A 56,657-nucleotide genomic window follows, 5' to 3' on the forward strand; every position below is an offset into this window, starting at 1 on the left:
GATGCGTCCGCCGCGCAGAAGCGGCTCGCAGACCGCCCCCGCCCGGGAGGTGGGGACGACGTTGAGCACACCGTCCGGCAGCCCGGCCTCCGCGAGGACGTCGGCGAGTGCCAGGCTGGAGAGCGGGGTCTGCGGGGCGGGCTTGAGCACCATGGTGCAGCCGGCCGCGACCGCCGGGCCGATCTTGCGGGCGCCCATGGCCAGCGGGAAGTTCCACGGGGTGATCAGCAGACAGGGCCCGACCGGGCGCCGGGAGAGCAGCATGCGGTGGCGTCCGTCGGGGAGGACGCCGTGGCCGCCCTCGACACGGACGGCCTCCTCGGAGAACCAGCGGAAGAACTCCGCCGCGTACGCGACCTCTCCCCTGGCCTCCGCCAGCGGCTTGCCCATCTCGGACGTCATCAGGCGGGCGAGGCCGTCGGCGCGGTCGAGGAGGATCTCGTAGGCGCGGCGCAGGATCTCGCTGCGCGCCCGCGGCGCCGTGCGGGCCCACTCCTCCTGCGCCCGTACCGCCGCGTCCTCGGCGAGCCGGGCGTCCTCGGGGCCGGCGTCGGCGACCCGGCAGAGGATCTCACCGGTCGCGGGGTCGTCCACGGGCAGGGTGGCGCCGTCGGCGGCGTCGGTCCAGGCGCCGCCGACGAAGAGGCGTGTCGGTGTGCCGGTCACGAGGTAGCTCCCGGTCGTGTTCACCGCTTCGCCGGTGCCGAGGTGCCGGCCTCGACGGCGGCCGTCCAGGCCCGGAGTCCCTCGTCTACCTCGGACTCTCCGATCACGAGGGCCGGGATCATCCGGACCACCTGGTTCCAGGCTCCGCAGAGCAGCAACAGCAGCCCTTCGTCCACGGCGGCGCGCTGGACCCTGGCGGCCGTCCCGGGGTCCGGGTCGCCGTCCTCGGTGACGAACTCGCCGGCCAGCATCAGCCCCATGCCCCGCACGTCCCCGATGGCCGGCGTGCGGGCGGCCACCGCCTCCAGCCCGTGCCGCAGCCTCGCGCCCATGGCCTCGGCGTTCTCGACCAGTTTCTCGTCCCGTACGACGTCGAGCGTGGCGCAGGCCGCCGCGCACGCCACCGCGTTGGCGCCGTAGGTGCCGCCCTGCGAGCCCGGCCGGGCCCTGCGCATCAGCTCCTCGGGGGCGGCGATCGCGGACAGCGGGAATCCGCTGGCCAGCCCCTTGGCGGTGACGAGGACGTCCGGGGTGACGCCGAAGTGCTCGTGGCCCCAGAACCGGCCGGTGCGGCCCACGCCGGTCTGCACCTCGTCCAGGATCAGCAGGAAGCCGTGCCGGTCCGCCCGCTCCCGCAGGCCTTCCAGGAAGGCGCGGGTCGCGGGCACGTAGCCGCCCTCGCCGAGCACCGGTTCGACGACGACGGCGGCGGTGTCGGCGGGCGAGGAGATCGTCTGGAGGGTGTAGTCGAGTTCCCGGAGCGCGAAGCGGGTGGCGGTCTCCTCGTCCCAGCCGTAGCGGAAGGCCGTCGGGAACGGGGTGACGACCACCCCGCTCATCAGCGGTGAGAAACCGGACCGGAAGCGGGTGCCGGAGGTGGTCATGGAGGCCGCGGCCACGGTCCGGCCGTGGAAGCCGCCGTGGCAGACCAGGACGTTGGGCCGGCCGGTGGCCTGGCGGGCCAGCCGCAGCGCAGCTTCCACCGCCTCGCTGCCGGAGTTGGTGAAGAACAGGCTGTCCAGACCGGCGGGCAGCACCTCGCCGAGCCGCTCGACGAGACGCTTGAGGGGCCGGTGCATGACGGTCGTGTACTGGGCGTGGACCAGCGTGCCCACCTGCTCCTGGGCGGCGGCCACGACCCTGGGGTGGCAGTGCCCGGTGCTGGTGACGCCGATGCCGGCGGTGAAGTCCAGATAGCGGCGGCCGTCCTCGCCGTGGAGGTGGACGCCCTCGCCCCGGACGGCCACCACCGGGGTGGCCTGGCGAAGGTGCGGCGACAGTGCGGTCATGCTCGTCTCCCGGCCCGGTCGTCGGTCTGCTGCGGTCCCCCGAGCCTTCCCCCGGTCCACGCCCCGGCACCGCGTGATCTGTCCGGCCGCGGGGCGGTGTCCGGACGATGTGTCAGCCGTTCCGCACCCGTCGCGCCCCTCGTCCGCGCCCCGGCCACCGCCCGCGCGCCCTTGCGCAGGGCAGCAACGGCTTGTCACAGTGACGGGGTCGCAGGGAGGGACCGTGAGCGAGAAGCAGCGCAGGGCCCCGGACCCGGCGGGCCGCCCGCTCACCGTGGCCGACGTGCTGGCGCTGCCGGTCCTGGCGGGCGGGGACCCCCGGGTGGTCACCGGCCTGGACGCCGTCGACCGCCCGGTCCGCTGGGTCCACATCACCGAACTGACCGACCCGGCCTCCTTCCTCAAGGGCGGCGAACTCGTCCTCACCACCGGCATGCCCCTGCCCGACGACCCCGCCGGGGTGCGCCGCTACGTCGACGAACTCGCCGCCGTCGGCGCCGCCGCCCTGGTCATCGAACTCGTCCGCCGCTACCACCGGCCGCCCGGCGCCCTCGTCCACGCCTGCCGGGCACGCGGCCTGCCCCTCGTCACGCTCGCCAAGGACGTCAACTTCCTGGAGGTCACCCAGGTCGTGCACACACTGCTCCTCGGCAACCAGGCGGACGCGATGCGCCGGACCCAGCGCGTCCACGAGGCGTTCACCGCCCTGACCCTGCGCGGCGCCGGCCCCGAGGAGGTGCTGCGCACCGCGGCGGAGACGAGCGGACGCACGGTCGTGCTGGAGAACCTGGTGCACCGGGCGCTGGTCTGCGAGACCTCCGGCAGGACCACGCACGCCGCGCTCGCCGGCTGGGAACAGCGCTCCCGGACCACTCCCCCCGTCGACCGCGTCGGCGTCCGCGGCCCCGAGGGCTGGCTGGTGGCCCCGGTGGAGTACCGGGGCGAGGACTGGGGGCGCGTGGTCATGCTCCCCGGCCCGCCCGGCTCGGCCCCCGCGCCGGCCTTCGGGCCCGAGGACCAGACCGTGCTGGAGAGGGCCGCGATGGCCCTCACCATCGCCCGCCTCACCCACCCCACGCCCTGGGAACGCACCGCGCACCGCAACGCTCTGCGCGACCTGGTCGAACAGCGCCACCGCTCCCCCGCGGACGCGCACGCCCGGATCACGGCCCTGGGACTGCCCACGGAGGACTGCCGCTTCGTCGCCGTGGTCGTGGACGTCCCCGCGGCACAGGACACCGCGCGGACCGAGTCCCTTCTCTCCGAGGAGGTGAGCGCGACGGGCACCCGGGCACTCGTCGGCCTCCTCGCCCCGGGCCGCCTCGGCGTTCTGCTGGCGCTGCGCCCCTCCCAGCCCTGGCGGCCGGTCGTGGAGCGGCTGAGCCGCACCGCGCTGGACCCGGCCCCGGGCACGGCCGTGAGCGTCGGCTCCCCGGCCGCCGACCTGGCAGGCGTCCCCCGGTCGTTCCGCGAGGCGGCCCGGGTGGCCGAGGCCACCGGGCCCGGTCAGGCCCTGCCGCCGGACCGCTCCTTCCACGAACGGTCCGACATCGGCCTGCGCCGCCTGTTGTACGCGCTCCGCGACGACCCCCGCGTCCAGGCGTACGCGGAGCGGCAGCTGGGCCGGCTCCTCGACCACGACGCCCGGCACGGCACCGACCTCCTGGCGACCCTGCGCGGGTATCTGGACGCCGCCGGCAACAAGACCCTCGCCGCCCGCGCCGGCGGCCTGTCCCGGGAGACCGTCTACCAACGCCTGCGCGCCATCGAGCGGTTGCTGGGCCGCGATCTGGAGTCCGGTGAGCAGCGCACCGAACTCCACGTGGCGCTGCAGGCGCTGGACGCGCTGCGAAACCACTGACCCGTCAGAACGGACGGGCCACGGGCCGTACCCGGCGTCCGTTCACCCAGCCGAGCAGAGCCACCGAGCACAGCGCGGCGAACGCGCACCAGGTCGAGACGGACTCCAGACGCCACAGGCCCCAGCAGATCAGCGCCCCCACCGCGGTCAGCAGCCCGAGCCCGCGCAGACCGCGGTCGCCGGACAGCAGCAGGGAGCCGACCGTGGCCACCAGGTAGCCCGCGACGAGCAGCGGGGCGTGCGGCAGGTCCACCACGTAACCCACGGTGTGGCCGCGGATCTCCGCCCGCACGGGACGCGTGGCGAGGGCGTACGCGAGCACCGCCGCCGTGACGGCTCCCACGGCGAGCGCCCCGGCCGGGCCGCGCCGCGCGTTGCGCGGAACGGCGCACAGCACACCCGCCGGCACCCACAGGGCGAGCAGGGGCAGGGCGATGACGGTCCAGGCGAGGGTGGCCGGGCCGGTCCCCCCGCCGGAGGCCCAGACCGCCGCCTCGACCATCTGGTGCACTCCGAGCAGCAGGGGAAGCGCGGCCAGCGGAAGGTCACGCGCCCGGCCGGCGCGCACCACACAGGCCACGCCGACGGCGGCGACCCCGGTCCCCGCGACGAGGTCGGCCTCCGCGCTCCAGCACATCTCTGCGTCCTCGGGTCGGCCGACGGGTTTCCATCCTCACCGGCCCGCGGGGCACGGCCGCGTCGACACGGCCGTGCCCCGCGGGCGGGGTTCGTCCTCACCGACGTCCGTCCCACCCGGACACCGAAGCACCGGACACCTCGACGGGTCCCTCCGCGGGCGTCTCCACGGCGGCCCCGGCCGCTGCGCGCGAGCATCTCCCCTCCCCTCCCCTCCCCTCTCCTGTCCGGGCGGCGACCGATGAGTTTTCCGGCGAGCGCCGGTCGAAGACACGGAAACCGCACACCGGACCCGGAGGACCCCACATGCGTACGTTGATCAGCACCGCCTTCGTCTCCCTCGACGGCGTGATGGAGGCCCCCGGCGGCGAACCGGGCTACCGGAACTCCGGGTGGACCGTCGAGCACGTCGACTTCCTCCCCGAGGCGTACGACATCAAGGGCCGGGAGCAGAGCGAGGCCGCGGCGATGCTGCTGGGCCGGACGAGCTACGAGGCGTTCAGCCGGGTGTGGCCGGACATGGAGGACTTCGCCCGGTACAAGGCGATGCCCAAGTACGTCGTCTCCACCCGCCTAACCGAGGACGACCTGGTGTCCGACTGGGGCGGGACGACCATCCTGCGCTCGCTCGACGAGGTGGCCTCGCTCAAGGAGACGGAGGGCGGCCCGATCATCGTCCACGGCAGCTCCACGCTGAACCACGGCCTGTCGGACGCCGGCCTGGTCGACCGCTACCACCTGCTCGTCTTCCCGGTGCTGCTCGGCGCGGGCAAGCGCCTGTTCAGTGCGACGGACCAGGACGCCCGGAAGCTGAAGCTGGTCGAGTACGAGGCCTACGCCAACGGGGTGCAGAAGAACGTGTTCGACGTCGTCCGCTGACCGGGTCCCGGCCCGTCGACGGCCCGGCCGCGCGGGACGGGCGGTGCTCCCGCGGGTCGACGGCCCGGCCGTGCGAGGCGAGCGGTGCTCCCGGGCGTCGTCGGGAGCACCGCTCGTGGCGCCTCGGGCCGGCCGGTCAGGCGTCGGCGCCGTCCGCCGGCCCGAAGACGGCGTGCAGGCGCCGGGTGTGGTCGACCCGGCGTCGCGGCCCCGTGAGGGCGACCGTCGCCGTCAGACGCGGGTCGCTGCTGGAGGCGGCGAGCCGCAGCTCCAGGTCGCCCGGTTCGACGACACGGCGGCCGTCGCGGCCGGTGAAGGAGGCGAGGTCGGCCGGGACCGTGACGCGGATACGGCGGGCCTGGCCGGCGGCGAGCGGCACCCGCGTGTAGCCGATGAGGCGCTGCACCGGCTGGACGACGGAGGCCACCGGATCGTGCAGGTAGAGCTGGACGACTTCGGTGCCGTGCCGTCCGCCGGTGTTGCGGACGGTGAGTTCCAGCACGAACTCGCCGTCGGTGGGCGCCTCCTCGCCGGCCACCGCGAGGCCGCTCCACTCGAACGTGGTGTAGCCGAGACCGTGGCCGAAGGCGAAGGCGGGCGTCGGATCGATGGTGGACACCTCGCCGGCGTGGGCGAGCCGCGGCCCGAGGTAGGTGGCCGGCTGCGCACCCGTGCCGCGCGGCACGCTGACCGGCAGCCGGCCGGAGGGGTCCGTCCGTCCGCTGAGCACTCCGGCGAGGGCGGCGGTACCCTCCACGCCGGGGAAGAACGACTGGACGATCGCGGCGGACTCCGCCACGGCCCGGCCGAGGGCGTAGGGGCGCCCCGCGAGCAGCACGGTGACGACCGGCCTGCCGGTGTCGAGCAGCGCGTCGAGGAGCTGCTGCTGGGCGCCGGGCAGGGCCAGCGACTCGGCGTCACAGCCCTCACCGCTGGTGCCGCGGCCGAACAGCCCGGCCCGGTCGCCCAGGACGGCGACGACCACATCGGCGTCCCGGGCCGCCCGTGCGGCGCCGGGGATGCCGGAGACGTCCCCGTCGTCGACGCCCGTGCCTGCCGCGACCGTGAGTTCGGCGTCGGGGAACTCGGCGGCCAGCGTGTCGCGCAAGGTCGGCAGTGCGATGCCGACCGGTGTTCCGGGGTGGTGGACGCCGATGTGCCGGGGGAAGGAGTAGCAGCCCAGTACGGCGGTGGGCTCGTCGGCGTTGGGACCGACCAGCGCGATGCGGCGCGGCCGGGTGAGCGGCAGGGTGCCGTCGTTGCTGAGGAGCACGACGGCCTCCTCGGCGACCGTGCGGGCCAGCTCCCGGTTCGCCGGGCCGTCCAGGTCGATCCGGCCGCGCAGGGCTTCCGGGTCGTCCAGTGCCGCGCCGTCGAGCGCGGACGGTACGGGGTCCCAGTCCGGGTCGAGCAGCCCGAGCGCCGCCTTCTGCGTGAGCACCCGGCGCAGGGCCCGGTCGATCAGCTCCTCCGGGATCCGGCCCGCGTCGACGGCCTCCACCAGGGGTGCGCCGAAGGTCTTGACGGTGGGCAGCTCGACGTCGACGCCCGCCCGCAGTGCGGCACCGGCGGCGTCGGCCCAGTCGGCGGCCACGCCGTGCAGTGTCCTGAGGAAGGCGATGCCGAAGTAGTCGGCGACGACGGTGCCGTCGAAGCCCCAGGTGTCCCGGAGCAGTCCGGTCAGCAGGTCCTCGTCGGCCGCGGCGGGTACGCCGTCGGTGTCGGTGTAGGAGGCCATCACCGACCGGGCGCCGCCCTCGCGGATCGCCATCTCGAAGGGCGGCAGCAGGATGTCGGCGCGCTCGCGCGGTCCCATGGGGGCGGGTGCCAGGTTGCGTCCGGCGCGGGAGGCGGAGTAGCCGGCGAAGTGCTTGAGGGTGGCGACGACACCGGCGTCCTCCAGGCCGCGCACGTAGGCGGTGCCGATGGTGCCGACGAGGTACGGGTCCTCGCCGATGGTCTCCTCGACCCGTCCCCAGCGTGCGTCGCGCACGACGTCCAGGACGGGCGAGAGACCCTGGTGGACGCCGACGGAGCGAAGGTCGCGGCCGATGGCGGCGGCCATGCGCTGGACGAGCGCGGGATCGAAGGTGGCGCCCCAGGACAGCGGGACCGGGTAGGCGGTCGCGCCCCAGGTGGCGAAGCCGGCCAGGCACTCCTCGTGCGCGAGGGCGGGGATGCCGAAGCGGTTCGCCGAGGCGATGCGTGCCTGGGTGCGCAGCAGCGACAGCGCGCCGAGCGCCGGGTCGACGGGGGCGGTGCCGAAGGGGCGGGTCAGTTGGCCCAGTCCGGTGGGCAGGAGCGCGTCGAGGTCGACGGCCTCCTCCATGTCGTGCTGGTGGGGGGCCACGTCGCCGCCCTCGTCGGAGGCGCCGACCCACACGCCGTAGAGCTGGGCGATCTTCTCCTTCGGGGTCATCGCCTCGATCAGCGCGGACACCCTGGTGGTGACGGGGCGGGCGGGGTCGTTCCAGAGGGGGACTTCGGGGGCGGTCTCAACGGCCACGTTGTCGATCACTTTCCTCCGACGCCCATCAGGCCCTGGACCAGGGCGCGGCGGGCGAACAGGTAGACGAGCAGGATGGGCACCATGGACAGCACCACGGCTCCCAGCAGACCGGGGATGTCGATGCCGTGCGCGGTCTGGAAGTTGTACAGGCCGAGGGTGACCACCTTGGTGGACTCGGACTGGGTCAGGACGAGCGGGAACAGGAAGCCGTTCCACGCCTGGAGCGCGGAGAACACCACGATCGTGGACAGTCCGCCGCGGGACAGCGGCACGACGAGCCGGAAGAACACGCGCCGCGGGCTCGCGCCGTCCATCGCCATGGCCTCGTACAGCTCCGGGGAGATGTCGCGCATCGCGCCGCTGAGGATCAGCGCGGACATCGGCAGGCAGAACGCGGCGGTGGGCAGGATGACGCCGAGGAGGTTGTCGTACAGCCCGGCTTCGCTGATCAGGTAGAACATCGGCACGATCACGGCCTGGGCCGGGATGGCGAGGCCGAGCAGGAACAGCCGGAAGATCGCCGTCGTGACCCGGCCGCGGCTGCGGACGATCGCGTAGGCGAGCGGCGGGACCAGCAGCAGCACGATGACGATCACGCAGGCGGTGACGACCAGCGTGTTGAGGAAGTACTGGCCGAAGCCGGAGTCGAAGGCACCGGTGTAGTTGTCCAGCGTGAAGGTGTCCGGGATCGAGACCGGGCCGTTCTCGGCGTAGTCCTGGCGGGTGCGCAGGGTCGCGGCGAGCATCACGTACAGCGGCAGGCCGACCAGCAGGAGCCAGAGGAGCGAGCCGGCACCGGCCAGGTAGTTCGGTCGGCGCCTCATGACACACCCTCCATGGAGCTGCGCATCCTGTCGTAACCGGAGACCCGGACGACGATCAGCGAGACGACCGTGGCCGCGACGACCAGGGCCAGGGCGATCGCGGAGCCGGTGCCGTAGTCGAAGCTCTTGAACGCCTTGTCGTACATGTAGTAGGCGCTGATGGTGGTGTCGCTGCCGGGGCCGCCCTGGGTCAGGATGAGGACCGTCTCGAACGTGGTCAGGCCGCCGACGATCATCAGGATCATCGAGGTGATCATGGAGGTGCGCAGCTGGGGCAGTGTGATGTGGAAGAACTGCCGGTAGCGGCCCGCTCCGTCGATCTCCGCCGCCTGGTACAGCACCGGCGGGACCGCGCGGGCGGCGCCCTGGTAGATCAGCGTGTGGAACGGGGTGAACTGCCAGGTGCTGACGAACGCCAGTACCCCGATGGCGGTGGCCTGTTCACCGAACAGGTTGCCGTCGCCGAACAGCCAGGCCGCGTCGGCCGGGATGCCGAAGTTCGGGTCGAGCAGGGCCCGCCACAGCACGGACACGGCGGTCGCGGACAGCAGCAGCGGGATGAAGTAGATGACCGACAGGACGGCGCGGTTGCGCTGGTGACCGGCGGCCCAGACACCGAGCAGGATGCTCAGCGGGGTCTGGAGGAGCACGCCGAGCGCGGTCAGCAGCAGGGTCAGCCAGATGCTCTTGAGCATGACCGGGTCGTCGATGAGGCGCGACCAGTTGGCCGTGCCGACGAACTCGGGCGAGCTGATCCCGTCCCAGCTCATGAAGGACAGCACCGCCACCATGAGCAGCGGCACGATCGCGAAGAGGGCGAAGAACACTGCGGCGGGCAGCGCCCAGGCGAAGCCGGGGCGGCCCACCTTCGTCGTGGACGGGGCGGGCGGCCGCCACCGGGACTCCTTGCGGGGCCCGGCGGCGGGCCGGGCACTCGTGGTCTGTGTGGTCATGAGCCGTTCGTCAGTCGGTCGGGAGGGCCTGCATGGCCTTGATGAAGCCGTCCGCGTCGAGCTGTCCGTTGAAGAACTGCTGGATGGCCTTGTGCATGTCCGAACTCGCCTTCTGCGGGTACGCCTGGTCCCAGGACAGCTGGAACGACGGGGCGTCGGCGACGAGGTCGTACTGGAAGCGCGCGTACGCGGGGGTGCCCGAGGTGTCGATGAACCGGTCGGTGTTGGTCGTGGTCGGCAGGTTGCCGATGTCCAGCTGCGCCTTGACGAACGCGTCGGAGTACATGAGCTTCAGGAACTCGGCGACGGCCTCGGGGTGCTTGGTCTTCTTCGTCACCGAGTAGTAGTTGTTGGTGTTGCCGGCGACGTTGGCCGGGTCGCCCTTGCCTCCCTCGACGGACGGGAAGGCGGTGTGGCCGAGGTCCTGCTCGGCGAACTCCTGGTGGTCCGTGAGCTGCTGGGAGTAGTACCAGGAGCCCATCAGCTCGAATCCGGCCCTGCCCGAGGCCATGAGCTGCACCGAGCCGCCGTTGGTGTATTTGACGGAGTCGTAGTTCTTGCCGAAGGCGCCGGTGTCGACGAGATCCTTGATCATGCCCAGCGCCTTCCTGCTGTCCGCACTCTCCCAGGCGCTCTTGTCGCCGCCGACGGCCTTGGCGAACAGCTCCGGACCGGCGATGCGGTCGTAGAGGTACTGGAACCACATCTGGGTGGGCCAGACGTCGCCGCCGCCGAGGGCGATCGGCGTGACGCCCTCGTCCTTGAGCCTCTCCACCCCGGCGAGCAGCTCGTCCCAGGTCTTCGGCGGCTGGACGCCCGCCTCTTCGAGGACCTTCTTGTTGTGGAAGAGCAGGACCGGCTGGGTGCCGCGCATCGGTATGCCGTACGGCCTGCCGTCGACGACGGCGCTGTCGAAGACGGAGGGCAGGAACTTCTCCTTCAGGTCCGGGTCCTTCCGGATGAAGTCGTCGAGCGGCAGCAGCAGGTCGCCCTTGACGAACGGTTTGATGCTGCCGCCGCCCCAGTTGAAGAAGACGTCCGGGGCCTGGGGGGTGTTGATGATCGTCTGGAGTTTCTTCTGGTAGTCGGCACCGGGGATGGTGTCGAGGACCGCCTTGACGTCGGACGTCTTGTTGAAGGTGTCGACGATCTGCTGTTCGACCTTGTTGCCGGCGTCCCCGTAGACCAGGACGTGGATCTTGCCGTCGTCCGACGACGCCCCGCCGTTTCCGTCACCGCAGGCCGCGAGGCTCAGCGCCAGGGCGAGCGTCGCACCGGTGGCGACCAGTCCGGGCAAGCGCGCACGTGTCTTCATCGTTCGCCTCTCGAATGTTTCGGCACCAGCACCGAAAGTCGGTGTTGACGGACAGTAAAGTCAGACGGGAATGGCGGTCAATGGGCCTGCAGGCGCCGACTCAAAACGTTATCGACCGCGCGACCCTGCCCTGCCTCCGTCGCCCGGGGCATGCTGGATTGGGTGCGGCTACGCTGCCGACCGGGACAGCGAAAGGAGCGGCGTCACACCACCGACACTTTCGAGAGCGATCTCCATGGTCGTTCGGTGGCCCCTGTCGCGGAACGAGGGCACCGGTGAACGTTCCCCACCGGGTCGCCCCACGGCGCCTCGGCGCCGCCGCCGCGGTCTACGGCGTGTTCGTCGCGGGCTGGTACCTGGGCCGGCCCGTCACCCCGGAATGCCGTGTCGACCGGGCCGCCCCGGCCGGATCACCGAGGAGTGGCGAGAACCTCGACCTCGACTACGGTCTCCTCCGCCTGGCCGACGACATGGACGGCTACCGCGACGGCGAGTACGGCCCGGGCGACTACGGATACGGCCTGCGGGGCGGGCCCGGGGAGAACGCCACGTCCGGCGGCCTCCACGCGACGCGCTCGTACAGGAAGCGCGCCCGCCTGCTCGCGTGGGTCAACGGCTACTGGGGCTGATCGCGTCGGCCTCTGCTTCATGGGCGCGGCCGGCCCGCGGCGGAAGCGGGACGGGCCGCCGGAGCGCCGTTCCCGCGGAGCGAGCAGGGTACGAGGAGTATCCGGGAGGGGGTGCCGCCCCTGGCCGGGGGGAGCCGTTGCGGCAAGGGCCAGGGGCGGCGAGGGCCACGGGGACCGGCCCTCACCCACTCGTTCCGTGCCCGGCGACCGAGCAGATGCAGGCGCGGCCGATGTCCACCCGTGTGAGTGCCGGCCCGCACGGCGCCACCGGTCCCGCCGCACGACGGGACGGGCGCCGGTGCACCGGCCCGCGGTCAGTACTGGGGGGCTGCGCCCATCTCCGCGGCGAAGAGCACGGGGTCACTGTCGAACCCTCGGAGCATCTCGTGGAACTCCCACGCTCCCGAGGCGTTGCGCGTGAACTCCGCGACGGTCGCCGCGGTGCACGCGGAGACCTGTGCGAAGTCGACCTTCAGCAGTTCCTCGTACCCCTCGACCACCAGGACTCCGGCGTTGGAGAGAGCCCCGAAGGTCTTGCGTCCGGTGTCCTGGTGGATCGCCACGCCCACGACGACCCGGGAGAACGAGGGCGCGAGACGCTCCAGTTCCAAGGTCATCACTTCGACGTAGCCGAGGCCCTGACCGGTCTGGCTGTGCCGGCTCATGTTGATGGTGCCGTCAGGGGAACGGCTGTCGGAGTGGACGACGTACGCGGGCCGCCCGAAGGGGGAGTCCGCCGCATAGGTCGTGGCGATGATGTCGAGATGGTGAGGTGGCTCGTCCCAGGGACTTGGATCCCACTTCAGCCGTACCTCGGCCTTCCCCACTCCCTGACCTCCGCTGTTCACCGGATTGCTCACTCTCCCTGTCGAGCTGCCACGCGGCCGACGCCGCACAGTCAAGTATGACTCCCGGGCGACCGGTTGAAGCCTCGGGCTGCGGGGTCCTCGGAGAACAGGGAGGCGCGCTCACCTCGCGGGCGGCGAGGGGCCGTCAGTACCAGGCGGTCTCGGCCAGGCGCTGGTTGCCGCGGAGCGGCACCGGCTTGCTCCGCCGGCCGCTGAGGTGGTTGATCACCTCGGTGCAGGCCTAGTCGATGCCCGGGCCGACCGTTCCGAGCACCCACACGATCCCTGAACCGGTGAAGCGGTTGCTGTGTGCGGCGCAGCCTCGGGGCGTGTTCTCCGTGCGGGCGAACGAGCTGCAGCCGGGACTGCGGAAGTACTTCAGGGTGGTGGTGCGCCCGGCGTGGACCCTCGTCTTGGTAGCCCCGCCGGGCACGCCCCGTGGAGCGGAGCTATCCAGCGGCGTCGAACCAGGCGGGGGCGTCGGACAGTGCCTGCTTGATGCGGGTCTGCCCGAAGGTCCCCAGGTCGGGCATGGCGTCCACCGCGAACCAGCCGACCTCCAGCGACTCGTCGTCGTTGACACGGGCCTCACCGCCCACGGCCCGGCAGCGGAACGTGATGTCCATGAACTGGCAGACGTCCCCGTTGTCGTACGTGACCGGGTCGAGCGCCTGCACCAGGACCAGTCGCTCCACGACGCACTGGACGGCGGTCTCCTCCTCCACCTCGCGCACGGCGCAGGCGGCGGGCTGCTCCCCCGGCTCGGGGATGCCTCCGATCAGTGACCACCGTCCGTTGTCGGACCGCCGGCCGAGCAGCACCCTGCCCTCGTCGTCGAAGACGACGGCGGTGACTCCGGGAAGCCACAGCAGCTGATGTCCTGCGGTGGCGCGCAGGTCGCGGAGGAAGTCGGGAATAGCCATGCGCCCGACCCTAACGGGCGGCCGGGACACGCCCCGCGCCCTCGCGGGGTGTGCGGTGGGCGTACGGCTACACGCCACGGGCGCGCCGCCCGCGCACACCGGCGCCGACGGCCCAGCCGAGCCCGCCGGCCGCGACCAGCACCAGGGCGATCTCGGGCACCACGCCGAGCCGGGTGGCGGGCGTCCGGGAGGAGCGCAGGGGCACCTCCTGGACCAGGGAGTCGGCCACGAACATGCCGGTCCTCCGGGTGATCCTCCCGTCGGGCATGATGATCGCGCTGACGCCGCTGGTCACCGGCACGGTGACCGTCCGGCTGTGCTCGACCGCGCGGACGCGGGACATGGCGAGCTGCTGGTAGGTCATCTCGCTGCGGTCGAACGTCGCGTTGTTGCTGGGCACGGAGAGCATCCGGGCACCGTCGACGACCTCGGAGCGCACGGCCCAGTCGAAGGCGGCCTCGTAGCAGGTGACGAGCCCGACCTTGGTGCCGGCCATGGTGAACACGCCCGGCTCGGTGCCCCGGCTGAAGTCCTGGCTGACCATCGAGGTCCAGTCGTCGTTGATCGCTCCGATGAGCGGGCGCAGCGGCAGGTACTCGCCGAAGGGCTGGATCTGTCGTTTGTCGTAGGTGTCGACGGGCCCCTTGTCCGGGTCCCACAGGATCTGCTCGTTGAGCAGCCTGCCGTCGCGTTCCACGACGCCTCCGACCGAGACGGGTGCGCCGATCGCCTTGACGGCCCGGTCGATGACCGCGCGGGCGTCGGCGTTGGCGAACGGGTCGATGTCCGAGGAGTTCTCCGGCCAGAGCACGAGATCGGGCCGGTCGACCCTGCCGGCCCCGACCTCGGCGGCCAGACGCTCGGTCTCGCGCGCGTGGTGGTCCAGTACGGCCCGGCGCTGGGCGTTGAAGTCGAGGCCGGCGCGCGGCACGTTGCCCTGGATCACGGCGACGGTCGCGGTGCCGTCCTCCGCCTTGTCGCTGACGAGGGGGCGGGCGGCCACGGCGCCCACGACGGGCACGGCCACGCCGAGGAGGGCCGCCACGGCCGCGCCGCGCCGTACCTCGCGGGTGCGGCGCGCCCGGACCGCCAGGCGCACGACGTCGTGGAGGCCGAAGCCGCACAGGACGACCGCGAAACCGAGTACCGGCGTGCCGCCGACCGCGGCGAGCGGCAGGAACAGGCCGTCCGCCTGCCCGAACGCGACCTTGCCCCAGGGGAAGCCCTCGAAGGGCACGCGGGCGCGTGCGGCCTCTCCGGCGGTCCACAGCGCGGCGGCCCACACCGGCCGGCCGGGGAGTCCGGACACCGCGGCGACGCCCGCGCCGACCAGCGCGACGAAGACCGCCTCGATCACGGCCAGGGCGAGCCAGGGGCCGGGGCCGACCTCCACACCGGTCCACACCAGCAGCGGCAGCAGGAAACCCAGGCCGAAGAGGTAACCGAGTCCGAGGCCGGCCTTCCAGCCGCGGCCGCGCAGCACCCAGCCGAGGCCCGCGAAGGCGGGCAGGGCCAGCCACCACAGGGTGCGCGGCGGGAAGCTGACGTAGAGCAGCACTCCGAAGAGCGCGGCAGCGGCGGCGGGGAGGAGACGCCGGAACCGCGCGGCGACGCGCGGGGCGGGCGTGGTGTGCGGCTGTGGCTGGTCCGCCTCGCCGACGGGGGGTGCGGTGGCTGTCACCCCCCGGAGTGTACGGCGGGTGCGCGCGGCCCCGACAGCACGGTCCGAGGCCGCCCAGGGGCCGCGGTGAGGGGCGCCTGGGCGGCCCGCGGTGAGCGGCGCCGCATCGTTTCGGCATGGGGCGGGCGCCGTGAAGGGCGTACCCGCCGTGGCCGAGCCCCGCGGTGCCCGCTCAGCGCGCGGGGCCGGGTGCCTTCGGACGCAACCGGTCCTTGATGACCTGGACGGCCACCTCCGCGTCGTCCACGGTGATCGTGAAGGTGTGGCCGTCCCACAGGCGCAGGATCACGCCCTCCCCCCGTCGTACGACGACCGCGGTGCCCTTCTCCGGCCGCCAGCGGTACCCCCAGCCACCCCAGTGACGCGGGGTGACGAGCGGGGCGAACTCGGCGCCGGCCACCTGGGAGAGGGGGATGCGGCGACGGGGTACGCCGATGTGGCCGCAGCGGACTTCGAGGCACTCCTCGTCGACTCTCAGCGCGACGTGCACGAACGCCAGCGTCCCGAAGAGCACCAGCAGCCCCGCCGCGATGCAGCCGACGACCGCCATGGCCAGCGGGGCCGCGCCGGACTCCCAGGCCGATTCCACGGCCAGTGCGATGCCGAGCGCCACACAGCCGGCGCCGAGGAGCGCCAGGAACCACTGGACCCGGTTGGTGGCGCGTCCGGTCCAGACGTCCTGCGGGGGGATGGTCTCGCCGTGGCGATGCCTCATGGCCATGAGGCTACTCAGGTTTCGCCGCGCGGGTACGCCGTCGCGCGGGGTGACTGGGCCGACCGGGCGGACCCGCCGGTCAGCGGGCGGGCATGACGGCTTGCAGGAGCCGGCCCTCTTCGTAGGTCAGCGCGGGCGGGGGCAGCGCGCCCTCGCGTCCGCTCAGCAGCACGGTGAGGGTGCCCTCGGGCGGGGCCCCGGGATCGGGACGGGAACCGATCCGGCGCAGGGCCTGTGCCGCGACCGCGCCGGCCGAACCGTGCAGGACCAGGCGCGGGGCGCCGGGGCACTGCACGGCGGCGCGAATCCGTTCGGCGACCAGTTCGTAGTGGGTGCAGCCCAGGACGACGGTCGTCACATCGTCGGGCGTCAGGGCCGCCGCCGCGGCGACGGCCGCGGTGATCGCGGTCTCGTCCGCCTGCTCGACGGCGTCGGCGAGCCCCGGGCACGGCACTTCGGTGACCGTCGCATCACCGCCGAATCGCTCGATGAGGTTCCGCTGGTACGGGCTGCCGGTGGTGGCGGGCGTCGCCCAGATCGCCACGGGGCCGCCGCCCGCCGCGGCGGGCTTGATCGCCGGGACGGTGCCGATGACCGGCAGGGCCGGCTCGAACCGGGCGCGCAGGGCGGGCAGCGCGTGCACGGTGGCGGTGTTGCAGCCGACGATCAGGACGTCCGGACGGTGTGCGACGGCGGCCTCGGCGACGTCGAGGGCCCGCCCGGTCAGGTCCTCGGGGGTGCGCGGACCCCAGGGCATGCCGTCGGGGTCGAGCGAGAGGATCAGATCGGCGTCCGGCCGCAGGCGCCGTACCGCGGCGGTGGCCGCCAGCAGACCGATTCCGGAGTCCATGAGCGCGATCTTCACCCGGCCACCATAGACGATGGTCCGCCGCGGGCCCCTGCCGTGGGGCAGACTGCGCACGTGAGCGCCGATGTGTGGACTTCCGCCGCGACGGTCGTCCCCGCCCTCTCCCTCGCCGCCTGGCTGTGGCTGCTGCTCGCCCGGGGCTTCTTCTGGCGTACGGACGTCAGGCTGCCGGACCGGCGGGAGCCCGCCGACTGGCCCACCGTGTGCGTCGTCGTCCCGGCGCGCGACGAGGCGGCCGTACTGCGTGCGAGCCTGCCGTCGCTGCTGGCGCAGGACTACCCCGGGCGGGCCGAGGTGTTCCTGGTCGACGACGGCAGCTCGGACGGGACGGGCGGGCTGGCGTGCGAGCTGGCCCGGGCGCACGAGGGGCTGCCGCTCACCGTGGCCTCGCCCGGGGAGCCGCCGGCCGGCTGGACGGGCAAGCTGTGGGCGGTGCGGCACGGCATCGGCCTGGCCCGGGTGCGCGAGCCCGAGTACCTGCTGCTGACGGACGCCGACATCGCCCACGCTCCGGACAGCCTGCGCCGGCTGGTGGCGGCGGCCCGCACGGGTGGTTTCGACGTCGTCTCGCAGATGGCCCGGCTGCGGGTGGAGAGCGGGTGGGAGCGGCTCGTGGTGCCGGCCTTCGTGTACTTCTTCGCGCAGCTGTACCCGTTCCGGTGGATCTCCGCGCAACGCACGGCCGGGAGCGCGGGGAGCGGTCGTGGGAGGAAGCAGTGGAGGGAGTGGAAGGAGAGGCCGGGGAGGAAGGGAATCGGGACGGCCGCCGCGGCGGGCGGCTGCGTGCTCCTGCGCGCCGACGCCGCCGAGTGGGCGCGGATCCCGGACGCCATCCGGCACGCCGTCATCGACGACGTGGCCCTCGCCCGGGCCGTCAAGGGCGGCGGCGGCCGGATCTGGCTGGGGCTCGCGGACGGGGTGGACAGCGTGCGTCCCTATCCGCGGCTGCACGACCTGTGGCGGATGGTCTCGCGCAGCGCGTACGCGCAACTGCGGCACAACCCGCTGGTCCTGGCCGCAACGGTGGCCGGCCTGACGCTGGTGTACCTGGTGCCGCCCGTGTCGGTCGTCGTGGGCTCGGGGGCGGGGGCGGGGGCGACGGCCGTCCTCGGCGCCGTCGCGTGGCTGGTGATGGCGGGCACGTACCTGCCGATGCTGCGCTACTACCGGCAGCCGGTGTGGCTCGCTCCGCTGCTGCCGTTCACGGCGTTCCTCTACCTCCTGATGACGGTCGACTCGGCGGTGCAGCACTACAGGGGGCGCGGCGCGGCCTGGAAGGGCCGTACCTACGCGCGTCCCCTCGCCCGGCCGGACGAGGGCTGACCCCCGGCGGGAGCGTGGTCACTTCCGGCCGGGCGTCCAGTTCATGCCCCATCCGTAGGCGTAGTCGACCGTGCGCTGCGGGCTCACACCGCGTTCGGGCACCAGGTAGCGGGCCTCGCGCTGGACGACGAGGTCACTGCCGGTGCTGGTGATCAGCGCGAGGGCGCACACGGTCGACGGGACCGTGCACTCGTCGAGCGAGAAGTCGATCGGGGCGCCGTACTGCGGCTGGAGGGTGACCGTGGCGTTCAGGTCGGCGAAGGAGCGGGCGCCCTCGTAGATGGTCACGAAGACGAGGACGCGCCGGAAGTGCTGCTTGTGGTCGAGGTTGATCGTGAGGTTCTCCCCGCTCGTCACGGCGCCGGTGCGGTCGTCGCCGTCGAGGTGGATGAACGGCGGTTGGTTCAGGGCCCCGAAGGCGTTGCCGAGGGCCTGGATGACGCCCTTGCTGCCGTCGGTGAGTTCGTACAGGCAGCACAGGTCGAGGTCGAGGTCGTTGTGCATGGCGACCGGGCGGGCGAGCTTGCGGGCCCAGCCGGAGAACTGCTTGCGCACCTGCCAGTTGAGGTTGACGCGCATGGCGCCCGAGGTGCCGCCCTGCTTGGTCAGCGACACGGAGGGTGCCGCCTTGGTGAGCGTGACCTTGGTCAGCCGGACCGGCTCGGAGGAGGGGGCGGCCGGCGACGGAGGGGCGGCGGCCGGGCGGGTGACGGGAGGGGCCTGGGGTGCCGGGGGCGGCGCGGTGACCGCCGGGGCCGGCGGAGCGGTCGGCGGAGCCTGCCGCGGCTCGTCCACCGAGATGCCGTAGTCCGTGGCCAGGCCCTCGAGGCCGCTGTCGTACCCCTGGCCGACGGCCCGGAACTTCCAGGCGCCCTGCCGTCGGTAGAACTCGCCGAGCACGAAGGCGGTTTCCACGGTCGCGCCCGGGTTGTCGAAGCGGGCCGCCACGGTGTTCTGCGCGGCGTCGCGGACCTCGACGTACAGGTCGGGGACCTGGCCGAACGATCCGCCGTCCGAGGAGGCCGCGAGGATCACGGTCTCGATCGCGGGCTCCACGCGCGCGAGGTCGACGAGCAGGCTGTCGGTCACCCGGCCGCCGGCGTCCCGCTTGCCCTCGTGGCGGACCGCGCCGGAGGAGTGCGCCGGCTGGTTGTAGAAGACGAAGTCCGCGTCGGAGCGGACCTTCCCGCCCACCAGGAGCAGGGCCGAGGCGTCCGCGTCGGGGACGCCGGGGCCGGACCGCCAGCCCAGTTCGACCCGCAGCGCCGTCGTCGGCACCGGGGTGTTCGATCCTTTCGGCATTGACATGTCCGCCCCTATCGCGTGTTCACCGAGCCGAGCCGGTTCCCGGCTGGTCCGCCAAGTTTTGCCCGTCAACCCGTTCCCCCGCCACCCACCCCTGGCGCGGAGTGTGCGAAGACGGCGCGACAACCGCCGGTAACCCGCCCGGAACTCGGCCTTTACCCCGGGGACGCGCGGCGTGACGCCCCATTTCGGCGAGTTCGCTCGCATTGGGGCCCCAAGGTCACCGCGGACACGGAAAACAACCCTCTTATCGGTCTCCCCAACCAGCACATCGTGGGCTTAACTTATGTGCCATGACCTCCCCCCGCTCCACTTATGGCGGCGGCTACTACTCCGCCTCCTTCCCGGACACCCCGATCTACGACTCGCTCGTCGCCGAGCGGGGCACCCCGCAGATCGCCCCGATCCGGGTCCCGGCCGCGTACGACGCGCCGGGCAGCCACCTGCCGGCCCTCCCGTCGGCCCTGCCCGCCCTCCCGGCGGGCCCCTCGCAACCCTCCTACGGCTACCCGCAGCAGGCTCAGCAGCCCGCCCCGCTGCAGCAGGCCCCCGCCCCGTACATCCCGCACCAGGCGACCGCACCCCGCGGGTACCCGGGCCCCCAGCAACCGCAGCAGCCCCGGCCCGCCGCACCCGGCCCCGCGGGGTACGAGGCGATGCGTCCCGCGGCGCCCCGGCCCGCCCCGGCGCCGTACCAGGACCCGTACGGCCAGCAGCAGTACCGGGGTTACTGAGCCGTCCCCGGGGTCGTCGGTGCCACCTGGCACGATGGCCGCATGGGGAACGCGCGACTGCAGTCGATTCACGTCCATCCGGTCAAGGCGTCCCGGAGCCTGTCGCTCCGGGAGGCCGTAGTAGAGCCCTGGGGGCTGGCCGGAGACCGCCGCTGGATGCTGATCGACGACGGGGGAAAGGTCGTCACGCAACGCCAGCAGCCGCGCCTCGCCCTGGCCGCCGCCGAGCTTCTGCCCGGCGGCGGCGTCCGGCTGTCCGCGCCCGGCCGGGAGCCGCTGACGGTGCCGGTTCCGCGCGCCGCGGGCACCGTGGTCGCGCAGGTCTTCCGCGACAAGGTCGAGGCGGTTCCCGCCGGGGACGAGAGCGCGCACGCCTGGTACAGCGCCTTCCTCGGCACGGACGTGCGGCTGGTGTACCTGGACGAGCCCGCCACGCGCCGGCCCGTGGACCCGCAGTACGCGCTGCCGGGCGAGACCGTCACCTTCGCCGACGGGTATCCGCTGCTCCTCACGACGACGGCCTCCCTCGACGCCCTCAACTCCCTGATCGCCGAGGGGGAGCACGCGGACGAGGGCCCGCTGCCCATGGACCGCTTCCGGCCCAACGCGGTCGTCTCCGGCACCGCGCCCTGGGCCGAGGACGACTGGTCCCGCCTCGCGGTCGGCGAGGTCGTCTTCCGCGTCGCCAAGCCGTGCGGACGCTGCGTCGTGACGACCACCGACCAGGGCACCGCCGGGCGCGGCAGGGAGCCGCTGCACAGCCTCGGCCGGCACCGCCGCGTCGACGGCAAGCTGGTCTTCGGACAGAACCTGGTCCCGCTCGGCCGCGGCACGATCCGGGCCGGCGACCCGGTGCGGATCATCGAGTGACCGGACCGGGGCAGGACCGGCACGGGCAGCTGACGGGCTTGCGCCTCCGGTCAATTCACCACCCGTGCGCACGCTACGGTGGACCGGCCGAACCGAATCGGCGACGACCCGCGTACGACGAGGTGGGGGCAGAGCAACGCCATGGCACAGGGCACGGTCCAGGTGACGCACACCGGCACCTCGCGGTGGCGGCGCCGCACGGGTGAGTACGCATCGCTCGCCGCCGCCCTGGAGGCCGCGGCCGACGGCGACGTCCTCACCGTCACCCCCGGGACCTACCGGGAGAACCTCGTCGTCCAGCGGGCGGTGACCCTGCGCGGGCCCGAGGGCGGACAGGGTTCGGTACGGATCGCGCCCCTCGACGGTGTCCCGCTGACCGTGCGGGCCTCGGCGGTGGTACAGGACCTGCACGTGGAGGGCCAGGACGCGGCGGCGCCCGCGGTGCTCGTCGAGGACGGGACGCCGGAGCTGCTGGGCCTGAGGGTGGTCGCGCGTTCGGCCTCCGGGATAGAGGTGCGCGGCAGCGCGCGCCCCACGGTGCGTCGCTGCACCGTCGACAACCCGGCCGGGGTCGGTATCGCCGTCCTCGACGGCGGAGGCGGTGTGTTCGAGGAGTGCGAGGTCGTCGCGGCCGGCCAGGCGGGCGTCGCGGTGCGCTCCGGCGCACACCCCCGGCTGGAGCGCTGCCGGGTCCACCACGCGGCGGCGTCGGGCCTGACGGCGACCGGCGAGGGTTCCGCGCTGGAGGCCGTGGGCTGCGAGGTCTACGAGGTGCGGGGCAGCGGCGTACAGGTCACCGGCCGGGCCACCGCGCATCTGACCGACTGCGACGTGCACCGCACCACCGGCGACGGCGTCACGCTGGACACCGACGCGGTGCTCACCCTCGCCGACTGCCGTATCCACGACATCCCGGAGAACGCGGTCGACCTGCGCTCCCGCTCCGTCCTCACCCTGACCCGCACCACCGTCCGCCAGTTCGGCCGCAACGGCCTCTCGGTGTGGGACCCGGGCACGCGGGTCGACGCCAACCAGTGCGAGATCTTCGACAGCACCGGCGACTATCCGGCGGTCTGGGTGAGTGACGGCGCCACCGCCGTGCTCGACTCCTGCCGGGTGCACGACGTACCGGACGCGCTGTTCGTCCTGGACCGGGGTTCCCGCGTGGACGTCGTCGACAGCGATCTGTCCCAGGTCCGCAACACCGCCGTGTCGGTGAGCGACGGCGCCACCGCCCAGCTCGACGACTGCCGCATCCGGGACGCGGCGACCGGCGCGTGGTTCCGCGACCACGGCAGTGGCGGCACCCTGAACAACTGCACCCTGGCCGGCAACCGCACGGGCGTCATCGTCACCAAGGGCGCCGACCCGACCATCGAGCGCTGCACGGTCGACTCCCCCTCGGAGGCGGGGGTCTACGTGTCCGCAGGAGGCCGCGGCAGCTTCCTCGGCTGCCGCGTCACCGGCAGCGCCGGCTACGGCTTCCACGTGATCGACGGCTGCCGTACGACGCTGCGCAAGTGCCGCACGGAGCGGTGCGCGCGCGGCGGGTACGAGTTCGCGGAGGGCGGCCCGGACACGGCGTACGACTCCGGTCCGCTCGTCGAGCACTGCACCGGCGACGAGAGCGGCGGCCTGACGGCGCCCGCCGCGCCGGAGCCGGTCGTGCAGCAGACGGCAGGCGGGTCCCCCGGTCTGCTGGGCTCCATCCCCGGGCAGCGCAGCACCGAGCAGGAGCCCCTGGTCCCGGGGGCCGAGCGGCAGGAACCGGCGCGCACGTCGAAGGCCGTGCTGGGGGAACTGGACGCGTTGGTCGGCCTGGACAGCGTCAAGCGCGAGGTGCGGGCCCTGACCGACATGATCGAGGTGGGCCGGCGCCGGCAGCAGGCGGGCCTGAAGGCCGCGTCGGTCAAGCGCCACCTGGTCTTCACCGGCTCCCCCGGCACCGGCAAGACGACGGTCGCCCGGCTGTACGGCGAGATCCTCGCCTCCCTCGGCGTACTGGACAAGGGGCACCTGGTGGAGGTGTCCCGGGTGGACCTGGTCGGTGAGCACATCGGCTCCACGGCGATCCGCACCCAGGAGGCGTTCCAGCGGGCGCACGGCGGCGTGCTGTTCATCGACGAGGCGTACGCGCTCTCGCCCGAGGACGCGGGCCGGGACTTCGGCAAGGAGGCCATCGACACGCTGGTGAAGCTGATGGAGGACCAGCGGGACGCGGTCGTCGTGATCGTCGCGGGCTACACGGCGGAGATGGAGCGCTTCCTGTCCGTCAACCCCGGTGTGGCGTCCCGCTTCTCGCGCACCATCACCTTCGGCGACTACGGACCCGAGGAACTGCTGCGGATCGTGCGGCAGCAGGCCGACGAGCACGAGTACCGGCTGGCGCCGGGTGCGGCCGAGGCGCTGACGCAGTACTTCACCGCGATCCCCAAGGGCCCGGCCTTCGGCAACGGCCGCACCGCACGCCAGACGTTCGAGGCGATGGTGGAACGGCACGCGAGCCGGGTCGCCCAGCTGGCCGACCCCAGCAAGGACGACCTGACCCTCCTGTACGCCGAGGACCTGCCGGAGCTGCGCTGAAGCGCTCCGCGGCGGCCTCGGTGGACGGCACCGCCGGAGCCGTGCGCGGTACCGCATCGCCTCAGCAGACGCCGGGCCCGTCGTCCGCCGCCGGGACGGACTCCGGCCCGCCGGTGCGGCGCGGTGCCGGCACCTCCGGGCGCAGCCGGGCCAGCAGCCGCCGGCGTTCCTCGGCGAAGGCCGGATCGGCCTGGTAGTCGGAGTGGCCGAGGACCGGTGCCGGCAGCGGGTGCAGTTCGGTACGTCCGTAGGTGAGCGGGTCCTTGAGGGGTGCGCGGTCCACCGCGGGGCCCGTGTCTCCGGGCAGCCGCATCGGGCCGCCGATGGGGTCGGTGCGCCGGTACAGGTTGCGCCAGCAGTCGACCTCCTCGCGCAGGGAACCGAGTGCGGCCGGCCCGAAGTGGGCCGGGAACCAGCGGCCGTACAGCCGCTCCAGCGGGGAGCCGTACGTGAGCAGCGCGACCCTTTTGCGGGCGGACGGCTCCAGCTGCCAGGCCGCGGAGGCGGCGAGGACGCTGCCCTGCGAGTGTCCGGAGATGACCAGCCGGCCGCCGGTCGCCCGGGTCCAGGTCGCCATCCGCCAGGTCAGGTCGGGCACCGCGCGCTCGGCGTAGCAGGGCGGTGCGAAGGGGTGCGCGGCGCGCGGCCAGAAGGTGCCGACGTCCCACAGGATGCCGATCGTGCGCCGGGCGGAGGCGTCCTTGTAGGCGCGCCTGCCCCAGGTGACGAACAGTATGAAGCCGAGGCCGATGAGCCAGGAGCCCAGCGCCTGCGCGGTGTGGGCGGCGCCCTGCACGACGGCGTACGTCCCGCGCGCGGCGTCGGCGGGCGCCTGGCCGGTCGTCATCGCGCCCACCAGGGCCCCGGCGCCCAGCAGCAGGGTGGCGGCGGAGGTGATGGCGACGAGCAGGGGCGCCCGGTCGGTGAGGGTGGCCATGGCCCGGACGGCCGCGATGCGCCGGGTGCGGCCCGGGTCCCCGGCCTCGCCGGTGTGGTCGTCCTCCACGGCGGCCCGTTCCGCGCGGGCGAGTCGCCAGGTGTGCCGGGCGAGCGCGACGCACAGCAGCAGCACGACGACGAGCAGGGGCGGGATGACGGAGGCCTGCCAGGTGAGGAGGACGGGCGGGCCGTCGATGGAGGTGCCGGTGCCGTCCAGCCAGTCCGACACGCGCTGGGAGACGCCACCGGACATCACGCCGCCGAGTGCGCAGGCCAGGAGGGCGACGGCGGGTCCGCCGAGACCGCGGAGCGCTGCGCGGGCGTCGGGCAGGCTGCGGTGGAGCAGGTGCGCGACCACGGCGAGGGCGATGACCAGCAGGCCCTGCACCGAGGCGAGGCCGCCGAAGGTCGTGTCCCCCGGCAGCCGCCCGGACGACGTCCACTCCGGGCGGCTCCAGCCGCCGTACAGGAGGGTGAGGACGAACAGGACGAGGGCGGCGAGCGGGAGGAACCGTACGAGGTGCTCGTCGAGTCGGCGGTCCAGGCGCCGCTCGCTGCGGCCCCGGCGGCAGACCACCACGACCACGGCCACCACCCCGGCCGCCAGTGCCGCCGGCAGGAGCCGGCCCAGCGTGTCGAGCAGCACGGGTCCTCCTGGCCGGCGGTCGAACCGGGCCGCCGGTGCGCCGACCGCCGCGGCGACCGTCAGCAGGGCGGCGGCGGTGTGCGCGGCGCGCAGCCGGGCCACCAGGCGGCGCCCGTACCAGAACCCGGGCCGGCCGAGGGCGGTGCGGGCGGGGTCCTCCTCGGGGGCGGGCTCGCGGTCCATCGGCTGCTGGGACTCGTACGCCCGCCAGGTGCGCAGCGACAGGTACCACAGCAGGCCGGTGAGCGCGGCGGGCACCGCGGCCGCGAGGGCGAGTCTGCGGCCGGGCGCGCTCCACCAGCCGCCGTCCGACATCGCCGGCGACAGGAAGCCCAGCCAGGAGTGCCGCTCGGCGCAGGCCCGCGTGCCCGCGCACTGCCAGGCGACGAGGTCGAGCGCGACCTCGCAGGCCGCGGCGACCAGCAGCACCGTCAGGGTCAGTCCCGCGAGCCGCACCAACAGCCCGTAGAGGCGGACCGCCCGGATCCGGCCGTGTGCGGTGGGCCGCATCCAGTGGGCGAGGTTGACCACCATGAAGGGCAGGAGCAGCAGCCACAGGGCGCGGGTGCCGTTGCCCGAGGTGAGGTTGCACCAGACGTAGGCCTCGGGCACCGGCCGGCCGCGGTAGTCCTCCGGTCGGGACTCGGCGTCGGCGTCCTCCGCGCGCCGGAAGACGGCCGCGATGTGGTCGCCGGTGATCCGTACGGTCCGCGGGTCGTCCAGCATGTCCGCGGGGGTCGTCCCGCCCACTCCGTGCACCAGGAGTTCCAGGGCGGTGCCGCTTCTGCCGTCGTCCCCGTCCCGTGGCCCGGGGGCGTCCTGGGCGCCGGTCCCGGCCCCTTCCTGCGCCTGCTCCACTGTCCGCACTCCCCCGTGACGCGCCGTCGGCTCTGTCCGTGCGGGCACAGGATCTCCGCTGGACGGGCGTCGTACACCCCTCGGCACGGAATCTCCCCGAGCCGTGTGACGGGTGACACCGGGGGGGCGGGAGTGACATGTGCGCGGCAGGCAGGCGGTGGCGCGGCCCGCGGCACCGCGTGCGAGGATGGGACGTCCGCGCACCGGAGCGGGGAGCACACCTCGGCGGAGACTGTGTGCCGGGCGTGTCGGGCGGTTTGCGGCGAAAGGACCGAAGCGTACGTGAGTGAGAATCCGAACCTCCTCGCGGAGCAGCGGCGCGCCCTGATCCTCGACGAGGTGCGCCGCCGGGGCGGGGTCCGCGTCAACGAGCTGACCCGCAAGCTCGGGGTGTCGGACATGACGGTCCGCCGCGACCTCGACTCGCTGGCCCGGCAGGGCGTGCTGGAGAAGGTGCACGGCGGCGCGGTCCCGGTGGTCGAGGCCAGCACGCACGAGCCGGGGTTCGAGGCGAAGTCGGGTCTGGAGCCGACCGCCAAGGAGGACATCGCACGGGCTGCGGCGGAACTGGTCGCGCCGGGCGCGGCGATTGCCCTGTCGGGCGGTACGACGACGTACGCGCTGGCCCACCGGCTGGTGGACGTGCCGGATCTGACGGTGGTCACCAACTCGGTGCGGGTGGCCGACGTGTTCCACGTGGCGCAGCGCACCTCGGGGGCCCGGCAGGGTGCGGCCACGGTGGTGCTCACGGGAGGTGTGCGCACCCCCTCCGACTCGCTGGTGGGCCCGGTCGCCGACCAGGCGATCGCGACGCTCCATTTCGACGTGCTGTTCCTCGGTGTGCACGGGATATCGGCCGAGGCCGGCCTGTCGACGCCGAACCTGGCGGAGGCCGAGACCAACCGGCGGCTGGTGCAGTCCGCACGGCGGGTCGTGGTGGTCGCCGACCACACCAAGTGGGGTGTCGTGGGGTTGAGTTCGTTCGCAGCCCTGGAACAGGTGGACACGCTGGTGACGGACGCCGGGCTGCCGTCGGACGCCCGCGCGGAGATCTCGGAGCACCTGGGGCTGGTCGTGGCCGGTGAGCCGGAGCCGTCCGGCTGAGCCCGGCGGGCCCCCGTGCCGGCCCGGCCCCGCCGGCACCTGGCGTGTCCACGGCTGGGGTGGCGCCACCCGCTCGACGGCCCGCGTCCGCGGCTTCGCTCAACGGGGGCCGCGTCCATGGGTCGCCGTCCGCGTCCGGTGGGTCCCGGCTTCGTCGGGACGGCACCGTGACGGTACGGCCTGGTTCCGTCGCGTGCCGAACCGGGCGCGCCCGGGACTGGGCCGGGCCTACCAGGACGCGGTCACTCGCTGGACCGGCGGCTCACCCGCCCGTGGCGTACCGCACGTGTCCCGGCACCGGGGTCAGCCCGACCAGTCGCCCGTACGCAGCAGGGACTCGATCGCCGCCGTGTACGGCCCGATGTCGAGGCCCTGTCCGGCGAGCCAGGTGTCCGAATAGTACTTGTCGAGGTACCGGTCCCCCGGGTCGCAGAGCAGCGTCACCACGCTGCCCCGGCGTCCCTCGGCCACCATCTCGGCGACGATCTTCAGCGCGCTCCACAGTCCGGTGCCCGTGGAGCCGCCGGCCTTGCGGCCGATGGCCCGCTCCAGGGCCCGGACGGCCGCGACGCTCGCCGCGTCGGGCACCTTCATCATGCGGTCGACCGCGCCCGGCACGAAGCTCGGCTCCATACGGGGCCGGCCGATGCCCTCGATCCGGGAGCCGCAGTCGCAGGTGACGTCCGGATCACCGGTGGTCCAGCCCTCGAAGAAGCAGGAGTTCTCCGGGTCCGCGACGCAGATGCGGGTGTCGTACTGCATGTAGTGCACGTAGCGCGCGAGGGTCGCCGAGGTGCCGCCGGTGCCGGCGGTGGCGACGATCCACGCCGGTTCGGGGAACCGCTCGAGCCGTAGCTGCCGGAAGATCGACTCGGCGATGTTGTTGTTGCCGCGCCAGTCCGTGGCACGTTCGGCGTAGGTGAACTGGTCCATGTAGTGGCCGCCGGTCTCGGCCGCGAGGCGGGCGGACTCCTCGTACATCCGGCGGGAGTCGTCCACGAAGTGGCACCGCCCGCCGTGGAACTCGATCAGACGGATCTTCTCGGCGCTGGTCGTGCGCGGCATGACGGCGATGAAGGGGACGCCGATCAGGTTCGCGAAGTACGCCTCGGAGACGGCCGTCGAACCGCTGGAGGCCTCGATCACCGGGCGGTCCGGCCGGATCCAGCCGTTGCACAGGCCGTAGAGGAAGAGCGAGCGGGCGAGCCGGTGCTTGAGGCTGCCCGTGGGGTGGGTCGACTCGTCCTTGAGGTACAGGTCGATGCCCCATCGCTCGGGCAGCGGGAAGAGGAGCAGGTGGGTGTCGGCCGAGCGGTTGGCGTCGGCCTGGACCTTGCGCACGGCCTCTTTCAGCCAGGCGCGGTAGGCGGTGTCGCTGTGGTCGACGTCGAGGGTGATACCGGTGCTTGCCTGCTGGGGGGTGCTCACGACAGGGCTCCTTACGCTGCGCGCCGACGGCGCGTCACGCGGCCGACGCCCCGATCATAGACACCTTCCATACGCTTCTCACCTGCATAAACATGCCTTTGGGAGCACCAAAGGCGCACCTGGGGCACGGTGCCCGGCCCAGTGGGGGCGCATGCGCGCGAATGCACCGGTCGTCGCCGGAAAGGAGCGGTGCGTACTGGTGCTCGGCGTACGGTCGGGGCAGACTGCCAGCGGGCGGGACCGGGTGCCCGCCGCGGGCGCACACGGGAGCACGACAGGAGCCGGCCGGTACCGGGCCCAGCTGGGTACACGGTCCGGCAACCGACGGGCACGAGGGGGCGACGGCATGGCGGAGCCGGAGTTCAGGGCCACGGGGGTGCGGATCGGCAAGCGGCTGCGCTCACTCACCACGGCCGGGACGGTCCGGATCAGGGGTGGCAGGGTGGAGCTGCTCACCAGCTACGGCAGCGAGATCGACAGCGCTCCGGTGCAGGCGGTGCGCGCCTCCCGGCCCTGGTTCGCCCCGGAGGACCGGGCCCTCGCCGACCTCGACGGCAAGCGGTACCTGCTGACCCTCGGCGAGCGGGACCCCGCGCCGGGCGAGCCGGGCCCGCCCGCGGCTCGCCGTTTCATCGAGGCGGTACGCAGGGCGGCGGGGTACCGCGGTTGAGATGTCCGTAAGTTGCGGTGCTTCACCCCTTGCGTCACGCTGGTCTCACGTCACTCTGGGTTTACCGGCGATAACGCTGCGAACCAGCCCGCCGGCCATGACAGCAGGCGGCGGTGTGCCGCGTGCGCCCTGCTGGATCCGAACTCCGTGTTCTTCCGGACCTCTATGTCGGGGAGTCGCAGCCGTGATCAGTCACCCAAGCAGACACTGCACGGTAGAGCTTCAAGCCCTGCCGTCGCGGATCGGCCAGGTCCGCAGAATCGTATCTGCGCAATTGCGCTACTGGCATATGGATTCCCTGATCGACCGGGCCGCGCTCGGCGTGACGGAACTGTTGACCAACGTCCACCTGCACGCCCGGCCCGACAAGACGTGCACCGTGGAGATGGAGCTGCTCCTGGACCGGCTCACCGTCTCCGTGCACGACCGCGACCCGCGCCTGCCCGTGGTGGACGACGCCGAACCGCTGGCGACGTGCGGGCGCGGGCTGTCCATGGTGGCCTCGATGAGCGAGAGCTGGGGCGCCCGGCCGGACGGCGAGTCCGGCAAGGTCGTCTGGTTCACGCTCCCGACCGCCACCGCCGTCGCGCCGGTCACCGCGCCACCCCTCTCCACGCGCCCGCCCCGGCGCCTGGTCGAGGAGGTGCCGGCCGCCGCGTTCGCGGAGGTCGATCGCGCGGTCGACCTCCACCGCGCCCCGCCCGCTCCCGCCCGGTCGGCCGTTGCCGGCTGACCGGGCGGTGACCCTCCGCTGCCGCGGGCCGGATCGACGGCGTGGTGGCCCGGGAGCGTGAGCTGCCGTGCGGTCGGCTTCTTCCGGCGGGGACGGCCCGGTGGCGGGCCCCGTGCTGTCCGTGCACCGGCCGGCCGGCGAGTCCGGTGCAGGGCTGCGGGGCGTGGCGCGGCGCGGACCGAGCCGGCCGCGGTCCGGGAGAACGACGGCCGGGGCGCGCCCCGCGACGGGGGTGCCGACCGCCGTGCACCTCGGGCCCGGCGCGGGCGCGCTGGACGTACCGGTCCTGCCGCGCCACGGGCCGGACGTGCCCGCCGCGGCACGGGGTCCCCGGCCGGTCCGGCGGCGCCGGGGCCCCCTCGCGTCCCGGTCCCCGCCCCGCGGGGAGACCCCCGGCACGCCCTTCGTCCGCATCGACGTCCGTGCGAGGGACGCCGACCGTCCCGGGGCGCGTAGCTCGCCGAGGCGTACGCCGGGACCGCTTCCCGGGGCGTCCCCGTCCCCCGGGGGGAGAATTCCGGTGCAGGCCGGTCGCCGGGCACGGGATCGCCCGGTGCGTGACCCGACCACGGCCTCCCGGGGGCGCCCCCTAGGCTCGGGGCATGCTGAGACTTGGTATCCCTGTCATCGGTGTCACGGACGTGCCCCGCGCGGTGGGGTTCTGGACGGCCGCCCTGGGCCTGGTGGCCTCCGACGAGTGGAAGAGCGAGACCTGGCGGACGCTGGAGTACGCCGACGGCTCCGGGAGGGCCCTCGGACTGCTGTACAGCGAGTCGCCGGCCGAGCCGCGTCCCCGTCTGCACCTGGACCTGTTCACGGACTCGGCCAAGGAGCAGCAGGCCGAGGTGCGCCGGCTGGTCGGTCTGGGGGCGCGGACCGTCGACTGGGACCTGTACCCGCCCGATCCGGACTTCGTCGTCCTCGCCGATCCGGACGGCAACATCTTCTGCGTCGTCGACCTCAGCCACGCTCCGAGCGGCGGCAGTCGCCCGGCGGACTGACCGGTCCCGCCCTCCGGGACGTCAGGCCAACGCGCCCAGCGGGTCGTCCAGGACCGGCTGCCACGCCAGTTCGGCCGCGCCGACCAGGCTGTTGTGGTCCAGGCTGCAGGGCAGGATGGGCACACCCCCGCTCTGCCCCCACAGGCTGCGGTCGGCGACGACGGCCCGCAGGCGCTCGGGGTCGGCGTCGAGGAGGGCCCGGTGGAGTCCGCCGAGGACGATGCGGTCCGGGTTGAGGATGTTCACCAGACCGGCGAGGCCGAGTCCGAGGCGGTCGATGAGGGTCGCGGTGGCGGTGCGGACGGCCGGGTCGGTGGAGTGGTCGCGGATCAGGTCGTTGGACTGCTGGAGGAGGGACACCTCGGGCCCCGGTTCGCGGCCGGCCGCGGTCAGGAAGGCGAGCGGGTCGGTCTCCACGTCCAGGCAGCCCCGGCTGCCGCAGTGGCAGGGGCCGCCCTCGGGGTTGACGGTGAGGTGGCCGACCTCCAGGGCGAGACCCGAACTACCGCTGTGCAGACGTCCGTCGAGGACGAGCGCACCGCCGACTCCCCGGTGGCCGGTGGCCACACACAGCAGGTCGCGCGCGCCGCGCCCGGCGCCGTGCCGGTGCTCGGCGAGCGCGGCGAGGTTGACGTCGTTCGCGGCGAACGCCGGCCCCTCGATCCCGGCGGCCCGCACCTGCTCGGCGAAGATCCGTCGCACGGGCGCGCCCGCCGGCCAGGCCAGGTGGAGCGGGTTCAGGGCCAGGCCCTCCGGCTCCGCGACGGCGGACGGTACGGCGAGTCCGGCACCGACGCAGCGTCGTCCGGTCTCCCGCAGGAGTTCCGCACCCGCCTCGACGACGGAGCCGAGCACCTTCGCCGGGTCGGCGTCGACCACCTCGCAGCCGGGTGCGGTGGCGACGATGCGGCCGCCGAGACCGACCAGGGCCGCGCGGAAACCGTCGGTGTGGACCTGGGCGGCGAGGGCGACGGGTCCGTCCTCGGCGACCGCGAGACGATGCGAGGGGCGGCCCTGCGAACCGGCGGCCGCGCCGGGGCGGGCGTCGACCCGGATCAGGCCCAGTGCCTCCAGTTCGGCGGCGACCGCGCCGGCCGTGGCCCGGGTGACGCCGAGTTCCGCGGTGAGGACGGCCCGGGTGGGGGCCCGTTCGGTGTGCACGAGCTCCAACGCGGGTCCGAGCGCGCCGCGCCCCCGGTCCAACCGCGTCCTGGGGGTGGTCCCTTCCCCCGTCCGGGGGTCCGCCTTGCCGCTCATGAGGGGGAGTCTCCCATGATCCGCTGGTGTGGGGGCCGGGGATGTGCCGGGCGGAACGGGGCTCGGGAGACCGCCGGCGCCCGTCGGTGCCGGTGAACGGGTCCGGTGGCGGGTTCGGCTCGCTACCGGGGGGATCGGGACGACGTGACAGCGCGCCCCGCCCGGACGGAACCGCGTGCGGGCGCGAGGGCGGGCCGGCCTCGCCTCCCCCACGCGATCCGCCGCGGGTTCCCCTCCTCCTCCCCCGCCCCCGCCGTGCCTGCCGCAGGACCGCCGCCGCATCCCGGCCGCGGCACGCGCCGCTCAGGTCCGGAGGCCGCTGACCCGGAGCGTGATGTTCAGTCGCCCGGTGAGGCCCAGTCCGGGCGGTGCGGTACCCGCGTGCACCCGCGGTACCCCGTGGTACGCCGTCCGGGCCGGCCCGCCGAAGACGAACAGGTCGCCGCTGCGCAGCTCGACGTCGGTGTAGGGGCGGGTCCGGGTCTCGGGGTTGCCGAAGCGGAACACGCAGGTGTCACCGAGGCTCAGGGAGACCACGGGCGCGTCGGACCTCTCGTCGGCGTCGCGGTGCATGCCCATGCGGGCGTCGGCGTCGTAGAAGTTGACCAGCGCGATGTCGTACGCCCCGTCCGCCGCCGCGTCGGCACCCAGCGCGTCGGTCACCGCCCGGCGGCCCAGCTCACCCAGCCAGGCGGGGAAGGGCTTCACGGGCGCGCCGTCGCCGTCGACGACGGTGCGGGCGTAGGCGTACGGATACCAGTGCCAGCCGAGGCAGACCTGCCGGGCGGTCATGGTGCCGCCGCCGGGGGTGCGTACCGTGCGCAGTCCGGCCGGTGGGCGGGCCCATGCGCGACAGGCGTGCACCAGCTCGCGCTGCCGTCCGGAGTCCAGCCAGTCCGGCAGGTGGACGGCGCCCGGCGCGATCACGGCACGGGCCCTGGGGAACAACTCGGCGTCCATGACTCCCATCCTGCCCGCGCCCGCTCCGACCCGCCCGACCCGGCCTGAGCTGCGGCTCGGCTAGCCTGGAGGCACGATGAACGACCGCAGCGACCGTATGACCACGCCATGGGGCGAACACGTCCTCACCCGCTTCCCCGAGGACCCCCGGGACCGGCTCCGCGCCTGGGACGCCTCCGACGAGTACCTCCTCGGGCACCTCGCGGAGCAGGAGGTCCCGCTGTCCGGCACGGTCGTGGTGGCCGGCGACCGCTGGGGCGCGCTGGTGACGGCGCTGGCGGCGCACCGGCCGGTGCAGATCACCGACTCCCACCTCACCCGGGAGGCGACCCGCGCCAACCTGGAACGGAGCGGTGTCGAGCCGGGCTCCGCGCGTCTGCTGACCACCCAGGACCCACCGCCGGACCGCGTCGACGTGCTGCTGGTGCGGGTACCGAAGAGCCTGGCGCTGCTGGAGGACCAGTTGCTGCGGCTGGCGCCCGCGCTGCACGAGGGCACGGTCGTCGTCGGCACCGGGATGGTCAAGGAGATCCACACCTCGACGCTCAGGCTGTTCGAGCGGATCGTCGGGCCGACCCGGACCTCGCTGGCCGAGAAGAAGGCCCGGCTCATCTTCTCCACGCCCGACCTCGCGCTGAAGCGGCCCGCCAATCCCTGGCCGCTCAGCTACCGGCTTCCCGACGACGTCGGTCCGCTCGCCGGCCGGAGCGTGGTCAACCACGCCGGCGTCTTCTGCGCCGACCGACTCGACGTCGGCACCCGCTTCTTCCTCCGGCACCTGCCGGACGCCGGCGCGCGGCGGGTGGTGGACCTGGGCTGCGGCAACGGTGTGGTGGGGACGGCGGTGGCGCTGGCCGACCCCGGGGCCGAGGTGCTGTTCACCGACGAGTCCTTCCAGGCCGTGGCCTCGGCGGAGGCGACGTACAGGACGAACGGGGCCGGAGGGCGGGCCGAGTTCCGGGTCGGCGACGGGCTGGAGGGGGTGCCGGACCGCAGTGTCGACCTGGTACTCAACAACCCGCCCTTCCACTCCCACCAGGCGACGACCGACGCCACCGCGTGGCGGATGTTCACCGGGGCGCGGCGGGTGCTGCGCCCCGGCGGTGAGCTGTGGGTGGTCGGCAACCGGCACCTTGGCTACCACGTCAAGCTGCGCAGGCTGTTCGGCAACAGCCGTCTGGTGGCGAGTGACCGGAAGTTCGTGGTGCTGAAGGCCGTCGTCACGCGGTAGGTCGTCCGAAGGTGCGTCGTCACGACGAAGCCGGGGCATGCAGGTCGTCACCGCCATCAGCCGCCGGGCCGCGGGCCGGTCACGACGTGAGTCGCCGGGTGCGGGACGTCACTGCGGGATTCGCCGGGTGCGGGACGTCACGAGGCGAGTCGCCGGGTGCGGGACGTCACGAGGCGAGTCGCCGGATGTGGGCGTCGGGCCGGGGTGGGTCAGGGGGTGGGGCGGGCCACCACCTGGATGAGCGAGGCCACCGTCCGCACCATGGCCTCCCGGCCGGCGGCGAGGTAGCCGCGCGAGTCGGCCGCGTCGGGGCGGGCGGCCAGGTACTCCCTGATCGCGCCGGTCAGGGCGAGGTTCAGGGCGGTGCCGATGTTGACCTTGGAGATGCCGCCCGCGACCGCCGCCGTGAGTTCACCGTCCGGGACTCCGGAGGAGCCGTGCAGGACGAGCGGCACGTCCAGCGCGCCGGAGAGTTCCTTGAGCAGGTCGTGGTCGAGGGTGGCGGTGCGCGTGGTCATGGCGTGGGAGGTGCCGACGGCGACGGCCAGGGCGTCCACGCCGGAGTCGGCGACGAAGGCGCGCGCCTCGACGGGGTCGGTACGGGCTCCCGGCGCGTGGGCGCCGAGCGGTACGGCGCCGTTCTTGCCGCCGACCTCCCCCAACTCCGCCTCGATCCACAGCCCCTGGGCGTGTGCCCAGTCGGCGGCGGCCCGGGTCACCGCGAGGTTCTCCGCGTACGGCAGCCTGGAGGCGTCGTACATCACGGAGCTGAACCCCGCGTCCGGGGCCCGGCGCAGCAGGCTGTCGCTCCGGACGTGGTCGAGGTGCAGGGCGACGGGCACGGCGGCGCCCTCGGCGGCGGCGACGGCCGCGCGGGCCAGCGGCGGCAGGCGGCCGTAGCGGTACTTCACGGTGTTCTCGCTGACCTGGAGGACCACGGGGGTGTGCACGGACTCGGCGCCCGCGACGACTGCCTCGATGTGCTCCAGGGTGATGACGTTGAAGGCGGTGACGGCGGAGCGCGCGGCTGCGGCGCGGCCGACCAGGTCGCCGGTGGTGGCGAGGGGCACGGTCTCTCCCTTCCCTCGTGTCGGGGCGCGGGTGTCGGGGCGGGCGTCAGGGGGCGAGGATCACCGAGCGGGTGAGGTGGCGGGGCCGGTCGGGGTCGAGGCCCCGGGCGGCGGCCACGACGACGGCGAGCCGCTGGGCGCGGACCAGTTCGGCGAGCGGATCGAGGTCCCCCGGTACCCACAGCGCGCCGGTGTCCCGGACCTGGCCGGCCAGTCCGTCGGGTGCTTCGCCGAACATCCAGGTCGCCGTGCCGGCGGTGCTGATGCTGATGGGGCCGTGCCGGTACTCCGTCGCCGGGTACGCCTCGGTCCAGGAGAGGGAGGCCTCACGCATCTTCAGGCCCGCCTCGTTGGCCAGTCCGACGGTCCAGCCCCGGCCGAGGAAGGTGAACTGGGTGCTCTCGACGAGCCCTTCGGGAAGCCCGGCCGCGAGGGCGGTGCGGGCGTCGGCGACGACCGCGTCGGTGTGCAGCCCCAGGTGGGCGCGGAACAGGGTGAGGGCGGTGGTCGCGAAGCGGGTCTGCACGATGGAGCGTTCGTCGGCGAAGTCGAGGACCACCACCTCGTCGGCGGTGGTCATGACGGGGGTGTCCGGGTCCGCGGTGAGCGCGACGGTGCGGGTGCGGCCCCGGAGCGCGGCGAGCAGTTCCAGCACCTCGGTGGTGGTCCCGGAGCGGGTCAGGGCGACGACGCGATCGTACGCGCGGCCCCGTGGGAACTCGGAGGCGGCGAAGGCGTCCGTCTCGCCCAGGCCCGCGTCCTCGCGCAGCGCCGCCGCCGCCTGGGCCATGAAGTACGAGGTGCCGCAGCCGACGACCGCGACCCGCTCGCCCTCCGCCGGGAGCGCCGCGCGGTGCCGGTCCGCCTGTTCGGCGGCGCGTGTCCAGCACTCGGGCTGGCTGTTGAGCTCGTCCTCGACGTACGTCATGCCGCACACTCCCCGCTCACCGAGCCGTGCCCGTCGGCCCGCCGGACCCTGGATCCGTCGATCCGTCGCTGCCCGGACCCGGGCCCCCGCCGATCGGCCGGTCTGTTCGTTCCTGCAAGATATAGCCGCCTTCCGAGCACGATCAAGCAATCTGCGGGAGGAATACGGTGCGTTAGGGTCGGCGGGAGATCGAGGAACGGAGGCGCGGATGTCGCGCGACGCCCGCTGGAAGGCGCTGCTGGAGCTGCTCGTCGAGCGCGGCCGGCTGGACGTCGAGGAGGCGGCGACCGAGCTGGAGGTCTCGGCCGCGACGATCCGCCGTGACTTCGACCGGCTCGCCGAGCAGCAGATGCTCGGGCGCACGCGCGGGGGTGCGGTCGTGCACGGGGTGTCGTACGAACTGCCGCTGCGCTACAAGACGGCCCGCCGGGCCCCGGAGAAGCAGCGCATCGCGCAGGCGGTCGCCGCCCTGGTGGCGCCCGGCGAGGCGGTGGGACTGACCGGGGGCACCACCACCACCGAGGTGGCGCGCGCCCTGGCCGTACGAGCCGACCTGACCTCCGGCACACCCGCGTTGACCGTGGTCACCAACGCGCTCAACATCGCCAACGAGCTGGCCGTCCGGCCGCAGTTCAAGATCGTGGTGACCGGCGGGGTGGCCCGGGCGCAGTCGTACGAGCTGGTCGGGCCACTCGCGGACGGGGTGCTGGGCCAGGTGACGGTCGACGTGGCGGTCCTCGGTGTCGTCGCCTTCGACGTGGCACACGGCGCCGCGGCCCACGACGAGGCGGAGGCCGCGATCAACCGGTTGCTGTGCGAGCGTGCCGAGCGCGTGGTCGTGGCCGCCGACTCCAGCAAGCTGGGCCGGCGGGCGTTCGCCCGGATCTGCGCGGCCGAGTCGGTGGACACCCTGGTCACGGACGGTGCGGCCGATCCGGACGCGGTACGGCGGTTCGAGGAGACGGGGGTCCGGGTCGTCATGGCCTAGGGGCCCGCGCGGTTCGGGCCGCCCGGTGCTCCCGGCGGCCGTGGACGGCTGCGGCCGTCAGTGCCCGTGACCGTCGGAGTGCTCTGCCGGAGCGCTGGGAGCGGGTGCGGCGGGGTGCTGTGCGCTCGGTGCCGCTCCGGCCCGCACGGTGAACGCCGCGGTGTGGACCTTGCCCTGGTGCCGGAAGTCCAGGAAGAGGCGGTAGGCGCCCTCACTGGGCGCGGTGGCCGTGAAGGAGATCTGCGGGCCGGGCTTCGTGGTGCCGTCGCCGGGTTCACCGTTCGGGTGGACGTGCAGGTAGGCGAGATCGCCGGCCCGCAGGGCAACCAGGTGGCCGTAGGCGCCGAGGTAGGGCTGCAGGTTCGTGACGGGTTCGCCGTCGCGGGTGACGTGCAGTTTCAGTTCGCTCGCCCTGCCGGGGCGCAGGGTTCCGGCGAGCCGGACCTGGTAGCCGTCGGTCCGGGCGGTCGCGTCCGGGGCCGGCAGGCGTGCGGGTTCGTAACGGCCGGAAGCGGCGAGGTCGGCACCGAGGGTGAGGTTCCCGGCGCCCCTCTTCGCCGGGGTGAAGTCGGCGAAGACGCGGTAGCCGCCCGCGCCGGGCAGGTCGACGGGGGTGCTCCAGGTGCCGTCGGCGGCGCGGGTGGGGTGCAGGTGGCGGTAGGTGGCCAGGTCGCGTGAGGCGATGACGAGGTGGAGTTCCTTGTCGTGCTCGCGCTGGTACGCGGTGACCGCCTGGCCGCTGCCGTCACGGACGGTGAAGCGCAGCTCGGTGCGCCGGCCGGCGGTGACGTGCGGGGTCGCGAGGTCCAGGCGGTAGCCGTTCTCGGAGATCTGCAGTCCGCCGGGCGACGTGCTCCCCTGTCCGCCGCCCTCCTCCGGGTCCGGCGACGGCCGGCCGTGCTCGCCGTGGGCTGCGGGCGGGTCGTCGGCGACACCCTGGTCCATCCCCCTGCCCACGCCGTAGGCGGTGCCGAAGGTGGCCGCCAGTGCGGCGGCGAACGCGGTGACCCTCAGTCCGGTGTGCATGACGGTCCTCCCCCTCTCGCTCCCGGGCTTACCGCTCGCACGGAGACCTCTTTCTGCACTTCAGCATACCCCTGGGGGGTAGTAAGTCAAGGCGCTCCGACGGGTTGCGCCGTTACCCTGCGGGGGTGTGCATGACGGCGGCCGGAGACACCCCTGCCCGTATGGGCCCCGCCGCTCGGAGGAAGCCCTGTCCTCGCTCGTCACCACGTCGGCCGCCCCGCCCGTCACCACCACCCACGCCGTCGCCGGGGTGAGCCGCGGTCACTGCGGCGCGTCATTCACCGGGCCCCCGGGACGGTTCGCGGATGCCCCGGACGGCCCCCGCCGGCGCGCCCCGGGGCCGGTGACGGGCCAGGCTGGTACGCCGACGGGCCACGGCACCCTCGGGCAGGACGCCGGGCCCTCGACCCGCGGAGCAGGAGCCCATGACCGAACCGACCAACGCCGACGGCGACACGCGCGGCCCGCTCGCGCCGGACCGCGGACCGCCTCGTGCGCGTCGGCGGACGTTCGCCGCCGTGCTCGGCGATCTGCGCGCCGTGGACGGCGCCCTGTACGGTGCGGTGGCCGCCACGTCGACGCCCACGCTCGACCGAGCGCTGCGCCGGCTGTCCCACGCCGCCGACCACGCGAAGGTCTCGCTCGGGATCGCGGGGGCGCTCGCCCTGGGCGGTGCACGGCCGCGCCGGGCGGCCCTCGTCGGGGTGGGGGCGGTCGCCGTGGCGTCGGTCTCCGCGAACCTGCTGGGCAAGCGGCTGGTGCGCAGGGCGAGGCCGGACCGGGAGGCGGCGCGGGTGACGGTGGACCGGCATGTGCCCATGCCCGCGTCGGCGTCGTTCCCGTCCGGGCACACGGCCTCGGCGGTCGCGTTCGCCACGGCGGTCGGCGTGATCCTGCCCGTGGCCGCCGTCCCGCTCGGAGCGTTGGCGGGCGCCGTCGGCTACTCCCGGGTCCACACCGGTGTGCACTATCCCGGTGACGTGGCCGCGGGCGCCGTCCTGGGCATCGCCAGTGCGGCCGTCGCGCTCGCGGTCGCGGCGGCCGCCCCGGCGGCGGGCCCGCGGCCGGTCCGCCCGCCGGCCGCGGCGTAGCCCTCCGTACCCGTTCGGCGGTGCGTCAGCCGAAGGCCCGGACGGCCTGGTAGTAGGTCCACGCCGTGCTGTCGCAGGCGGTCTTGGTGGCTCCGCCGTAGCGGGCGCAGACACGCTTGAGGTCCTCGTAGAAGGCGCTGTCGAGGCGGGTCTTGTTGGCACTGAAGGCGCCCGCGGCCTTGTAGTTGCGGTAGCCGAAGTCGTGCCGTGCGCAGGAGGTGCTGAAAGGGAAACCGAACGGATTGTCCGGCGAGGTGGAGCAGTAGTCGGTGGTCCAGTCGAAGCCGTAGGCGGCCCAGGCGGACTGGTTCGCCCGCGCGGCGGTCCAGGTGTTGTAGCTCGACGCGCTGGTCTGGGTCCAGCTCGCGAGCACCTGCGACTTGTCGGCGGGAGCGGCGTCGGCGGTCGCGGCGGTGGCGAAGACGGTGGTCACGGCCATGGCCGAGGCGGCGAGTCCGGTGGCGAGTCTACGGTGCATCCCACACCTCCAGGAGGTTGCGGCCCGCCCCTCGGGCCGCAGGTTCATGTCAAAATGATGCGCAGTTCGGCCGCCCCTGCACACATCCGTCGGCCCAATGCTCCGTCAACTCTTGTGCGGGGCAGGGGAACGGGATGTGAACGTCCGCCGCTCACGGCCCCCTGCCGCTCAACGGGCCTGTGCCCGACGCACGTCGGCCCTCCTGAGCGCCGACGCCCGCAAACGCGGCACCAGGACGCCGGCGACGACACCGTCCGGGAGCCGGTGCGCGGCCGTCGCCACGGCGAGCAGCAGCAGGCAGAGATCGGGCCGTGGCCGGTCCGACGCTCAGTACGTCGGTGAACGGGGGCGTGGGCGGACCGGACGCCTCACCGGACTCCGGAGCCGCTCACCACGGCAGCCCCTTGAGGTACGCGCCGACCCGGTCTGCGTCCCAGGCGCCGTCGGCGACCACGATGCGGTACCGGTAGGCGAAGGACTCGTCCGGCGGCAACCGGAACTCCTCGAAGAACGCCCAGGAAAAGGCCACGGTCGGGAACGGCTCGGTGCGCACGAACCAGTGCGAGGGGTGGACCGCGCTCTCCTCGTCGAGGTTCTCCGGCGCGTGGGCGAAGACGAGCGTGGAGTGGGCGTCGACGTCGTCGTGCTCGGCGGTGAAGGCGAGCCAGGGGCCCTGGGTGCCCATCAGCCCGGCGGCCTCCGCATCGGTGCCCGGCGCGAAGGCGGTTCCGCCGGTGAAGTCGCGGGGGCCGCGCCACTGGAGCCCGGTGTAGCCGGCCATCTCCCGGCCCGCGGTGGTCGGTGAGCCGAACACCAGTGGCTCGCCGCGGGTGTTCGTCAGGCGGATCGACCAGTCCAGGACCCAGGCACCGGCCTCCTCGTCGACCGAGTGGAGGGTCAGACCGCGCTCCTCGCGGGCCCATTCGGCGCCGCCGTTCTCGAGCCAGGTGAGGTGCTCGGTGACGGCGAGCCGGTCGTCCCGGGCCGTGAGGACCGGGAAGCCGTCGTGCCGCATCGAGCCGATCCGCTCGGGCAGTGGCAGGTAGCCCTCGCCGTGGACGTAGCAGTTGCCGCCCCAGAAGTTCTGGCCGGAGAGGTGGCTGGCCGTCATCTGCAAACCCTTGTGCCAGCGGTGGTCGCTGGGACGGTACCCGGTGACCGTGCGCCCGGCGAGGGTGCGCACCGGGTGGGCGTAGGGCTTGCGGGACTCGAAGGCCTCGGGGTCGGGGCGGTAGACGTAGCGGAGGATCTCGGTGCCGTTCCCCGCGGTGACCGCCACGTGGTCGCCGTGGGTGTGGGTGACGCGCAGGGTGCTCACGCGCGCTCCCCGGGGGCCCAGTCGGGGTGGCCGCCGTGCATGGCCGCGTGGAAGGGGTCGCCGGGCGCGATCTCACCCGCGAGGACCGGGTTTCCGGTGAACGCCGCCTTGTAGAGGGCGGCGGCGAACTCCAGTGTGGCGCGGGCGTCCGGACCGCTGCCGGGCGGCCGCTCACCCGCGTCCCGGGCGTCGAGCACGGCACCGAGCTGCGCGGTGTGCGAGCTGGGCACGTCCGCCGCCGGGGTGCGCCAGGCGGCGGCGCGTTCGGGGGCGACGTGCCGGGCGGGGGTGTAGGTCCAGTCGTCGTTGCGGTGGCCGTACAGGTGGGTCAGCTCGACCGTGGCGTCGGCGCAGTCGACGCGGACGCGGCTCACCTCGTCCGGCGAGAGCACGCTGTTGACGACGGTGGCCAGGGCGCCGTTCGCGAAGCGCACCAGGGCCATGGAGACGTCCTCGCTCTCGGTGTCGTGGACCATGCGTGAGGCCATGGCCCGCACCTCCGCCCAGGGTCCGAGCAGGTGCAGCAGCAGGTCGTACTGGTGGATGCCGTGCCCCATGGTCGGGCCGCCGCCCTCGGTGGCCCAGCGTCCGCGCCACGGCACCGCGTAGTAGGCGGCGTCGCGGTGCCAGGTGGTCTGGCAGTGGGCGACCAGCGGGGCACCCAGCTCGCCGCCCGCGATCAGGTCCCGGGCGTGCGCGGCGCCGGAGCCGTACCGGTGCTGGAAGATCACGGAGGCGTAGGCGCCGGACGCCTCCTCGGCCGCCGCGACGTCGTCGTACTCGGCGAGGGACAGGCACAGCGGCTTCTCGCACAGCACCCAGGCGCCCGCCTTGAGCGCGGCCACCGTCTGCTCCCGGTGCAGGGACGGCGGCGTACCGATGAGGACCAGGTCGGGGCGTACGGCGTCCAGCATGGCGCCCATCGAGGTGTACCCGGCGACGTCCCCGCCCGCCTCGGCCCGGAAGGCGTCGAGCCGGGCCCCGTCCACGTCCACGGCGGCCACCAGTTCCGTCCGGTCGGCGTGGGCTCTCAGGGCGGACAGGTGGCTGCCGGTGACGATGGCACCGGTACCGACCACGGCGACTCGGCGGCGGACGGGACGTGCGGACATGCGGTCCTCCTCGGACGCCGGCGCACGACAGGGCACGCGCGCGCCGATAGAAAGCGCTTGCTCCGTGGCAGACCATAGGCGCGGGGCCAATGCCTGGACAACCCCCCGGCCTGTACGGATGCGGCAGGCGGCAGGCGGCAGGCGGCAGGCGGCAGGCGGACCCTCGCACCGGCCGACCGCCGAAGTGACCGACCGGCAGAGGGGCCGACCGCAGAGAGGGCCGGCACCGGCCGGATCGCGCCAGCGCTCCCAGGAGTCCTCTGGAGTCCTCTGGAGTCCTCTGAAGCCCCATGGACCCCTTGGAGTCCTCTGGGCCTTCCGAAACGTCGCCCGAAGGGGGGCAGACGTGAGCGGTCCGAAGCCGTCGTCCGTGGAGCACCGGCTCCCCGGCTACCCTCCCCGGTCGCACGAGCAGGGCCGCGCCGGCCGGCAGTCCGGCACCGTGAGGCAGGTTCCCGTGGCGCCGGCCACGGAGCCCGGTGGGGCAGCGTCACGCTCCGCACACCCCCGGGTGAGGGCGCTCTTGATGCCCTTTCACCGGGGCTGTGGAAGCGTCCGGGTCATGGCCCACATGTCCCACGGCGCCCATGCCCAGCCTCCACGGCGCGGGCAGTGGTGGTCCACGTTCCGGCAGTCGCCGTTCTGGCCGGCCACCGTGCTGGTCCTCATCCTCGCGGCGGCGGCAGGTCTCTTCGCGGGTTCGTACACGTACTCGATGGCGGATCCGACGCCGCACTCGCTCCCCACGGCCGTGGTCGGCTCCTACGAGGACGCCCGCGGCCGGGCGTTCCTGGACGGCCTGGAGAAGGCGCTGAACGCCTCGGTGCAGGTGCATGCCTACGACAGCACGGCCGAGGCCCGTGAGGCGATCCAGGACCAGGAGGTCTTCGGCATCTTCGAGCTCCGCGACGACGGACGGACCGCCGTGCTCGACCTGTCCAGCGCCTCGGGTGCCTCGGTCGCCGAGGTGCTCGCCGACACGGCACCGGCCGTCGGGGAGAAGACCGGCGTCCGGGTCACCGTCCGGGACGTCAACCCCTTGCAGGAGGGCGACCCGCGCGGACTGGCGATCTTCTACATCTCGCTGGCCGCGGTGATCATCGGCTTCGTCGGGGCCATCCAGCTCAGCGTGCACGCACGCTCCCTGACCCCCCTCGAACGCATCCTCTTCACGGCCGCCTACGCCCTGCTCGGCGGGTTCGCCATCGCCGCGACGGTGGACTGGCTGCTCGACGCGCTCGACCTGCCGTTCGTCGAGTCGTGGCTGATCCTGGCGCTCACCCTGTTCGCGTCCGGCATGGTCTTCACCATGTTCAACACCCTGGTCGGACGCTGGGCGATGCTGCCCACCTGGGGGCTGATGGTGCTGCTCGGCAATCCCTCGTCCGGCGGCGCGGTGTCCTGGCCGCTGCTGCCGTCGCCGCTCGGGGCGATCGGCCAGTGGCTGCCGCCCGGGGCCTCGGTCAACGCACAGCACACGGCGGTGTACTTCCAGGGCCACCAGCACGCGTTCCCCTTCCTGGTGCTGGGCGGGTGGGCCCTGCTGTCCTGCGCGGTCTTCTGGATCTGGCGGCACCGCCACCCCGGCGGGCGGGACAAGCACCCGGCACACGCCGCGGCATCCTGACCCGTACGCCACACGCGCCCACCCGCGGCCGTCGCCGTCCGCGGCTGGTGCGGCGTCCGTGACTGCCCGCCGCCCGCAAGTGTTCCGCGTCCGCGGCTGTTCCGGCGTCCGGCCGGCTGCGATCATGAGGGGCCGGACCCCCCCGCCCTCGGTTGGAGCGCACATGGCCCTCGACGTCGCCGCGATCCGCGCGCACGTACCCGCCCTGAAGTCCGGCACCGCGCGGTTCGACGCACCGGGCGGCACGCAGACCCCCCAGCCGGTGATCGACGCGATCGCGGCGGCGCTGACCGCCCCGCTCGCCAACCGGGGGCGGAACACCGAGGGCGAGCGCAACGCGGACCGGATCGTCACCGAGGCCCGGTCCGCCCTGGCCGACCTCCTCGGCACCACGCCGGGGACGGTGGTCTTCGGGCGCAGCGCCACCCAGCTCGTCTACGACCTGTCGAGGACGCTGGCCAAGGGCTGGGGACCGGACGACGAGGTGGTCGTCACCCGGCTCGACCACGACGCGAACATCCGGCCGTGGGTGCAGGCCGCGGAGTCGGCGGGGGCGACCGTGCGGTGGGCAAACTTCGATCCGGCCACGGGTGAGCTGCGGCCCGAACACGTCGAGGCGGTACTGGGCCCGCGTACCAGGCTGGTCGCGGTCACCGCCGCGTCCAACCTGATCGGCACCATGCCCGACCTGCCGGCGCTCGCCTCCCTCGTGCACACGGCCGGGGCGCTGTTCCACGTCGACGCGGTGCACTACGCCTCGCACGCCCTGGTGGACCTGGCCGCGATCGGCGCGGACTCGCTGGTCTGCTCTCCCTACAAGTTCCTCGGGCCGCATCTGGGCGTGCTGACCGGCCGGGCGGAGCTGCTGGAGTCGCTCCGCCCGGACAAGCTGCTGCCGTCCGCCGACCGCGTGCCCGAGCGGTTCGAACTGGGCACCCTGCCCTACGAGTCGCTGGCCGGGGCCCGGGCGGCGGTGGACTTCCTCGCGGGCCTGGAGCCGGACGCGCGGGGCAGCCGCCGGGACCGGCTGGCCGCCTCCTTCGCGGCGCTGGAGGCCCACGAGGAGGCGCTGCGCGAGCGGATCGAGCGAGGGCTGGCGGACCTCGGCGGCATCACCGTGTACTCACGGGCCGCCCGGCGCACGCCGACCCTGCTGTTCACCGTGGCGGGCCTGGCCCCCGCCGACGTGTACCGGCGGTTGGCCGAGCAGGCGGTCGACGCGCCCGCCGGCTCCTTCTACGCGGTGGAGACCGCGCGCCGGCTGGGGCTCGGCGACGCGGGCGGTGTGCGGGTCGGGCTCGCGCCGTACAGCAGCGCGGACGACGTGGACCGGCTCCTGACGGCGCTGGCCGCCCTCACCCGCTGAGGGCCGGGCCGGCGCCCCGCCGACGGGCCTCACCCCAGGGGCACGCTCACCTCGCCCGAGCCCTCGGCGCTCGCGCCGCCCGCGACGCGCACGGTGAACGGCCGGTCGGTACCGCTCGCGGTGACCCGCAGGACGTTGCCGTCACGCCGTACCCGGAAGGTCGCGGCCGGCGTGCCCAGCAGGTCGGGCACGGTGGCCTCGGCCGTCCAGTCGCGCCCGGCGGGCGGGTGGAGCAACAGGACCGGGGCGTCCAGCCAGTCCCCGTCGGGTCGCCGTTCGTCGGAGGCCAGCGGCAGGACGGCGCCCTCACGGACGTACAGCGGCAGGCTGTCGTAGCCGTGCCGTTCGGTGCGCCAGGCCGGGCCGGTGACGCGCTCGCCGGACAGCAGATGTGTCCAGGTGCCCTCGGGCAGGTAGACCTCGACCTCCCCGTCCTCGGTGAAGACCGGGGCGACCAGGAGGTCGGGACCGAGCATGTACTGCCGGTCCAGCATCCGGCAGCCCGGGTCGTGCGGGTACTCCAGGACCATCGGCCGCATCATCGGCACGCCGGTGCGGTGCGCCTCGGCGGCGACGCCGTAGAGGTAGGGCATCAGGCGGTGCTTCAGGAGGGTGAAGCGGCGGGCGACGTCGACCGCCTCCTCGCCGAACTCCCACGGCACCCGGTACGACGAGGAGCCGTGCAGCCGGCTGTGCGAGGAGAGCAGGCCGAAGGCCAGCCAGCGCTTGAAGACCGCCGGGTCGGGCGTGCCCTCGAAGCCGCCGATGTCGTGGCTCCAGAAGCCGAAGCCGCTCAGGGACAGGGACAGGCCGCCCCTGAGCGACTCGGACATCGCCTCGAAGGACGACCAGCAGTCGCCGCCCCAGTGCACGGGGTACTGCTGGCCGCCCGCGGTCGCGGAGCGGGCGAAGAGGACGGCCTCGCCCTGTCCGCGCTCCTTCTCGAGCAGTTCGAAGACGGTGCGGTTGAAGAGGTGGGTGTAGTAGTTGTGCATCCGCTCGGGGTCGGAGCCGTCGTGCCAGACCACGTCGGTGGGGATGCGCTCGCCGAAGTCGGTCTTGAAGCAGTCCACGCCCTGGTCGAGCAGCGGCTTGAGTTTCCCGGCGAACCAGTCGCGGGCCGCGGGGCTGGTGAAGTCGACCAGACCCATCCCGGCCTGCCACAGGTCCCACTGCCAGACGTCGCCGTCCGGCCGGCGCACCAGGTGGCCCAGAGCCGCGGCCTCGTCGAAGAGGGGGGACTTCTGGGCGATGTACGGGTTGATCCAGACGCTGACCTTCAGACCCCTGGCCTTGAGCCGGGCGAGCATGCCGTCCGGGTCGGGGAAGACGTCCGGGTCCCACCGGAAGTCGCACCACTGGTACTCGCGCATCCAGAAGCAGTCGAAGTGGAAGACGGACAGCGGAATGCCCCGCTCGGCCATGCCGTCGACGAACGAGGTCACCGTCTCCTCGTCGTAGGAGGTGGTGAAGGACGTGGTGAGCCACAGGCCGAAGGACCACGCGGGCGGCAGTGCGGGGCGACCGGTGAGGGCCGTGTAGCGGGTGAGGACGTCCTTCGGCGTGGGGCCGGCGACGACGTAGTACTCCAGCGTCTGGTCCTCGACGCTGAACTGCACCTGGCCGACGGACTCGGACCCGACCTCGAAGGAGACGGCGCCGGGATGGTTGACGAAGACGCCGTAGCCGCGCGAGGAGAGGTAGAAGGGGACGTTCTTGTAGGCCTGTTCGCTGCTGGTGCCGCCGTCGGCCTGCCACATGTCGACGACCTGGCCGTTCTTCACGAACGGGGTGAAGCGCTCGCCGAGGCCGTAGACCTGCTCGCCGACCCCGAGGGAGAGCCGGCTCAGCATGTGGTGGGCGCCGTCGCCGGTGGTGGCGAACGCGGTGCCCTTGGCGTTCGCCCGGGTCAGCTCGCGTCCGTCCGCGTCGTGGAAGGTGAGGCCGAAGGGCCCCTCGCGGTCCAGGCGGAGGGTCAGCGGGCCGCTGGTCAGCTCGGTGACCGCGCCGTCCGCACGCACCGCCCCCGCACCGTCCGCCGCGCCCGCGAGGGCGAAGTCGGGGCCCGGCCGGCGTTTGCCCGCGTGATGGGTGACGCGGACGCCGATGACGCCCTCGGCGGGAGAGAAGCACTCGACCGTGAGGAGCGGCGCGTTGAGCGTGTCCCCCCTCCGCGTCACCTTCTTCACGGCGGCATGGGCGGTGAAGCGCTTCGATTCGGGGCGCACATCGCGGACCTCGGTCGCGTACGCGAGATGCACACCCTCACGGATGAGCCAGAAGCCGTCGGTGAACTTCATGATCTTCCTCGGGTGGGACGGGAGCTGTCGGATGGGAGCGCGGGGGCCGCCTCACAGCGTTTTGATCGTACACAGAACAAAAGCGCCCGCCGAGCCCCTCGCGCCGACATTACCGCGTTGATCAGCAGTGATCACCGACAAGAACAGGTTCCTCACCCCGCGGATCGAAGAGACCGGGGCCACTTTCCTCTAGCGCGACAGCACGTCCGTGACGTATTAGTCATCACATCAAACAAAACGGTCCGGCAGGGAAGCCGGACGGTACGACAGCAAGGGCCGCACTGTGTCGAAGCGCTTCACCTCACTCGCCTTGACAGCTCATCCCCCTGCCACCGGGCGCCGGGGGCGGGGACCCTCACGCCGCGTGGTCGCCCCGCTCGCCGCCGTCTCCGTCCTGGTCGCCGGGGCGGCGCTGACCGGCTGCGGCCAGCAGCGTGACGCCGACGTGTACACCGTGCTGAACTCCTCGACCGACGAGTCGTACCACCGCTGGGACGCGGAGGCCATGGCCCGGTGCGGGAAGCGGCTGGGCGTCACCATCGAGCAGCAGAGCGTGCCGGCCTCGCAGGTGATGACGAAGGCGCTGCGCATGGCCTCGTCCAAGTCGCTCCCCGACGTCGTGCAGTTCGACGCGTCCGAGATGCCGACCTTCGCCGACGCGGGCGGCCTGGTCGATCTGCGGACCCTCGGGCTGAGCACCGACGACATCCCCGAGGGCATCGTCGACTTCGGCTCGTACGAGGGGACGTACTACGGCGCGGCCCGGTCGGTGAACACCCTCGCGCTCTTCTACAACAAGGACCTTCTCGACGAGGCGGGCGTCGAGGTGCCCGCCACCTGGGAGGAGCTGCGGGAGACCGCGCAGCAGCTCACCCGGGGCAAGCAGTACGGCCTGGCCCTGAGCGCGGGCGGCGCTGAGGACGGGGTCTTCCAGTTCATGCCGTTCATGTGGTCCAACGGCGGCGACGAGACCGACCTGGACGGCCCGCGGGTCGTCGAGGCCCTCGACTACTGGAAGGACCTGCTGAAGGACCGTTCGCTGTCGAAGTCGACGGTCAACTGGACGCAGGCGGACGTCAACGACCAGTTCATGGCCGGCAACGCGGCCATGATGATCAACGGGCCGTGGCAGGTGGAGACCCTCAACGCCGACGAGTCGCTGCACTGGGGCATCGCGCCGATCCCCGTGCCCGAGGCCGGTGACGACTCGGTGGGCCCCCTGGGAGGCGCCGTGCTCACCGTGCCGAACACCGGTGACGAGGCGCGGGAGAAGACGGCCGGGAAGATCGTCGCCTGCCTGTCCGGCGAGGAGGAGCAGCTGACCTACGCGCTCAACAGCTGGATGGTCCCGGCGAACGCCAAGGCCGCCGCCGTCTGGCGCGAGCGGGTGCCGGAACTGGACTCCCTCGCCGACCAGGTGGCCGTCGCACGGTCCCGGACGGCGCAGCTCGGCGCCGGCTGGTCGAGCGTGTCGCTCGCCCTGCAAAGCGCCTTCCAGTCCGCCCTGACCGGCCAGTCCAGCGAGACCGCCCTGAAGCGCGCCCAGCAGCGGGCCACGAGCGGGAACTGAGGTACGCGCCCCATGACCACGTCCACCGTCACCGCCCAGACGCCCGCGAAGGCGTCCCCGACGGCCACCGCGCCCGACCCGGCCGGGCTCAGGCGCCGGCGCCGGCTCGCCCAGTGGGGGTTCGTCGCCCCCGCCGTCGTCTTCATGCTGCTGTTCTTCGGCTACCCGCTCGTCCGCAACGTCCTGATGAGCTTCCAGGACTACACGCCGAAGACCTTCTTCACCGGTGAGGCGCCCTTCAACGGCACCGACAACTGGTCCCACGTGTTCCGGGACGCCCTGTTCGGCAAGGCGCTGTGGCACACGCTCGTCTTCACCGCGGGCTCGCTGCTCGGACAGTTCTGCATCGGCATGGCGCTCGCGGTGTTCTTCAGCCGCCGCTTCCCGCTGAACGGGGTGCTGCGCTCCCTGATCCTGCTGCCCTGGCTGGTGCCCATGGTGGTGTCCGGCATCGTCTGGCGGCGCATCCTCGACCAGGACACGGGCGTGCTCAACTCGTTCCTGGACACCTTCGGGGCCGGCGGTCACACACCGTGGCTGACCAGTCCGGAGATGGCCCTGCTGTCGGTGATCCTGGTCAACATCTGGATCGGCATCCCGTTCAACATGGTCATCCTCTACGGCGGCCTCCAGGAGATCCCGAAGGAACTGCACGAGGCGGCGGCCCTGGACGGCGCCTCGGCGTGGCGGACCTTCCGCTCGGTCACGTTGCCGGTGCTCAAGCCCGTCATCACGGTCGTGCTCGTGCTCGGCTTCATGTCGACGATCAAGATCCTCGACCTGATCCTCGCGCTCACCGACGGCGGCCCGGCCGACGCCACCCAGACACTGGGCACGCTCACCTACCAGAACTCGTTCGTGCAGCTGGACTTCGGCGCGGGCGCCGTCGTCGGCAACGTACTCATCCTGATCTCCGCCGTGTTCGCGGTGTTCTACCTGCGGGCCAACCGCACCGAGGGGAAGTGACCGACGATGGCCACCCACACGCCCACCGCGTCCCGGCGCCGCTGGGGCTCCACCGTCGCCGGTGTGCTCGTCCTCGCCGTGATGCTGTTCCCCCTGTACTGGATGCTCAACACCGCGCTCCAGCCCGAGGCGGGACTGCTCCAGGTCGACCCGGTGCCGGGCAGCCTGGACCTGTCCGGCTTCTCCAAGGCCGTCAGCGACCAGGGCGGCAACCTCCTGACCTCGCTGGCCGTCTCGCTCGGCGCGGTCGCCATCTGCCTGGCGATCTCGGCGCCGGCGGCGTACGGCCTCGCGCGGTTCGGGCTGCGCGGCTCGCGCACCATCGTGTTCGGCACGCTGATCACCCAGATGGTGCCGGGCATCGTCATCGCCAACGCGCTCTACAACTCGTACGTCGACCTGGGCCTGGTCAACTCCTACTTCGGCCTGATGCTGGCGGACGCCTCGCTGGGCATCCCGTTCTCCATCGTGCTGATGCGCTCCTTCATGGTGTCGATCCCGGGCGAGGTCGTCGAGGCCGCGCAGATCGACGGCGCCGGGCCGGTGCGGACGTTCACCCGGGTCGTGCTGCCGATGAGCCGCAACTCGCTCATCACCTCCGGGCTGTTCGCGTTCCTGTTCTCGTGGAGCGACTTCATGTTCGCGCTCACCCTGAACACCACCGACGACGTGAAGCCGATCACGCTGGGCATCTATCAGTACATCGGCGCGCACGTCGGTGACTGGGGCTCGGTGATGGCCGCGTCCGTGCTCTCCGCGGTGCCCGCGGCGATCCTGCTCGTCCTCGCCCAGAAGTACATCGCCGCCGGGATCACCGGCGGTTCCGTCAAGTGAACCCCGTGAACACGGAAGTGAGCCGCACAGCATGAGTGAGTACCCCAGCTTCCCGCCCGGTTTCGTCCTGGGTGCCGCGACCGCCTCGTACCAGATCGAGGGCGCGGCACGGGAGGACGGCCGCGGTCCGTCGATCTGGGACACCTACAGCCACACTCCCGGTCTGGTGGCGGACGGCGACACCGGTGACGTGGCCTGCGACCACTACCACCGCTACCGGGAGGACGTGGCGCTGCTGCGTGACCTGGGCGTGGACTCGTACCGCTTCTCGATCGCCTGGCCGCGCATCGTGCCGGAGGGCTCCGGCCCGGTGAACGCGAAGGGACTGGACTTCTACTCCCGCCTGGTCGACGAACTGCTCGCGGCGGGCATCGAGCCGGCGGCCACCCTCTACCACTGGGACCTGCCGCAGGCGCTCGAGGACCGGGGCGGCTGGCGGGTGCGGGAGACGGCGGAGCGGTTCGCCGAGTACACGGCCGTGGTCGCCGAGCACCTGGGCGACCGGGTGCCGCGCTGGATCACCCTCAACGAGCCGTGGTGCAGCTCCTTCCTCGGCTACTCCATCGGCCGGCACGCCCCCGGTGCGAAGGAGGGCCGGGGTGCGCTGGCCGCCGCCCACCACCTGCTGGTCGGGCACGGACTGGCCGTACAGGCGCTGCGCGCGGCCGGGGTGCGCGAGGTGGGCATCACGCTCAACCTGGACCGCAACCTGCCGGCCACCGACTCCCCCGCCGACCTGGCGGCCGTGGTCCGCGCGGACACCCAGCACAACCTGGTGTGGACCGAGCCGATCCTCGCGGGCCGCTACCCGGCCACCGAGGAGGAGACCTGGGGCGAGCTGATCACCGGGGCGGACTTCCGGCTCGACGGCGACCTGGAGCTGATCTCCCGGCCGCTGGACTTCCTGGGCGTCAACTACTACCGGCCCATCGTGGTCGCCGACGCGCCGCACCGCGAGAACGACCCGGCACTGCGCGTGGCGACCGACAACCGCTACGAGGAGGTGCGGCTCCCCGGCGTCCGGCACACGGCGATGGGCTGGCCGGTCGTCCCGGACAGCTTCACCGAGCTGCTGGTGCGGCTGAAGAAGCAGTACGGTGACGCGCTGCCGCCGATCCACATCACGGAGAACGGCTCGGCGGAGGACGACACGCCCGCCGCCGACGGCGCGGTGCACGACGCCGACCGCGTCGCCTACCTGCGCGACCACCTGTCCGCGCTGCGGGCGGCGATGGACGCGGGCGTGGACGTACGCGGGTACTACGTGTGGTCGCTGCTCGACAACTTCGAGTGGGCGTACGGCTACGACAAGCGGTTCGGCATCGTCCGGGTCGACTACGACACGCAGGAGCGCACGCCGAAGGACAGCTACCGCTGGTACCGGGAGATGATCGCCGCGAACCGGGGCTGATCCGCGGTGCGGGGGGCCCCGGCCGGGTGGCCCCCCGCGTTCAGCTCCGCTCCCGTTCGGCGTACGCCGCCGGGTCGGCCAGTACCTCGCGGACGATCACGCCGGCCGCGCCCCGGGCCGCGTCGCCGAGGGACGAGGAGGCCCGCAGCCGCTTCCCGTCCTCGCTCCACAGCCCCGACACGACGCGGAGCGCGAGCTCACGGTCGACGGCGGGCGCCAGCCAGTGCATCAGCTCGCGGTAGACGCCGCCGAGCATCACCGCCTCGGGGTCGAAGAGGTTCACCGCGCCCGACACGACGAAGCCCAGCCGCCGTCCGGCCCCCTCGATCGCCGCCAGCGCGGCCGGGTCGCCCCGCCGGGCGCGGCGTTCGAGTGCGGCGACGCCCCGCGCGCCGGTGTCCGCGTCGATGCCCGCGGCGTTCAGCAGCGCGGCCTGTCCGGCGTACTGCTCCAGGCAGCCGCGGGCCCCGCACCGGCACAGCGGCCCGTCCGGGTCGACCACCATGTGCCCGATCTCGCCGGCGAAGCCGTGCGCCCCGCGCAGCAGCTCGCCGTTGAGCACCAGCGCGCCGCCGACGCCGATCTCACCGGTCAGGTACAGGAAGCTGCGCAGGCCCTCGGTGCCCGCTCCGAACCACAGCTCGGCGAGGGCGGCGGCGTTGGCCTCGTTGTCGGAGCTGACCGGCAGGGGGCGGTGGGCGGGGCGCAGCGCGAGCAGGGCGTGGGCGAAGAGCCCCTCCACGGCGACCCGCCGCCACCCCAGATTGGGGGCCTGGCGCACGGTGCCGCCGGTCACCAGGCCGGGCAGCGCGACGTGGGCGGCGGCCGGTGCGAGGTCCTGCTCCGCCGCCGAGCCGAGGGCGCGCGCCGCCAGCCGGGCCGCACGGGCCAGTACGTCGGCGGGCGGTACCCCGCGGTTGTCGGAGTGCTCCACGAGCCGGACCCGGTCGGTGCCGGCGAGGTCGACGACGCACACGGCGATGTAGTCGATGTTGATCTCGACGCCGAGGCCCGCCGGGCCCGAGCGGGACACCTTGAGGACGGTGCCGGGCCGTCCCGCCTGACCGCTGCTGGTCTTTCCCCACTCGGAGACGAAGCCGTACTCCAGCAACTGCTCGACCAGGGACGACACCGCCGCGCGGGTGAGTCCGACATGCGTGGCGACACCGGCCCTGGTCGCCTCTCCCGCGTCGTGCACGGCCCTCAGGACCAGGCTGAGGTTGTGCCGTCTGACCGAGGCCTTGTCGGCCTTCGGTTCCAGGGGGGTGAGGTTGTTCTTCATGGTGGTGTCGAGCGTATGCGACGCCCCGCACGGGGCCGCGCCCCCGCCCACGGGCCCGGTCACGCTCTTGCCCCCCTTCCCGCCCCGCCTCTAGCCTCACTTTGTGCCGCTCATAAACAAAACCCGTTCGCACAACGCCGTGCCGGGTCCCCGCGACGACCTCACCCGCCTCCGCATCGCCCTGACCGCCTTCTTCGCCCTCGACGGCTTCGTCTTCGCCGGCTGGGTCGTACGGATTCCCGCCATCAAGGAGCAGACCGGTGCCTCGGCCAGCGCCCTCGGGCTGGCGCTGCTCGGCGTCTCGGCGGGCGCGGTCGTCACCATGGTTCTCACCGGGCGTCTGTGCCGCCGCTACGGCAGCCATCCCGTCACCGTCGCCTGCGCGGTGCTGCTCTGCCTCAGCGTCTCCCTGCCCCCGCTCACCCACTCCGCGCTCGCCCTCGGCGCCGTGCTGCTGGTCTTCGGCAGCGCCTACGGCGGGATCAACGTCGCCTTCAACAGCGCCGCCGTCGAGCTGGTGACCGTGGTGCGGCGGCCGATCATGCCGAGCTTCCACGCCGCCTTCAGTCTCGGCGGCATGATCGGCGCCGGGCTCGGGGGGCTCGTCGCCGGGTCGCTGTCGCCGGTACGGCACCTCTTCGGCCTCACCGTGATCGGCCTGCTCGTCACCCTGTTCGCGGGCCGCGCCCTGCTGCGCTGCGAGCCCGCCGCGCCGACCGGCCGCGGGCACGAGGACGAGCACGAGGACGCGGACGCCCCGCGCCGGCTGGACGGCCGCACCCGCCGCCTCGTCCTCACGTTCGGCCTGATCGCCCTGTGCACGGCGTACGGCGAAGGGGCCATGGCCGACTGGGGCGCCCTGCACCTGGAACAGGACCTCGACGCGTCGCCGGGCATGGCGGCGACGGGCTACTCCTGCTTCGCGCTGGCCATGACCGTCGGCCGCCTGACCGGTACGACGCTGCTGGAGCGTCTCGGTCCGACCACCACGGTCGTGGCGGGCGGCGCGACCGCCGTGGCCGGCATGCTGCTCGGCTCGCTCGCGCCGTCGGTGTGGGCCGCGTTGACCGGCTTCGCGGTCACCGGACTCGGGCTCGCCAACATCTTCCCGGTCGCGATCGAACGGGCGGGCGCGCTGGGCGGCGCCGGCGGCGTCGCGGCCGCGTCGACCCTGGGCTACGGCGGCATGCTGCTCGGGCCGCCCGCGATCGGTTTCATGGCGGACTGGTTCTCCCTGTCCGCCGCGCTCACCAGCGTGGCGGCACTCGCGGCGGTCTCCGTGCTCGTCGCGGTGGCGACCCGGCGCGCGGGCGCCACAGGCTGACCGCGCCGGGCAGTGCCCGGCGCGGTCAGCCCCTGGAACCGGCAACGCCGCTGGTGCAGTCGCCCCGCCGGAGGTCCGCCACCGCTTGGCCACGCCGCGCGGCCACGACAGGCGGCCACGGCAGGCGGCCGTGACCGGCGGCGGAGACCGGCAGGCCACGGCGAAGGTTCGCCCTGGGGAGTCTCAGGTTCATGCGGGGCCTCCCCCGGAGCCCGCTCCGTCCGGCACACTGCCTGTCATGGAAACCGCCATGTTCGTCGAAGTGCTGTCCCGTGAAGGCGCGTTGCTGGCGTCGGCGGCCGAGGCGGCGGGCACCGACGCCAAGGTGCCGACCTGCCCCGGCTGGCAGGTGCGGGACCTGTTGCGGCACACGGGGGCGGTACACCGCTGGGCGAAGGCGTTCGTCGCCGAGGGGCACACCGGCCCCCGGCCCGACGGGGGCCTGCCCGACCTCGACGGCAGCGCCCTGCTGACCTGGTTCCGGGACGGACACGGGCAGCTCGTCGACACCCTCGCCGGCGCCGCGCCCGACGTACGCTGCTGGCACTTCCTGCCCGCGCCGTCACCGCTGGCGTTCTGGGCCCGGCGGCAGGCGCACGAGACGACCGTGCACCGGGTCGACGCCGAATCGGCCCGGGGCGGTGCCCCCTCCGGCATCGGCGCGGACTTCGCGGTGGACGGCATCGACGAGTTGCTGTGCGCCTTCCACGCCCGTCCGAAGAGCGCGGTCCGCACGGAGGAGCCCCGCACGCTGCGGGTGCGCGCGACGGACGTGCCGGGCGCCGTGTGGACCGTACGGCTGACCGCGCGGCCTCCCGTGGCCGAGCGGGACGACTCCGGGGACGTCGACTGCGAACTGAGGGGACCGGCCGCGCAGCTCTACCCGGCGCTGTGGAACCGCCGGCCGTTCCCCGAAGTCACCGGCGACGCCTCGCTCGCCGCGCTCTGGCGTGCGAGGTCGGGCATCGTCTGAGCCCAACGGGACCGCGCGACGCGGCGCCGTGGTCAGCCGGCCGGCATCCGGTGCAGCACCGCCCGCTGCACCGGGAGCACCTGACCGTGGACGACCCGTCCCTGCCGGGTGAGCGCCACCCGCACGCCGCGCCGGTCCTCCGGGCACATGGTGCGTTCGACGAGGCCGTCCTTCTCCAGCCTGGCGACCAGCCGCGACAACGCGCTCTGGCTCAGGTGGACCCGCTCGGAGATCTGCTGGACGCGGTATCCGCAGGAACCGGAGTCGTCCTCGTCCAGCGCGCCCACCAGGACGTCGAGCACCTCGAAGTCGCTCCCGCCCAGGCCGTGCCGGTGCAGCGCGCGGTCGAGTTCACACTGGATGCGGGCGTGCAGGGCCAGGATGCCGCGCCGCTGGGTCACGAGCGTCTGTTCGGCCTTCTTCGCCGCCACGGGCGCACCGTAGCGGAGCGGTCGCGGTCGGCATCGGGCCGTCAAGGACGGGCGGATTTGGCAGACTTGCCGGCATGGACACCTCCGGGGGACGGCGTACGCAGGGCGAACGGGACGCGATCACGGTGGAGATCGGATACGCGCTGTGCAGCGCGGTGTTCGCGGCGGCCGTTCTGTTCGGGGCCGTGGCGGGGCCGGCATACCTCATCGGTCCGCCCGCCGGTCTCCGGGACCTGCTCGTCGGGTCGGGCACGGTGCTGGCCCTCGTGGTCTTCTTCGTCCGCGTGGCCAGCGTGCTCGTCCGGTTCGGGCGGGGCGACCGAA

Annotated in this window: 48 protein-coding genes and 1 pseudogene (2 of these 49 running past the window's edge); 23 read left to right on the plus strand and 26 right to left on the minus strand. The window is 73.5% G+C overall.

Annotated features, from left to right (window positions below; all coding sequences use genetic code 11):
• Positions 1–666 carry the beginning of an NAD-dependent succinate-semialdehyde dehydrogenase gene (locus ACVV2G_RS18930; RefSeq protein WP_453843963.1) on the minus strand. The gene continues 774 nt to the left of window position 1, outside the view, so 666 of the gene's 1,440 nt are visible here — the first part of the coding sequence; it begins with the start codon at positions 664–666; the stop codon falls past the left edge of the window.
• A gap of 20 nt (positions 667–686) precedes the next feature.
• Complete coding sequence (locus ACVV2G_RS18935) at positions 687–1,955, minus strand: aspartate aminotransferase family protein (protein ID WP_453843895.1); 1,269 nt, start codon at positions 1,953–1,955, stop codon at positions 687–689.
• Positions 1,956–2,178: 223 nt separating this feature from the next.
• On the opposite strand from ACVV2G_RS18935, the gene ACVV2G_RS18940 reads away from it, so the two are divergent.
• Complete coding sequence (locus tag ACVV2G_RS18940; RefSeq protein ID WP_453843896.1) at positions 2,179–3,816, plus strand: PucR family transcriptional regulator; 1,638 nt, start codon at positions 2,179–2,181, stop codon at positions 3,814–3,816.
• 4 nt (positions 3,817–3,820) lie between these two features.
• Here the strand turns inward: ACVV2G_RS18940 and ACVV2G_RS18945 are convergent, their stop codons facing one another.
• Complete coding sequence (locus ACVV2G_RS18945) at positions 3,821–4,453, minus strand: DUF6629 family protein (RefSeq protein ID WP_453843897.1); 633 nt, start codon at positions 4,451–4,453, stop codon at positions 3,821–3,823.
• A gap of 305 nt (positions 4,454–4,758) precedes the next feature.
• Here ACVV2G_RS18945 and ACVV2G_RS18950 point away from each other — a divergent pair, with 305 nt between their 5' ends.
• On the plus strand, positions 4,759–5,331 hold the full coding sequence (locus ACVV2G_RS18950; protein ID WP_453843898.1) for a dihydrofolate reductase family protein: 573 nt from the start codon (positions 4,759–4,761) through the stop codon (positions 5,329–5,331).
• 136 nt (positions 5,332–5,467) lie between these two features.
• On the opposite strand, the gene ACVV2G_RS18955 is transcribed toward ACVV2G_RS18950, so the two are convergent.
• From ACVV2G_RS18955 to ACVV2G_RS18970, 4 genes are read right to left on the minus strand one after another with little or no spacing between them, the layout of a single operon-like run.
• Positions 5,468–7,849: a beta-xylosidase/alpha-l-arabinosidase gene (locus tag ACVV2G_RS18955; RefSeq protein WP_453843899.1), complete on the minus strand. Its 2,382-nt coding sequence runs from the start codon at positions 7,847–7,849 to the stop codon at positions 5,468–5,470.
• The gene (locus tag ACVV2G_RS18960) at positions 7,846–8,664 is read right to left on the minus strand and encodes a carbohydrate ABC transporter permease (RefSeq protein WP_453843900.1); all 819 of its coding nucleotides are present in this window, start codon (positions 8,662–8,664) and stop codon (positions 7,846–7,848) included. Before ACVV2G_RS18960 ends, ACVV2G_RS18955 begins: the two co-directional genes overlap by 4 nt.
• The gene (locus ACVV2G_RS18965; RefSeq protein ID WP_453843901.1) at positions 8,661–9,617 is read right to left on the minus strand and encodes a carbohydrate ABC transporter permease; all 957 of its coding nucleotides are present in this window, start codon (positions 9,615–9,617) and stop codon (positions 8,661–8,663) included. The genes ACVV2G_RS18960 and ACVV2G_RS18965 overlap by 4 nt, the downstream gene beginning before the upstream one ends.
• Before the next feature lie 10 nt (positions 9,618–9,627).
• Positions 9,628–10,932 (minus strand): ABC transporter substrate-binding protein, encoded by a 1,305-nt coding sequence (locus tag ACVV2G_RS18970; protein ID WP_453843902.1) that lies wholly within the window; start codon positions 10,930–10,932, stop codon positions 9,628–9,630.
• 275 nt (positions 10,933–11,207) lie between these two features.
• Between ACVV2G_RS18970 and ACVV2G_RS18975 the strand changes: the two genes are divergently transcribed.
• The gene (locus tag ACVV2G_RS18975; RefSeq protein WP_453843903.1) at positions 11,208–11,561 is read left to right on the plus strand and encodes a hypothetical protein; all 354 of its coding nucleotides are present in this window, start codon (positions 11,208–11,210) and stop codon (positions 11,559–11,561) included.
• A 314-nt stretch (positions 11,562–11,875) separates the two neighbouring features.
• On the opposite strand, the gene ACVV2G_RS18980 is transcribed toward ACVV2G_RS18975, so the two are convergent.
• The 5 genes from ACVV2G_RS18980 to ACVV2G_RS19000 form a co-directional block, all read right to left on the minus strand.
• The gene (locus tag ACVV2G_RS18980) at positions 11,876–12,409 is read right to left on the minus strand and encodes a TerD family protein (protein WP_453843904.1); all 534 of its coding nucleotides are present in this window, start codon (positions 12,407–12,409) and stop codon (positions 11,876–11,878) included.
• 449 nt (positions 12,410–12,858) lie between these two features.
• Positions 12,859–13,332 (minus strand): NUDIX hydrolase, encoded by a 474-nt coding sequence (locus ACVV2G_RS18985; RefSeq protein WP_453843905.1) that lies wholly within the window; start codon positions 13,330–13,332, stop codon positions 12,859–12,861.
• 67 nt (positions 13,333–13,399) lie between these two features.
• On the minus strand, positions 13,400–15,013 hold the full coding sequence (lnt, locus tag ACVV2G_RS18990) for an apolipoprotein N-acyltransferase (protein WP_453843906.1): 1,614 nt from the start codon (positions 15,011–15,013) through the stop codon (positions 13,400–13,402).
• A 172-nt stretch (positions 15,014–15,185) separates the two neighbouring features.
• Positions 15,186–15,728 carry a hypothetical protein gene (locus ACVV2G_RS18995; RefSeq protein ID WP_453843907.1) on the minus strand — a complete coding sequence of 181 codons (543 nt, stop codon included), beginning with the start codon at positions 15,726–15,728 and terminating at the stop codon, positions 15,186–15,188.
• Between the two features lie 79 nt (positions 15,729–15,807).
• Complete coding sequence (locus ACVV2G_RS19000; RefSeq protein WP_453843908.1) at positions 15,808–16,593, minus strand: glutamate racemase; 786 nt, start codon at positions 16,591–16,593, stop codon at positions 15,808–15,810.
• A gap of 57 nt (positions 16,594–16,650) precedes the next feature.
• On the opposite strand from ACVV2G_RS19000, the gene ACVV2G_RS19005 reads away from it, so the two are divergent.
• A complete protein-coding gene (locus ACVV2G_RS19005; RefSeq protein ID WP_453843909.1) occupies positions 16,651–17,919 on the plus strand; it encodes a glycosyltransferase in 1,269 nt (422 codons plus the stop codon).
• 18 nt (positions 17,920–17,937) lie between these two features.
• Here ACVV2G_RS19005 and ACVV2G_RS19010 read toward each other — a convergent pair whose 3' ends face one another.
• Positions 17,938–19,221: a TerD family protein gene (locus ACVV2G_RS19010; protein ID WP_453843964.1), complete on the minus strand. Its 1,284-nt coding sequence runs from the start codon at positions 19,219–19,221 to the stop codon at positions 17,938–17,940.
• Between the two features lie 296 nt (positions 19,222–19,517).
• Between ACVV2G_RS19010 and ACVV2G_RS19015 the strand changes: the two genes are divergently transcribed.
• The 3 genes from ACVV2G_RS19015 (at position 19,518) to ACVV2G_RS19025 (ending at position 23,411) form a co-directional block, all read left to right on the plus strand.
• Positions 19,518–19,958, plus strand: a complete 441-nt coding sequence (locus ACVV2G_RS19015; RefSeq protein ID WP_453843910.1) for a DUF6643 family protein — start codon at positions 19,518–19,520, stop codon at positions 19,956–19,958.
• A 42-nt stretch (positions 19,959–20,000) separates the two neighbouring features.
• Complete coding sequence (locus ACVV2G_RS19020; RefSeq protein ID WP_453843911.1) at positions 20,001–20,828, plus strand: MOSC domain-containing protein; 828 nt, start codon at positions 20,001–20,003, stop codon at positions 20,826–20,828.
• 141 nt (positions 20,829–20,969) lie between these two features.
• Positions 20,970–23,411 carry a right-handed parallel beta-helix repeat-containing protein gene (locus ACVV2G_RS19025; RefSeq protein ID WP_453843912.1) on the plus strand — a complete coding sequence of 814 codons (2,442 nt, stop codon included), beginning with the start codon at positions 20,970–20,972 and terminating at the stop codon, positions 23,409–23,411.
• Between the two features lie 61 nt (positions 23,412–23,472).
• On the opposite strand, the gene ACVV2G_RS19030 is transcribed toward ACVV2G_RS19025, so the two are convergent.
• The gene (locus tag ACVV2G_RS19030; protein WP_453843913.1) at positions 23,473–25,854 is read right to left on the minus strand and encodes a hypothetical protein; all 2,382 of its coding nucleotides are present in this window, start codon (positions 25,852–25,854) and stop codon (positions 23,473–23,475) included.
• A gap of 282 nt (positions 25,855–26,136) precedes the next feature.
• Between ACVV2G_RS19030 and ACVV2G_RS19035 the strand changes: the two genes are divergently transcribed.
• Positions 26,137–26,958 (plus strand): DeoR/GlpR family DNA-binding transcription regulator, encoded by an 822-nt coding sequence (locus tag ACVV2G_RS19035; RefSeq protein WP_453843914.1) that lies wholly within the window; start codon positions 26,137–26,139, stop codon positions 26,956–26,958.
• A gap of 303 nt (positions 26,959–27,261) precedes the next feature.
• Here ACVV2G_RS19035 and cds1 read toward each other — a convergent pair whose 3' ends face one another.
• Entirely contained in the window at positions 27,262–28,386 is a 1,125-nt protein-coding gene (gene cds1 / locus ACVV2G_RS19040; protein WP_453843915.1) for an L-cysteine desulfhydrase Cds1, read from the minus strand.
• A gap of 346 nt (positions 28,387–28,732) precedes the next feature.
• On the opposite strand from cds1, the gene ACVV2G_RS19045 reads away from it, so the two are divergent.
• The 3 genes from ACVV2G_RS19045 (at position 28,733) to ACVV2G_RS19055 (ending at position 30,790) form a co-directional block, all read left to right on the plus strand.
• On the plus strand, positions 28,733–29,056 hold the full coding sequence (locus ACVV2G_RS19045; protein ID WP_453843916.1) for a hypothetical protein: 324 nt from the start codon (positions 28,733–28,735) through the stop codon (positions 29,054–29,056).
• A gap of 184 nt (positions 29,057–29,240) precedes the next feature.
• Positions 29,241–29,789: an ATP-binding protein gene (locus ACVV2G_RS19050; protein ID WP_453843917.1), complete on the plus strand. Its 549-nt coding sequence runs from the start codon at positions 29,241–29,243 to the stop codon at positions 29,787–29,789.
• Positions 29,790–30,391: 602 nt separating this feature from the next.
• On the plus strand, positions 30,392–30,790 hold the full coding sequence (locus ACVV2G_RS19055; RefSeq protein WP_453843918.1) for a VOC family protein: 399 nt from the start codon (positions 30,392–30,394) through the stop codon (positions 30,788–30,790).
• Positions 30,791–30,811: 21 nt separating this feature from the next.
• On the opposite strand, the gene ACVV2G_RS19060 is transcribed toward ACVV2G_RS19055, so the two are convergent.
• Together ACVV2G_RS19060 and ACVV2G_RS19065 are read right to left on the minus strand one after the other, a co-directional pair.
• Entirely contained in the window at positions 30,812–32,047 is a 1,236-nt protein-coding gene (locus ACVV2G_RS19060; RefSeq protein WP_453843919.1) for an ROK family protein, read from the minus strand.
• 303 nt (positions 32,048–32,350) lie between these two features.
• Positions 32,351–33,007 carry an alpha-ketoglutarate-dependent dioxygenase AlkB family protein gene (locus tag ACVV2G_RS19065; protein ID WP_453843920.1) on the minus strand — a complete coding sequence of 219 codons (657 nt, stop codon included), beginning with the start codon at positions 33,005–33,007 and terminating at the stop codon, positions 32,351–32,353.
• 97 nt (positions 33,008–33,104) lie between these two features.
• On the opposite strand from ACVV2G_RS19065, the gene ACVV2G_RS19070 reads away from it, so the two are divergent.
• On the plus strand, positions 33,105–34,238 hold the full coding sequence (locus ACVV2G_RS19070; protein ID WP_453843965.1) for a methyltransferase: 1,134 nt from the start codon (positions 33,105–33,107) through the stop codon (positions 34,236–34,238).
• Positions 34,239–34,447: 209 nt separating this feature from the next.
• On the opposite strand, the gene ACVV2G_RS19075 is transcribed toward ACVV2G_RS19070, so the two are convergent.
• Positions 34,448–35,308: a class II fructose-bisphosphate aldolase gene (locus ACVV2G_RS19075; RefSeq protein WP_453843921.1), complete on the minus strand. Its 861-nt coding sequence runs from the start codon at positions 35,306–35,308 to the stop codon at positions 34,448–34,450.
• Positions 35,309–35,354: 46 nt separating this feature from the next.
• Positions 35,355–36,236, minus strand: coding sequence for an SIS domain-containing protein (locus ACVV2G_RS19080; RefSeq protein WP_453843922.1), 882 nt, complete (start codon positions 36,234–36,236; stop codon positions 35,355–35,357).
• A gap of 208 nt (positions 36,237–36,444) precedes the next feature.
• Between ACVV2G_RS19080 and ACVV2G_RS19085 the strand changes: the two genes are divergently transcribed.
• Entirely contained in the window at positions 36,445–37,224 is a 780-nt protein-coding gene (locus ACVV2G_RS19085) for a DeoR/GlpR family DNA-binding transcription regulator (RefSeq protein WP_453843923.1), read from the plus strand.
• 57 nt (positions 37,225–37,281) lie between these two features.
• On the opposite strand, the gene ACVV2G_RS19090 is transcribed toward ACVV2G_RS19085, so the two are convergent.
• Positions 37,282–38,250, minus strand: coding sequence for a hypothetical protein (locus ACVV2G_RS19090; protein WP_453843924.1), 969 nt, complete (start codon positions 38,248–38,250; stop codon positions 37,282–37,284).
• Positions 38,251–38,675: 425 nt separating this feature from the next.
• On the opposite strand from ACVV2G_RS19090, the gene ACVV2G_RS19095 reads away from it, so the two are divergent.
• Positions 38,676–39,341: a phosphatase PAP2 family protein gene (locus tag ACVV2G_RS19095; protein WP_453843925.1), complete on the plus strand. Its 666-nt coding sequence runs from the start codon at positions 38,676–38,678 to the stop codon at positions 39,339–39,341.
• A gap of 25 nt (positions 39,342–39,366) precedes the next feature.
• Here the strand turns inward: ACVV2G_RS19095 and ACVV2G_RS19100 are convergent, their stop codons facing one another.
• From ACVV2G_RS19100 to ACVV2G_RS19110, 3 genes are all read right to left on the minus strand, one after another.
• Complete coding sequence (locus ACVV2G_RS19100; RefSeq protein ID WP_453843926.1) at positions 39,367–39,819, minus strand: phospholipase; 453 nt, start codon at positions 39,817–39,819, stop codon at positions 39,367–39,369.
• A gap of 388 nt (positions 39,820–40,207) precedes the next feature.
• Complete coding sequence (locus ACVV2G_RS19105) at positions 40,208–41,137, minus strand: DUF6807 domain-containing protein (RefSeq protein ID WP_453843927.1); 930 nt, start codon at positions 41,135–41,137, stop codon at positions 40,208–40,210.
• Entirely contained in the window at positions 41,134–42,249 is a 1,116-nt protein-coding gene (locus ACVV2G_RS19110; RefSeq protein WP_453843928.1) for a Gfo/Idh/MocA family protein, read from the minus strand. The genes ACVV2G_RS19105 and ACVV2G_RS19110 overlap by 4 nt, the downstream gene beginning before the upstream one ends.
• A 562-nt stretch (positions 42,250–42,811) precedes the next feature.
• Between ACVV2G_RS19110 and ACVV2G_RS19115 the strand changes: the two genes are divergently transcribed.
• Both ACVV2G_RS19115 and ACVV2G_RS19120 read left to right on the plus strand, forming a co-directional pair.
• The gene (locus tag ACVV2G_RS19115; protein ID WP_453843929.1) at positions 42,812–43,876 is read left to right on the plus strand and encodes an ABC-2 transporter permease; all 1,065 of its coding nucleotides are present in this window, start codon (positions 42,812–42,814) and stop codon (positions 43,874–43,876) included.
• 163 nt (positions 43,877–44,039) lie between these two features.
• Positions 44,040–45,242: a cysteine desulfurase-like protein gene (locus tag ACVV2G_RS19120; RefSeq protein WP_453843930.1), complete on the plus strand. Its 1,203-nt coding sequence runs from the start codon at positions 44,040–44,042 to the stop codon at positions 45,240–45,242.
• A 29-nt stretch (positions 45,243–45,271) separates the two neighbouring features.
• On the opposite strand, the gene yicI is transcribed toward ACVV2G_RS19120, so the two are convergent.
• A complete protein-coding gene (gene yicI / locus ACVV2G_RS19125; protein WP_453843931.1) occupies positions 45,272–47,542 on the minus strand; it encodes an alpha-xylosidase in 2,271 nt (756 codons plus the stop codon).
• A 310-nt stretch (positions 47,543–47,852) separates the two neighbouring features.
• Here yicI and ACVV2G_RS19130 point away from each other — a divergent pair, with 310 nt between their 5' ends.
• The 4 genes from ACVV2G_RS19130 to ACVV2G_RS19145 are packed head-to-tail and all read left to right on the plus strand — an operon-like array spanning position 47,853 to position 52,323.
• Entirely contained in the window at positions 47,853–49,112 is a 1,260-nt protein-coding gene (locus ACVV2G_RS19130) for an ABC transporter substrate-binding protein (RefSeq protein WP_453843932.1), read from the plus strand.
• Positions 49,113–49,124: 12 nt separating this feature from the next.
• Positions 49,125–50,078 (plus strand): carbohydrate ABC transporter permease, encoded by a 954-nt coding sequence (locus ACVV2G_RS19135; protein ID WP_453843933.1) that lies wholly within the window; start codon positions 49,125–49,127, stop codon positions 50,076–50,078.
• Positions 50,079–50,084: 6 nt separating this feature from the next.
• Entirely contained in the window at positions 50,085–50,912 is an 828-nt protein-coding gene (locus tag ACVV2G_RS19140) for a carbohydrate ABC transporter permease (protein ID WP_453843934.1), read from the plus strand.
• A gap of 31 nt (positions 50,913–50,943) precedes the next feature.
• Positions 50,944–52,323: a GH1 family beta-glucosidase gene (locus ACVV2G_RS19145; protein ID WP_453843935.1), complete on the plus strand. Its 1,380-nt coding sequence runs from the start codon at positions 50,944–50,946 to the stop codon at positions 52,321–52,323.
• 40 nt (positions 52,324–52,363) lie between these two features.
• On the opposite strand, the gene ACVV2G_RS19150 is transcribed toward ACVV2G_RS19145, so the two are convergent.
• Complete coding sequence (locus ACVV2G_RS19150) at positions 52,364–53,605, minus strand: ROK family protein (RefSeq protein ID WP_453843936.1); 1,242 nt, start codon at positions 53,603–53,605, stop codon at positions 52,364–52,366.
• 139 nt (positions 53,606–53,744) lie between these two features.
• Between ACVV2G_RS19150 and ACVV2G_RS19155 the strand changes: the two genes are divergently transcribed.
• Entirely contained in the window at positions 53,745–54,929 is a 1,185-nt protein-coding gene (locus ACVV2G_RS19155) for an MFS transporter (protein WP_453843966.1), read from the plus strand.
• 238 nt (positions 54,930–55,167) lie between these two features.
• On the plus strand, positions 55,168–55,902 hold the full coding sequence (locus ACVV2G_RS19160; protein ID WP_453843937.1) for a maleylpyruvate isomerase family mycothiol-dependent enzyme: 735 nt from the start codon (positions 55,168–55,170) through the stop codon (positions 55,900–55,902).
• Positions 55,903–55,934: 32 nt separating this feature from the next.
• On the opposite strand, the gene ACVV2G_RS19165 is transcribed toward ACVV2G_RS19160, so the two are convergent.
• Complete coding sequence (locus tag ACVV2G_RS19165) at positions 55,935–56,333, minus strand: MarR family winged helix-turn-helix transcriptional regulator (protein WP_453843938.1); 399 nt, start codon at positions 56,331–56,333, stop codon at positions 55,935–55,937.
• A gap of 74 nt (positions 56,334–56,407) precedes the next feature.
• Between ACVV2G_RS19165 and ACVV2G_RS19170 the strand changes: the two are divergent.
• Positions 56,408–56,657, plus strand: a pseudogene (locus ACVV2G_RS19170) (DUF6332 family protein) (its annotated part continues 20 nt past the right edge of the window); the annotation flags it as partial.

It is taken from the genome of Streptomyces sp. JK94 (assembly GCF_053613315.1).

Excerpts from the sequence above, each read along its gene's own strand:
- ACVV2G_RS19160 (WP_453843937.1), top strand. The coding sequence starts at position 55,168 with ATGGAAACCGCCATGTTCGTCGAAGTGCTGTCCCGTGAAGGCGCGTTG.
- ACVV2G_RS19150 (WP_453843936.1), bottom strand. The coding sequence starts at position 53,605 with ATGAAGAACAACCTCACCCCCCTGGAACCGAAGGCCGACAAGGCCTCG.
- ACVV2G_RS18945 (WP_453843897.1), bottom strand. The coding sequence starts at position 4,453 with ATGTGCTGGAGCGCGGAGGCCGACCTCGTCGCGGGGACCGGGGTCGCC.
- ACVV2G_RS19055 (WP_453843918.1), top strand. The coding sequence starts at position 30,392 with ATGCTGAGACTTGGTATCCCTGTCATCGGTGTCACGGACGTGCCCCGC.
- ACVV2G_RS19020 (WP_453843911.1), top strand. The coding sequence starts at position 20,001 with ATGGGGAACGCGCGACTGCAGTCGATTCACGTCCATCCGGTCAAGGCG.
- ACVV2G_RS18935 (WP_453843895.1), bottom strand. The coding sequence starts at position 1,955 with ATGACCGCACTGTCGCCGCACCTTCGCCAGGCCACCCCGGTGGTGGCC.
- ACVV2G_RS19085 (WP_453843923.1), top strand. The coding sequence starts at position 36,445 with ATGTCGCGCGACGCCCGCTGGAAGGCGCTGCTGGAGCTGCTCGTCGAG.
- ACVV2G_RS19100 (WP_453843926.1), bottom strand. The coding sequence starts at position 39,819 with ATGCACCGTAGACTCGCCACCGGACTCGCCGCCTCGGCCATGGCCGTG.
- ACVV2G_RS18970 (WP_453843902.1), bottom strand. The coding sequence starts at position 10,932 with ATGAAGACACGTGCGCGCTTGCCCGGACTGGTCGCCACCGGTGCGACG.
- ACVV2G_RS19135 (WP_453843933.1), top strand. The coding sequence starts at position 49,125 with ATGACCACGTCCACCGTCACCGCCCAGACGCCCGCGAAGGCGTCCCCG.
- ACVV2G_RS19070 (WP_453843965.1), top strand. The coding sequence starts at position 33,105 with ATGACCACGCCATGGGGCGAACACGTCCTCACCCGCTTCCCCGAGGAC.
- ACVV2G_RS18985 (WP_453843905.1), bottom strand. The coding sequence starts at position 13,332 with ATGGCTATTCCCGACTTCCTCCGCGACCTGCGCGCCACCGCAGGACAT.
- ACVV2G_RS19145 (WP_453843935.1), top strand. The coding sequence starts at position 50,944 with ATGAGTGAGTACCCCAGCTTCCCGCCCGGTTTCGTCCTGGGTGCCGCG.
- ACVV2G_RS19140 (WP_453843934.1), top strand. The coding sequence starts at position 50,085 with ATGGCCACCCACACGCCCACCGCGTCCCGGCGCCGCTGGGGCTCCACC.
- ACVV2G_RS19065 (WP_453843920.1), bottom strand. The coding sequence starts at position 33,007 with ATGGACGCCGAGTTGTTCCCCAGGGCCCGTGCCGTGATCGCGCCGGGC.
- yicI (WP_453843931.1), bottom strand. The coding sequence starts at position 47,542 with ATGAAGTTCACCGACGGCTTCTGGCTCATCCGTGAGGGTGTGCATCTC.
- ACVV2G_RS19095 (WP_453843925.1), top strand. The coding sequence starts at position 38,676 with ATGACCGAACCGACCAACGCCGACGGCGACACGCGCGGCCCGCTCGCG.
- ACVV2G_RS18965 (WP_453843901.1), bottom strand. The coding sequence starts at position 9,617 with ATGACCACACAGACCACGAGTGCCCGGCCCGCCGCCGGGCCCCGCAAG.
- ACVV2G_RS19080 (WP_453843922.1), bottom strand. The coding sequence starts at position 36,236 with ATGACGTACGTCGAGGACGAGCTCAACAGCCAGCCCGAGTGCTGGACA.
- ACVV2G_RS19045 (WP_453843916.1), top strand. The coding sequence starts at position 28,733 with ATGGCGGAGCCGGAGTTCAGGGCCACGGGGGTGCGGATCGGCAAGCGG.
- ACVV2G_RS19115 (WP_453843929.1), top strand. The coding sequence starts at position 42,812 with ATGGCCCACATGTCCCACGGCGCCCATGCCCAGCCTCCACGGCGCGGG.
- ACVV2G_RS19090 (WP_453843924.1), bottom strand. The coding sequence starts at position 38,250 with ATGCACACCGGACTGAGGGTCACCGCGTTCGCCGCCGCACTGGCGGCC.
- ACVV2G_RS19015 (WP_453843910.1), top strand. The coding sequence starts at position 19,518 with ATGACCTCCCCCCGCTCCACTTATGGCGGCGGCTACTACTCCGCCTCC.
- ACVV2G_RS18995 (WP_453843907.1), bottom strand. The coding sequence starts at position 15,728 with ATGAGGCATCGCCACGGCGAGACCATCCCCCCGCAGGACGTCTGGACC.
- ACVV2G_RS19110 (WP_453843928.1), bottom strand. The coding sequence starts at position 42,249 with ATGTCCGCACGTCCCGTCCGCCGCCGAGTCGCCGTGGTCGGTACCGGT.
- ACVV2G_RS18960 (WP_453843900.1), bottom strand. The coding sequence starts at position 8,664 with ATGAGGCGCCGACCGAACTACCTGGCCGGTGCCGGCTCGCTCCTCTGG.
- ACVV2G_RS19010 (WP_453843964.1), bottom strand. The coding sequence starts at position 19,221 with ATGCCGAAAGGATCGAACACCCCGGTGCCGACGACGGCGCTGCGGGTC.
- ACVV2G_RS19120 (WP_453843930.1), top strand. The coding sequence starts at position 44,040 with ATGGCCCTCGACGTCGCCGCGATCCGCGCGCACGTACCCGCCCTGAAG.
- ACVV2G_RS18950 (WP_453843898.1), top strand. The coding sequence starts at position 4,759 with ATGCGTACGTTGATCAGCACCGCCTTCGTCTCCCTCGACGGCGTGATG.
- ACVV2G_RS19025 (WP_453843912.1), top strand. The coding sequence starts at position 20,970 with ATGGCACAGGGCACGGTCCAGGTGACGCACACCGGCACCTCGCGGTGG.
- ACVV2G_RS19060 (WP_453843919.1), bottom strand. The coding sequence starts at position 32,047 with ATGAGCGGCAAGGCGGACCCCCGGACGGGGGAAGGGACCACCCCCAGG.